The sequence below is a fragment of the Enterobacter sp. Tr-810 genome (assembly GCF_011752765.1).
GTDB classification, from domain to species: Bacteria; Pseudomonadota; Gammaproteobacteria; order Enterobacterales; family Enterobacteriaceae; genus Enterobacter; species Enterobacter soli.
The window spans coordinates 172,310-226,963 of sequence record NZ_VWWW01000002.1; the positions used below are offsets into that span (position 1 = coordinate 172,310).

A 54,654-nucleotide genomic window follows, 5' to 3' on the forward strand; every position below is an offset into this window, starting at 1 on the left:
GTTAACTGGCTGATCCTGAGCTATGCTCTCCAGTCTATTGGTGAGCTGATGATCTCCGGTCTGGGTCTGGCGATGGTTGCTCAGCTGGTACCACAGCGTCTGATGGGCTTCATCATGGGTAGCTGGTTCCTGACCACTGCCGGTGCAGCGATTATCGCCGGTAAGATTGCTAACCTGATGGCCGTTCCAGAGAACGTAACCGACCCACTGGTTTCTCTGAACGTCTACGGTACGGTATTCATGCAGATTGGTGTGGCTACCGCAGTTATCGCTGTGCTGATGCTGCTGACTGCACCTAAACTGAATCGTATGACTCAGGACGACGACAAAACTGCTAAAGCGACCAAAACCGTAACAGCATAATGTCATCGGGGAACGACTGAACAGAAGCCGTTAACTTTGTGTTAGCGGCTTTTTTTTTATTCGTTCGCGCACTAACATAGCTGAAACCTCAGCAAAAAGGAGTTACCGATGAAACTGTTCTACAAACCGGGCGCCTGCTCTCTTGCTTCCCATATTACCCTGCGCGAGAGCGGTAAAGATTTCACGCTGGACGGCGTTGACCTGATGAAAAAACGCCTGGAAAACGGCGACGATTTCTTTGCTATTAACCCGAAGGGACAAGTTCCGGCGCTGCTGCTGGATGACGGTACACTGCTGACAGAAGGCGTTGCCATTATGCAGTTCCTGGCGGATAACGTCCCGGACCGCCAGCTGCTGGCACCGACCGGCAGTATCTCGCGTTATAAGACACTGGAGTGGCTGAACTATATCGCGACCGAACTGCACAAAGGCTTTACGCCGCTGTTCCGCCCTGACACACCGGAAGAGTACAAACCTACCGTGCGTGCTCTGCTGGAGAAAAAACTTCAGTACATTAACGAGTCGTTGAAAGACGATCAGTGGATTTGTGGCCAGCGTTTCACCATTGCAGATGCGTATCTGTTTACCGTTCTGCGCTGGGCGCGTGCGGTTAAGCTGAACCTGGAAGGGTTAGATCATATTGCATCGTATATGGAGCGGGTGGCGGCGCGCCCTGCGGTTGCTGCGGCGCTGAAAGCGGAAGGTTTGAATTAACTGAGCGGCCTGTGTTGCCGGGTGGCGCTGACGCTTACCCGGCCTACAAATTCCGTAGGCCCGTGCAAGCGCAGCGCCGCCGGGCGGTGTCTAAAGTTGAGTTGCGCTGAAATAGTGCTCCGGCTTCGCAATACGATCCTGCGCCGCAACCACCTGCAACTCATACTCCTGCATATTTTTCGTCGCGGTCATGATTTCGTACACGGCGGCAGTCACATGCTCCAGCGCATCACGAAGCGTTGCGCCTTGCAGTAATTTCACCAACAGCAGACCGCTGGTCACATCGCCCACGCCAACTGGCTGACGCATGCCAAAATCAACCAGCGGACGGCTGATATGCCAGGCTTCGTCTTTCGTCACCAGCAGCATCTCAAAACGGTCACGGCTCAGCCCTGCGCGCGCCAGGTGCTTGACCAGTACAATCTCAGGCCCTTGCGCAATCAGCTCGCGAGAAGCGCTGACAGCCTCGTCTACGCTGTTAACCGGGTGCTCGCAGAGGATCTCCAGTTCAATCAGGTTGGGCGCAATAATGTCGCTCGCGGGCAGCGCGTGTCGCACGTGAAACTCAGCCACGCCAGGTGCCACGATGCAGCCCTTCTCCGGGTGCCCCATTACCGGGTCGCAGAAGTATTTTGCCGCCGGGTTCGCCGCCTTCACCTGACGCACGATGCCGAGAATATGTTCGCCCTGCTCCGCTGAGCCCAGATAACCGCTCAACACCGCGTCACAGCGTTTGAGCTGGTCGATATCAGCGATGCCCTGCACAATCTCCGTGAGATGTGAAGGCGGCATCACGCAGCCGGTCCATTTCCCGTACTGGGTATGGTTAGAGAACTGAACGGTATTAAGCGGCCAGACATTGGCACCGAGACGACGCATCGGGAATTCCGCTGCGCTGTTGCCAGCATGTCCAAATACAACGTGGGACTGAATGGCGAGGATATTCTTCATTTTTTGCTTACCACAACCCTGAAAAAACAAAGGGGCGTGGTTTCCCCCGCCCCTGCATACTGTTGATTACTTCCAGCACACCAGACAGTAATTCTTCTTACCGCGACGCAACAGTGTGTAGCGGCCATACAGACGATCGCCGTCAACAAAGGTATATTCAGGATCGGCCTGTTTTTCACCGTTGATGGTAATGGCGTTGGAGGCAATGGTCTTACGAGCCTGACCGCGGGACGGTTGCAGCTCAGAATCCACCAGCGCCTGCATCAGGTCTGCGCCTTTTTCCATCTCAACCATCGGCACGCCATCCTGCGCCAGCTGTTCGAAGTCCGCTTCGCTTAAATCGCTCAGCGTACCGTTGAACAGGCTTGCGGTAATGCGTTTTGCCGCAGCCAGGCCTTCTTCGCCGTGAACCAGTTTGGTCACTTCATCAGCCAGAACATACTGCGCACGAGGTGCAGTGCCGCTGTTTTTGTCTTCTTCTTCCAGTGCATTGATGGCTTCAATGTCCATAAAGGTGAAGAATTTCAGGAAGCGGTAGACATCAGCATCTGCGGTGTTGATCCAGAACTGATAGAACTTGTACGGGCTGGTTTTTTTCGGATCGAGCCATACTGCGCCGCCCTCGGTTTTACCAAACTTGGTGCCGTCGGCTTTGGTGATCAGTGGAACCGTCAGGCCGAACACCTGGTTCTGATGCAGACGACGGGTCAGATCGATACCGGAGGTGATGTTACCCCACTGGTCAGAACCGCCAATTTGCAGGGCCACACCGTGCAGTTTGTTCAGGCAGGCGAAGTCATAACCTTGCAGCAGGTTGTAAGAGAACTCGGTGAAAGAGATGCCCTGATCGTCACGGTTCAGACGCAGCTTCACGGCTTCTTTGTTGATCATCTGGTTAACAGAGAAGTGTTTACCGATGTCACGCAGGAAGGTCAGCACGTTCATGCCGCCAAACCAGTCATAGTTGTTCGCGGCAATTGCAGCGTTTTCACCACAGTTGAAGTCGAGGAACGGCGCAACCTGTTTGCGGATCTTGTCCACCCACTCCTGCACGGTGTCTTCGGTGTTCAGTTTACGCTCAGCGGCTTTGAAGCTTGGGTCACCAATCAGACCGGTCGCGCCGCCAACCAGTGCAACAGGCTTATGGCCTGCCATCTGGAAGCGTTTCAGGCATAACAATGGAACAAGATGCCCCAAATGCAAGCTGTCAGCGGTGGGATCGAAGCCGCAATAGAGCGCGATCGGGCCTTGCGCCAGTCGCTCTGCTAACGCTTCCTCGTCCGTCACCTGGGCCACGAGGCCCCGCTCTTGCAATTGTTTAATCAAGTTACTGCTTGCCATCAAATTCTCCATGTATAAACGACTGCACCTTTGCCGGTACACGACTTTTCGCCTGATGCGAAAGGTACATAGAATAAAGCGCTGGCGCACGTAGCGCTAGCGCTTAAAACAACAAATTTCGGGGATTACGGCGCCAGTCTGTCGATTTTCCAGCCAGCATTCTCGCGCTGGTATAAAAAGCGGTCGTGCAGGCGATGTTCACCGCCCTGCCAGAACTCCATCTGCTCGATTGGGATGCGGAATCCGCCCCAGAAGCTTGGCAACGGGACTTCACCCTGCTGGAACTTTTGTTTTAACTCGAGGAATTTACTTTCCAGTACACCGCGGGCAGAGATTCGGCTGGACTGTTTAGAGACCCAGGCACCAATCTGGCTATCGCGCGGGCGGCTGTGGAAATATTTCAGCACTTCCAGGGTGGAAAGACGCTCGGCTTTACCGGTGACCATGACCTGACGTTCCAGCATATGCCACGGGAACAGCAGGCTCACACGCGGGTTGTTTTCAATCTGATGCGCTTTACGGCTGCCCAGGTTGGTATAAAACACCAGCCCTTTCTCATCGTAATGCTTCAGCAGCACGATTCGCTGGTACGGCTGACCGGTCTCATCAACCGTGGCAACCACCATTGCGGTCGGGTCGGCAAGCTTTGCTTCACAGGCCTGTTTCAGCCAGCGTTCAAAAAGCACCAGGGGTTCGGCGGGAAGATCCTGGCGACGCAGGCCGCCTTTGGTGTATTCACGGCGCAGATGCGCAATTTGCTGCAATTCGTCGTTATCTGACATGGCGTTAGCTGAAATTGACAATAGGTGGCGCTATTGTGCGCCGCCCCTGTAAAAATCTCAACGCTTCGGATTTTGTAGCTGGCAATTGTTCAGCACAATGCGGTCACGTTTGTAGACCGTTGCTTCATCGCCTTTAGACCAAAAAACATAAATGCCATCGGTATAACGCGCACCTGACGCAGACATGCCCTGCTTCAGATTCAGCAGTTTGTTGTCGTACACAAAGCTGGCTTCCTGACGGGGGTTGTTGATCTTCACGGTCAGCGGTTTTTCGTCGCAACGATACTCCAGGGTATCGGTCTGCATACGTTCAACGAACTGGTTATAGACGCTGCACCCTGACAGCAGTAAAGGCACAGCAATAAGAAGAAGTTTTTTCATGGGCGTATTCCGAAGACTATCCTGGTCCTGGAGGACACTGCTGCCCTCCTGTTTTCTTTCCATTTTAACGGCTACACGCAGCGCTGAATTTCAGTTAACTCTGATTATGACGTGGATTTGCCGGGAAAATCGCACCCAGCACGCTCGCCTCACGCGCGCCGGTTACCGACGGAAGATTCCCAGGTAATCCGGCGATGGTGCGCCAGGCAAGCCAGGCAAAGGCCAGCGCTTCCATATCATCGCCGCTGATCCCGGCATCGTCCGTCGTCGTGACTTCGGTGCCTGGCAATAACCCGGCCAGACGCGCCATCACCAGCGGGTTGCGGCTGCCACCGCCACACACCAGCAGGCGTTCACATCCGCCGCTGAGGAGAACCTGTTCGGAAATCGACGTGGCCGTCAGTTCTGCAAGCGTTGCCTGTACATCTTTAGGGGAAAGTGCGGGGAATGGCATCAGCTGACGTTCAAGCCAGCCATAGTTGAAATACTCGCGCCCGGTGCTTTTTGGCGCAGGTGCAGCAAAATACGGGTCGCTCAGCATGGATTGTAAAAGAGGAATGATCACTTTTCCTTCACAGGCCCACTGGGCGTCTTTGTCATAAGGTTTTCCATACTGACGCCAGATCCAGGCATCCATCAGCATATTGCCCGGCCCGGTATCGTAGCCACGAACGGGCTGGCCCGGGATAAGCATTGACAGGTTAGCGATGCCGCCGATGTTGAGCACCATCCGGCGTTCTGTTGGGTGCGCCAGCAACGCCTGGTGAAACGCGGGGACCAGCGGCGCGCCCTGCCCACCCAGCGCGATATCCCGACGACGAAAATCGCCCACAACGGTCACACCGGTTTTGGCGACAATCTGGTTGTTATCACCAATCTGCATCGTGTGTGGCGCATCGCCGGTCGGCTCATGCCAGACCGTTTGCCCGTGACAGCCGATCGCCACCACATCCTGCGGTTGCAGCTTCTCTTTTTGCATCAACGCCAGTATCGCATCGCCGAAGAGCGCGCCCAGGCGCACATCAAGCTGTCCAAGCTGTGACAGCGTAAGCTGCTGGCCCTGACAGATGCTCAGGATAGCTTCTTTAAGCGAAACAGGGATCGGCCAGGTCAGGCTCGCCTGCTGTGCCACCATGTTTTCATCTATGGCAGCCAGAACAACATCGACACCATCAAGACTGGTACCTGACATCACACCAATATAGCGACCCGATTTCATGCGCTTTCCTTACGTTTCGTGGGCGAGTTACCCACACTCCACCATAAACGGCGTCGCTTTGCTATGCAGAGATAATATTTTTTAACAATGTCAGACACGTAACCAGGGGGCTTCTTGTTTATGCCTCGTTAAGCCAAATTCAAGTACAATTTTCCTATTGTTAGTGCAAAGATATGAACTATGGCCTCTTATGCCATATAATTTAGCCATAACGGATGCCCTGACTGGGCGTTTTTGGTGAACAGGAGATTCAAATGATTTTACGTGTACTGGGCGTTTCGCTGATTGGATTGACGCTGGCGGGTTGTGTGAATAACGATTCCCTTTCCGGTGACGTTTATAGCGCGTCTGAGGCTAAACAAGTTCAGAACGTGACTTACGGTACTATCGTTAATGCACGTCCTGTACAAATTCAGGGCGGCGATGACAACAACGTTGTTGGCGCAATCGGCGGTGCCGTACTGGGTGGCTTCCTGGGTAACACCGTAGGCGGCGGTACGGGTCGTTCTCTGGCGACAGCCGCAGGCGCCGTAGCCGGTGGTGTTGCAGGTCAGGGCGTTCAGGGCGCGATGAACAAAACGCAGGGTGTTGAACTGGAAATCCGTAAGGACGACGGCAACACCATCATGGTTGTGCAAAAACAGGGTAGCACCAGGTTTGCAGCCGGTCAGCGTGTTGTTCTGGCCAGCAACGGTAGCCAGGTTACCGTTTCTCCGCGTTAATACCAAAGAGGATGCGGCCAACTGGCTGCATCCTTTTACAATATTCATCATTTAAATATATATATTTACAAAATACCTTCCCCACTATTTAGTTTCCCCTTCTTATATTGCTCCTGCGCAAAGTATTTGTTCATGACGTTGTTAAACTAAGCAGACTCACACCTCTTTAATAAATTATTATTTTTTTTAACATAAACGCATGAATACGATTGAACGTTACATAAAGAACCGCTATATCGCTTTCTTCTTTGGCTGCATAATTGTCATTGGGATATTACAGGGTTCATTTTTAAAACTGGTCGAGTTAGTCCCGTCATTTTCACCCTTATTATTCCCGACGCTCACCATATTTTTACTCGTGTTTCATCTGTTTATTGCGTGTTTTATGTCCATGAAATACTGGTGCGATCGCAGACGCTTGTATTTGGTCGCCATCGCCTGCGCTTTCACCGGGTCGATGCTGCTGATGACCGGGACGCTGTCGAGCTTCCCTGCCTGGCTTGATCTCTACCAGTTCGACATCGTTAACTATAACGACGCGATGATTTTCTTCACGTTTCGCCATCTCCTGATGGCGGTATTGATTATCTTTGCTGCGCTACTGTATATGGTCCGGGATTACCCTTTATCTCGACTGACTCATATCAGCATTATTATTGCTATTTTTATATTCACCGCATGTATGGTTGTGTTGGCATGGCTTTTTTCCGGCCATTCATCAGTACTGACGATTGATTTAGTGGATAATGAAACCCGGCAATTTATGGTTCTCTGGAGCCATTTAATCAATATATTGCTTATCATTTTGTGGCTAGTGGCATTAGTGGCACTGATCGCTATTACGCGTTTGCGCAACCTGTTCTGGGTCGGCGGTACTTTTTTATGTGTCTGTTATATCGTGACGCTGGGGATGTTGTTCTTCGGCGGGCACGCTGAAGACATCGCCTGGTATCGCGCCCGCTTATTTGAAACTGCGGCAACCTTACTCATCATTCTGGTTCTGCTTTATGATGTATTTAATCTCTATCGTGATTCACATTTAAAGTACCAGCAGTCTTATCAAAATTCGATTCGCGATCCGCTGACCCGTCTCTACAACCGCAGCTATTTTTATGACGCGTTAAACCAGTCCCTTGCAACGGCAAAAGCGACTCGCCCTGTTTCCGTTATCGTCAGCGATCTCGATCGCTTCAAGCGCATCAACGACTGCTATGGCCACTTACAGGGCGACAAGGTATTGCAGTTTGTCGCCAATTTGCTGATGGATTCCGTGCGTCCTCAGGATATTGCCGCACGCATCGGTGGCGAAGAGTTTGTCCTGATGCTGGCCAATACCGATTCCGATGCCGCGCGCCAGGTTGCAGAGCGTATTCGCCTCAACTTAAGCAGTTTTGATAAGAGCAGCAGTAACGGACAGCTTCCGGAGCCTATTACCATCAGCATGGGGGTGTTTACCGCGACATCTTCACAGATAACCGCTGAGGAGTGCGTGGAAAGCGCGGATAAAGCGATGTATGAGGCCAAAGAGACAGGACGTAACCGCGTGGTGGTCTTCCAGTAAAAAAAAGCCTTGCTGATGCAAGGCTTTTTTATGTTATCAGTCGCGGGACTGCAACTCGCTGATGTTCTGCTCAAGACGAGCAATGAGACTAATAAGCATCTCAAGTTCCGCCGGAGAAATCCCGGACAGGATCTCCCCTCGCGTTTTGCTGATCACAGCTTCCATCTCATCAATGATTGGCGCTGCTTTTTCAGTGAGTTTAATCCGTTTGGCGCGACGGTCACTGGCGCAGGTCTGCCGTGAGATCAGCCCCTTTTCCTCCAGCTGATCGAGCGTTCGTACCAACGACGGTTGCTCAATACCAATCGCTTTGGCCAGTTGAATTTGCGACTGTTCGGGTGGCAGCTGATGAATGTTATGCAGCGTGACCCAATGCGTCTGTGTCAATTCCAGAGGTTTCAGGCGATGGTCAATCAGAGCACGCCAGACGCGTACTAACCTTGCCAGATCAGAACCTAATGGCGATTCCAATTTCATCTCCTTATAATTAGCTTGCTAAGTTATTATACTGATTTTAGAATAGTGTGCAGCATTTATATTGCCAAAACAAATGCAATACTGCATTCAGCGATGTTGAAAGTATGATTTACACTGAATACTCACGCCTCATCGTGTAATGACTGGCCACTGTGGCCACCCTTTCAACTGCAAAGGATCTCTGCTCGTGAAGTTTTCTTACAGCTCCGCGGGGTTACCCCTCCAGGACTTGATTGTCGGTGCATCAGTCTATTTTCCTCCTCTTTTTAAAGCCGTTTTTGTCGGTTTTTTAATCTGGCTGGTTGTACACCGCCTGCTGCGAGACTGGATGTATTCCGGTGAAATCTGGCACCCGATGCTGATGGATCTCTCCCTGTTTGCTCTTTCCGTATGTCTTGGCCTTGCCGTGTTGATTGTGTGGTGAATATGTCCCTGAAAACACTAAAATACTTTTCCACTCTTTTGGTTCTGGCCCTGGCACTGGTTGCCGGTTGGTGGATGTGGACCTACTACATGCAGTCCCCGTGGACGCGCGACGGTAAAATCCGCGCCGAGCAGGTCAATATCACCCCGCAGGTCTCCGGCAGTATCACGACGCTTCTTGTTAAAGATAACCAGTTTGTTAAAAAAGGCGATGTGCTGTTCCGTATTGACGAGACGCCCTACCACATCGCTATCCTGAATGCACAGGCGCAGCTTGCCAAAGCGCAGTCTGACCTGGCGAAAGCCAACAACGAAGCCAATCGTCGCCGCCATTTATCGCAAAATTATATCTCTGCGGAAGATTTAGACACCGCCAACATTAATGTGAAAGCCATGCAGGCAAGCGTCGATGTCGCCGAAGCGACGCTTAAGCAGGCCCAGTGGCAACTGACGCAAACGGTGGTGACATCTCCGGTTGATGGATGGGTAACGAACCTCTCCACGCGCGTGGGGAATTACGCCACCACGGGGCAGCCGGTGTTTGCGCTGGTAGACAGCCACTCATTCTATGTTGTCGGTTATTTTGAAGAGACGAAGCTGCGCCATATTCAGGAAGGTGCGCCGGCGCGGATAACACTGTACAGCGGCTCACAAACGTTACAGGGTCACGTATCAAGCATTGGCCGGGCCATTTACGATCAAAGCGTCGAGACAGATTCCGGCCTGGTTCCGGATATCAAACCGAACGTGCCCTGGGTGCGTCTTGCCCAGCGCGTTCCGGTTCGCGTGGAGTTTGACAACCTGCCGAAAGACATCACGCTGGTTTCAGGCACAACCTGTACCGTCTCTGTCGGAACACGTTGATGAACCTCTCCGCTTTCTCCTGTCGTAACACCCCCTGGATAAAAGCAACCCGCCCGCAGTGGCGTTATGCACTGCGTAACGGCATTGCCATGTGTCTTGCACTCATGGTGGCCTACTATCTGAACCTGGACGAGCCCTACTGGGCGATGACCTCTGCGGCGGTGGTGAGCTTCCCCACCGTTGGCGGGGTTATCAGTAAAAGTCTGGGACGCGTGGCGGGCAGTCTGCTCGGCGCTACCGCTGCGTTGATCATCGCTGGCCATACCCTTAACGATCCCTGGCTGTTTTTACTGAGCATGGCGACGTGGCTGGGCTTTTGTACCTGGGCCTGCGCGCATTTTACCAATAACGTGGCCTACGCATTTCAGCTGGCAGGCTATACCGCCGCCATTATTGCCTTCCCGGTGATTAACGTCCTGGACACTACCGAACTGTGGGATATCGCCCAGGCGCGCGTGTGTGAAGTCATTATCGGTATTCTGTGCGGCGGGGTCATGATGATGATCCTGCCCAGCACATCGGATGGCACAGCGCTGATCGCCGCATTAAAAACCATGCATACCCGCTTACTGGAACACGCAAGTCTTCTCTGGCAGCCCGACACCAACGACGAAATTCGCCTTGCGCACGAAAAAGTCATCGGCCAGATCCTGACCATGAATTTACTGCGTATCCAGGCGTTCTGGAGCCACTATCGTTTCCGCAGGCAGAACGCGTTGCTTAACTATCTGCTGCATCAGCAACTGCGTATGACCAGCGCCATTTCCAGCCTGCGCCGGATGTTGCTTAACTGGCCCAATCCGCCGGAAAACACCCGTGAAATCATTGAAGCGCTGCTGGTCGAGCTTGCGCGACCCACGGCCGACTTCTATAGCGTGGCGCGCATTATTGCACCGGTGGCGCCAGTGGATGAATATGACTATCGCCACCGGGCGTTCTGGCAGCGGCTGCGCTATTTTTGTCGGCTTTACCTGCTGAGCAGCCGTTGGATCCGCGCCGTAGAAAATGCCACGCCCATTACGGAGTTCTCTGTTCCGCAAAGCCCTGCGCTGGCGCGGCATACCGATAACATGGAGGCGCTGTGGAGCGGTTTTCGTACGTTCTGCGCGCTTACCCTGGTGGGCACATGGGGCATCGCAACCCAGTGGGACAGCACCTCCGCCGCGTTGACCCTCGCCTCCATTAGCAGCGTACTGTACTCGGTTTCCCCTTCACCCTTTAACTCCCTGACGCTGTTACTGCGTACGCTGATACTGCTGTCACTGTTCAGTTTTGTGGTGATGTTTGGCCTGATGGTGCAAATCACAGATCTGTGGCAGTTCCTGCTGTTTCTTTTCCCTCTGCTCACCACCATGCAATTGCTGAAGCTACAAATGCCAAAACTCGCCGGGCTCTGGGGGCAGCTTATCGTTTTTATGGGATCGTTTATCGCGGTCACCAATCCACCCGTTTATGATTTTGCTAACTTCCTCAACGACAACCTGGCAAAAATCCTTGGTGTGGCGTTAACCTGGCTGGCGTTTGCGGTGCTCCGTCCGGGCTCTGATGCGCGCAAAAGTCGGCGTCATATTCGCGAGCTTCGCCGGGGATTTGTCGATCAGCTCAGCCGTAAGCCCCATCTGCGTGAAAGCGAGTATGAATCCCTTGTGTATCATCACGTGAGTCAGCTGAATAACAGTCAGGATGTTCTCGCGCGCCGCTGGCTGCTGCGCTGGGGCGTGGTATTGCTTAACTGTTCACATGTGGTGTGGCAGCTGCGTGCATGGGAAACCCGGTCTGATCCGCTGGCGCAGGTTAGGGATATCTGTATCGCGTTACTGCGCGATGTGATGAGTGAACGCGGTGTTCAGCAACGTCCGCTGGAAGCCACGCTCGTTGAGCTTCAGCGTATTTGCGACACCCTCGCGCGCCACCATCTCCCGGCCGCACGCGATTTAGCCTCAATAATCTGGCGGCTGCACTGTTCGCTGTCGCAGCTGGAACAGGCCCCGCCACCGGGCACTATTGGCGATCACATCACGCCACAGGCATAACGTGCGCCGCCACCGCCCAGAGGTTTAGGCTTGTCGGACATGTTATCGCCGCCCACGTGGATCATCAGCGCCCGGCCTTTGATTTCATCCAATTTTTTGAGCCGCGGCGCAATGACTGGCGTCGTGGCTTTGCCATCTTTGTCAACCACCAGCACGGGCAGATCGCCCAGGTGCCCCATGCCGTTCGGCCCTTCGTGCTTACCGTAATGTTCAGGATCAAGGTGGCCACCTGCGGCTTCTGCCGCCGAGGCTTTCCCCTCTTTCAGGGCGGGCTGACAGCTACCATTGGTATGAACATGAAAACCATGCTCGCCGGGTGGAAGGGAGTTGAGATGAGGAGCAAACTCCAGCCCTTTGTCGGTTTCAGTGATTTTTACAGTTCCGACGGACTGGCCTACGCCAAGTGGGGAAACGAGGTTCATTTCTACTTCGTCACTGGCAGCCTGCGCCCCTGCGCATACTGCCAGTGTCACGAGTGCCAGAGCAAAACGCTTCATGTGACCTCCTGGGTTTCTTTTTGCCCCTTAAGTCTATACCAGAGGCAGCATTTTCACCGGGAGGTCACGTTTTAGCGGATTACGGGACGTCGTAACCCAGTGCCGCTTTACGGATGCGGAACCACTGCTGGCGGGTCATATCCAGAGCTTCAGCGGCAATCGCCGAGCGCACACGTTCAATTTTGCCAGAACCAATAATCGGCAGCGGTTTTGACGGCAGACGCATGATCCACGCGTACACTACCTGCTCAATGCTTTCCGCATTCAGCTCCTGCGCGATGGTGCTCAGTTCATCACGCAATGGCTGGAAGGCATCATCATTAAACAGACGTCCGCCGCCCAGGCACGACCACGCCATCGGGCGGATGCGCAGCTGTTGCAATTGATCGAGCGTACCGTCCAGCAGCAGTGGCTGGTGAACAGGTGAAATCTCAACCTGGTTAGTGGCCAGCGTAAATGGCAGGCGTGACTGAAGTAAGGCGAACTGCGCAGGGGTAAAGTTCGATACCCCGAAATGACGGACTTTGCCGCTCTGATGCAGATTCAGGAAAGCCTCCGCCACTTCATCAGCATCCATCAGAGGATCCGGGCGATGGATCAGCAGCAAATCAATATGGTCAGTTGCCAGATTAACCAGTGATTGCTCTGCGCTTTTTACGATATGGTCACGGTCAGTGATGTAGTGACCAAGCGCGTGCTCAGGTTTAGCCGTGGTGGCGATGCCGCATTTCGTGACAATCTCCATACGCGAGCGAAGCGCCGGAACCAGCTTAAGTGCCTCACCAAACGCGGCTTCACACAGGTAGCCGCCATAGATATCGGCATGATCGACGGTGGTGATCCCTAAGTCGAGATGCTCTTCAATGAAGCTCGCGAGCTGAACAGGGGACATATTCCAGTCCATCAGCCGCCAGTAACCCATCACAAAACGGGAAAACTCCGGGCCCTGGGGTGCAAGGGTAATGCGCTGAACCATAACAATTTCCTCAAGGAAGTAATGTCATGAGTATACGCAATTACGCTGCTAAAAAAGTGAAGGTTGCTGCGGTTCTTCGGTTTCGCCTGCTTTGTTTGCGCGTATTTTGCGCAGTAAACGCTGCCGACACAGGCGCAGGATGTCCTGTTTTTGCGTGTCGCTAAAATTTTGCCAGTTGAAACGCTCGTCGCGGGTACGCATACACCCACGGCAATATCCGCGCTCATCCACCTGACAAATTCCCCGGCACGGGCTCTGGATGGGGAAAAACTCCAGTTGCTCTGCCACACACACCTCCAGAAACCGATTATCACCTACAGTGAAGACGTTAAATGCCGCTCATGCAAGGGCTTTACCACAGAAATATGGCATTAAGGTTTCACTAATCTTCTCTCCCTATACTCGCCGCATCACGATAAAGAATGGTTTGTTTATGATGTGGTTTGTTAAAAAGTTACAATGTAACGACATTAAATTTACTCTGGGTTGTGCCCTCTTTTTTACCGCGCTGAATGCCCTGTTCATCCAGCGCAGCTGGGCTATCATTGCCCCTGCACAGCTGCATGATATGCTCTTCGCAGCATCCGTTCCGCTGGTGCTTTTTTGCGGCTGGGTCATTGTTTTTAGCATTCTCAATATCCCCTTTATCCGTAAGCCGCTGCTTATCCTGTTGACCATGGGATGTGCCGCAGCCACCTATTTTATGTATACCTACGGCGCGGTTATCGATCAGAACATGATTGTTAACGTGTTCGAAACCAACTCCCAGGAAGCGACCGCCCTGGTGACACCGCAGATGATCATCTGGATTGTCATTGCCGGTCTTATTCCATCCGTGGTGTTAGCCCTGACGCGTATACGTACCGGTAAATGGTGGTACGCGCTGCTGACGCGTATTGCCGCGATGCTCGGCGCGCTGCTGGTGATCATTCTGGTCGCCTCCGTGTTCTATAAAGATTACGCATCGCTGTTCCGTAACAACAAAAGCATCGTCAAGATGGTGACCCCTGCTAACTACGTCAGCGCGATCATGAAGTACAGCAAAACCCGCTGGTTTGCAGGCGATCAGACGCTGGTACGTATTGGTGAAGATGCCCAAAAAGGCCCGGTGATTGCCGGGCAGCAGAAAAAAACAGTGCTGGTATTGTTGGTCGGTGAAGCGTCCCGCGCAGCGAACTACTCGCTTAACGGCTATGACCGTGAAACCAACCCTGAGCTGAAAAAGCAGAACATTATCAACTTCCCTCAGGCATCCTCCTGCGGGACAGAAACCGCGGTCTCCGTTCCTTGCATGTTCTCTGGCATGACACGTAAGAAATATGATGCTGACCTCGCCCGCCACCAGGAAGGGTTGCTCGACGTGCTGGGACATGCGGGTATCAACCTGTTGTGGCGCGATAACGATGGCGGCTGTAAAGGGGCTTGCGACCGTATCCCGCATACGGACATGACTCAGTGGAAGCTGGACCAGTTCTGCAAAGACAAATCCTGCATTGATGACGTTAATTTCTATCGTCTGGATAACGTGCTGGACGGCCTGAAGCAGGACACGGTTCTGGTTATTCACCTGATGGGCAGTCACGGCCCGGCGTACTATCGCCGTTACCCGGATAACTTCCGCAAGTTCACGCCAACCTGCGATACCAACGAGATTCAGGATTGCGATCATCAGGCACTGATCAACACCTATGACAACACCATCCTTTATACCGACAGCATCGTGAGCAAGACTATCGATACCCTGAAAGCTCGCCAGGGCAGCATGAACACGGCGCTGATTTACCTGTCGGATCACGGTGAATCGCTGGGCGAAAGCGGTATCTACCTGCACGGCACACCGTACATGCTGGCTCCTGAACAACAAACGCATATTCCGTTTATGTTCTGGCTCTCTCCCGACTACGCGAAAAATTACGGCGTTAACGAGCAATGCCTGCGCGACCATGCAGCAAAAGATGCGGTTTCACAGGACAATTTATTCTCAACGGTACTGGGGATGATGAACGTGAAATCAAAGGTTTATCAGCAACAGCTGGATATCCTGAACGCATGTCGTCAATAAACCTGCTTGTAATAGACCGATTGGTCTATTACAGTGCCGACATGAGCAGAAATACTGAACACGATACGCGCGAACACTTACTGGCTACAGGCGAGCGTCTTTGTATGCATCGCGGGTTTACCGGTATGGGGCTTAGCGAACTGTTAAAAACCGCTGAGGTGCCGAAAGGGTCGTTCTACCACTACTTTCGCTCCAAAGAATCCTTTGGCGTGGCGATGCTTGAACGGCACTATGCCAGTTATCATCAGCGCCTTGCCACCCACTTTGCCAGTGGCGAAGGTAACTACCGGGATCGTGTTCTTAACTACTATCAGGAAACGCTGACCCAGTTCTGTCAGCAGGGCATTATCAGCGGATGCCTGACGGTAAAACTTTCTGCGGAGGTGTGCGATCTTTCCGAAGATATGCGTACCGCCATGGACAAAGGTGCCAGCGGCGTTATCGCCCTGCTGGCCCAGGCGCTTGAGAAAGGCCGCAATGAAAAAACGCTGGCCTTCCCCGGTGAGCCACTGACCCAGGCGCAGGTTCTCTATGCGCTCTGGTTAGGCGCAAACCTGCAAGCCAAAATTTCTCGCAGTGCCGTGCCGCTGGAAAGCGCGCTGGCACATGTGAAAAGCAGTATTACAACGCCTGGCGTAAATACCCTAAATAATTCGAGTTGCGGGAAGGCGGCAAGGGAGTGAATCCCCGGGAGCTTACACCAGTAAGTGACTGGGGTGAGTGAGTGCAGCCAACGCACATGCAACTTGAAGTATGACAGGTATAGCAGGCGTTTTTATTTACCTAATCACTAGTCGACTGGTCTACTCAGGAGTCTCTATGTCAGCTGAAAAATTATTTACCCCACTGAAAGTGGGTGCCGTTACCGCGCCAAACCGTGTATTCATGGCCCCTCTCACCCGACTTCGCAGCATTGAACCGGGTGATATCCCAACCCCACTGATGGGTGAATATTACCGCCAGCGCGCAAGTTCAGGGCTTATCATCTCTGAAGCTACGCAGATTTCTGCTCAGGCAAAAGGTTATGCTGGCGCACCAGGCCTGCACAGCCCGGAACAAATCGCAGCCTGGAAAAAAATCACCGCCGGTGTTCACGCTGAAGATGGCCGCATCGCCGTACAGCTGTGGCACACCGGTCGTATCTCTCACAGCAGCATCCAGCCTGGCGGCCAGGCTCCGGTTTCCGCCTCTGCGCTGAGTGCAAACACCCGTACCTCGCTGCGTGATGAAAACGGTCATGCGATCCGCGTCGATACCTCTATGCCGCGTGCGCTGGAGCTGGACGAGATCCCGGGTATCGTTAACGATTTCCGTCAGGCCGTTGCCAATGCACGTGACGCCGGTTTCGACCTGGTTGAGCTGCACTCTGCTCACGGCTACCTGCTGCACCAGTTCCTGTCGCCGTCTTCTAACCATCGTACTGACCAGTACGGCGGCAGCGTTGAAAACCGCGCGCGTCTGGTTCTGGAAGTGGTTGATGCCGTCTGCAAAGAGTGGAGCGCCGACCGTATCGGTATCCGTGTTTCCCCGATTGGTTCTTTCCAGAACGTTGATAACGGTGCGAATGAAGAAGCGGATGCCCTGTATCTGATTGAAGAGCTGGCAAAACGCGGTATTGCTTACCTGCATATGTCTGAACCTGACTGGGCAGGCGGTCAGCCGTACACTGAAGCTTTCCGTCAGAAAGTGCGCGACCGTTTCCACGGCGTGATTATCGGTGCCGGTGCCTATACACCAGAGAAAGCAGAAGATCTGATCAGCAAAGGGCTGATTGATGCAGTGGCATTTGGTCGCGATTACATCGCTAACCCGGATCTGGTTGCCCGTCTGGAACGTAAAACGGCACTGAACCCACAGCGCCCTGAAAGCTTCTACGGCGGCGGTGCTGAAGGTTACACCGACTACCCTTCCCTGTAATTCCTCCTTGTGCATTGATAGCGGCGACATTTCGCCGCTATACTAAAACATCGTTTCTGTTCAAAAAGATAATCCAATCCATTGGTTAATGAGGAAATTATGCGCCTACTTCACACCATGCTGCGCGTTGGCGACCTGCAACGTTCTGTCGATTTCTACACTAACGTGCTGGGTATGACGCTGCTGCGCACCAGCGAAAACCCGGAATACAAATATTCACTGGCATTCGTAGGCTACGGCCCGGAATCAGATGAAGCGGTTATCGAGCTGACCTATAACTGGGGCGTAGACAGCTACGAGCTGGGCACGGCATATGGCCATATCGCGCTGGAAGTGGAAAATGCCGCTGAAGCCTGTGAACGCATCCGCAGCAACGGCGGCAATGTGACCCGTGAAGCAGGCCCGGTCAAAGGTGGCACCACGGTCATTGCTTTTGTTGAAGATCCAGATGGTTACAAAATCGAGCTGATTGAAGCCAAAGACGCTGGTCGCGGTCTGGGCAACTGATCCCGCAGGGCGCAATATGCGCCCGTAGTTTTACTGCATCCCCTCTTAAAATTTGCCATAATGCGCACTGCTTTTTTCCCCATGTAAGAGACCCTGATGTCCGATAACGTTCAATTTACCGGTCTGTGCGACCGTTTTCGTGGTTTTTATCCCGTTGTCATTGATGTAGAAACAGCCGGATTTAACGCTAAAACCGATGCGCTGCTTGAAATTGCCGCCATCACGCTGAAGATGGATGAACAGGGCTGGATTTCACCGGACACCACGTTGCATTTCCACGTTGACCCGTTCGAGGGCGCCAACTTACAGCCAGAAGCGCTGGCCTTTAACGGCATTGACCCGCATAACCCCCTGCGTGGCGCCGTAAGCGAATACGATGCACTGCACGCCATTTTCAAAATGGTGCGCAAAGGTATGAAAGACAATGATTGCAGCCGCGCGATCATGGTGGCGCATAACGCTACCTTCGATCACAGCTTTATGATGGCGGCTGCCGAACGCGCATCGCTCAAGCGCAACCCTTTCCATCCGTTTGTTACCTTCGACACCGCAGCCCTGAGCGGCCTGGCGCTGGGACAAACGGTATTATCCAAAGCCTGCATCACGGCAGGAATTGCGTTTGACGGGACTCAGGCGCATTCCGCGTTATATGACACCGAACGCACCGCTGAACTGTTCTGTGAAATTGTGAACCGCTGGAAACGTCTTGGCGGCTGGCCGCTGCCGATGGGTGATGAGGCAGATATTCAATCGTAGGTCGGGTAAGCGCAGTACCACCCGACAAAAAAAAGCGACCTCGACAGGTCGCTTTTTTATTTTCGCAGATAACTTACTCTGCGTCTGGTTCTTCAGTCTTGTACTTAGCAGCGGTTTCTTTGATCAGCTGTTGCAGTTCGCCACGCTGATACATTTCGATCAGGATGTCACAACCGCCAACCAGCTCGCCATCAACCCACAGCTGCGGGAAGGTCGGCCAGTTTGCATATTTTGGCAGCTCAGCGCGAATGTCCGGGTTTTGCAGGATATCAACGTAAGCAAAGCGCTCGCCACAGGCAGACAGCGCCTGAACTGCTTGTGCGGAGAAACCGCAGCTTGGCAGCTTCGGAGAACCTTTCATGTACAGGAGAATTGGGTTTTCAGCAATCTGGTGCTGGATTTTTTCAATAGTGGTGCTCATGTCTTGCTTCCTTTAACTTCTGTTACGGCATTCGTCTGACATTGTAGCGGTTCAGAGCGGCATCGGAAAATAACATTTTTTTCACGTCTATATATTTTAAACGTTACCGGCATAAGTTGCATTCCAAATGTAGCTTAACCCTGCTGTGGGTAAGGTTTTGCTTAAGGAGTAAGCAATAGTGCTACAGATTGATGAATTTTTTTGCACTTGCTAACGAAACACAATTTTAGATTGAAAAATGCTATTAACTTATCGGGTTTTTATAGATTAGAATCGACGGGTTTTGAAAATCACACGCAGGTATGATTGATGACCTGCATTTACCAGGGGACTGGCCAGTGGCGCGGATAAATAAAATCTCGATCACGCTCTGTGCTTTATTGTTTACGACACTCTCTTTCACGCCAGTGGCTAACGCCTCCCAGCAGGCGCGGCATTCTGCTGTACAAAAAACGCACCTGGCGAAAGTCACAGAACGTAAGAAAAAAACCACCAGTAAGAACGAAAAGAAAAAAACCACCGCACAGACAAAACGTACTGCCTCCAGCAAAACTAAAACCACTCACACCACCTCATCCAGCTCGCGCAAAGCCCAGCAAACTGCCGCTAATCTCGTTACCGAAAAATGCACGGCCCGCAAAGGTCACAAAGCGAAGTGTGTTAAAGGAATGAAGGTTGCGGAAGTGCATAAAGTGCGCGTCCAGAAAGCGCAAAAAACCGCGATGAACAAGCTGATGGGACAAATTGGCAAACCTTATCGCTGGGGCGGAACCTCACCCCGTACCGGTTTCGATTGCAGCGGTCTGGTGTATTACGCTTACAAAGATCTGGTGAAATTCCGTATTCCGCGTACCGCGAACGAAATGTATCACCTGCGCGATGCTTCACCGGTCGATCGTGGCGAGCTGGAAAACGGCGATCTGGTGTTCTTCCGCACCCAGGGTCGCGGCACAGCTGACCACGTGGGTGTTTACGTGGGCAACGGGAAATTCATCCAGTCCCCCCGTAGCGGCCAGGACATTCAAATCACTTCTCTGAGCGAAGATTACTGGGTACGCCACTACGTTGGCGCGCGCCGTGTAATGACCCCGAAAACCATTCGTTAATCCCTGCCCTGCCGCGTCTGCGGCGGGGTAAGTTCCTCTTTTGCATACCCTTTCAATTTGCTACTCTATCCTTGTTGTCTGTATGGTTATTGGCAACGTAAAAAATAATAAGGAGAGAAGCAATGTCGTTCGAATTACCTGCATTACCGTATGCAAAAGACGCCCTGGCTCCACACATTTCCGTGGAAACCCTGGAATATCACTACGGCAAACACCACCAGACGTATGTCACCAACCTGAACAACCTGATCAAAGGCACTGACTTTGAAGGCAAAACGCTGGAAGAGATCGTGCGTAGCTCTGAAGGTGGCGTGTTTAACAACGCCGCTCAGGTCTGGAACCACACGTTTTACTGGCACTGCCTGGCACCGAATGCAGGCGGAGAACCAACCGGTGAACTGGCCGTAGCCATCAATGCCGCGTTCGGCAGCTTTGCTGATTTCAAAGCAAAATTCACTGACGCAGCGATTAAAAACTTTGGCTCCGGCTGGACCTGGCTTGTGAAAGAAGCCGATGGCAAACTGGCTATCGTATCAACATCCAACGCGGGTACACCGCTGACCACCAGCGCAACCCCGCTGATGACCGTCGATGTGTGGGAACATGCTTACTACATCGATTACCGTAACGCGCGTCCGAACTACCTGGAGCATTTCTGGGCGCTGGTTAACTGGGAATTTGTTGCGAAGAACCTCGCAGCATAAGAGACACGCAGAAGGGTTCGCCCTTCTGCGTTTTTTGATTATTCAGCAGCGCAGGCCGTTTCTGGTTGTTTACGACCCGACATCAGTACCAGCAGTAACCCCAGAGCGGCAATAATCGCTCCCATCACCGGCACAAAGCTGTACCCCAGACCACCCGAAATCACCGCACCACCGGCCGCAGCCCCCAGCGCATTACCCAGGTTAAACGCACCAATATTCACGGATGAAGAGAGCCCCGGTGCTTCATGAGCCACACGCATGACGCGCATCTGCAACGGTGGAACCACGGCAAAGGTCGCAGCACCCCATACCACCATCGCAATGGCCGCGCCAAACTCGTTACGTGCCAGCCACGGAATAGCCACCATGATGACAATCAGCAGCGTTAAGAAGCCTTTCAGCGTGCCGCTCACGGAACGGTCTGCCAGCTTACCGCCCAGATAGTTACCAATAGAGAACCCTACGCCAATCAGCACCAGCATCGCGGTAATAAAGACCGGCGTAGCATGAGTAATATCGTGCAGCACGGGCGAAATATAGGTATAGAGCGTAAACATCGCCCCTGCCCCCAGCACCGTGGTCAACAGTGCAGACAACACCTGAGGACGCACCAGCACAGACAGCTCTTTACGTACATCCGGGCGTTCGCCTGCGCTACCTTTCGGCAATGAGAAGAACAGCGCGACCATGGCAATCACGCCCAGTGCGGCGGTTGCCAGGAACGACATACGCCAGCCGATCGCTTCACCCAGCCAAGTGGCCGCAGGGACACCGCCGATATTGGCGATGGTCAGGCCCATGAACATGGTTGCCACCGCGCTGGCCTGCTTATGTTTAGGCACCACGCTTGCGGCAACCACGGAGCCGAGTCCAAAGAACGCACCGTGATTAAGGCTGGTCAGGATACGGGACAGCATCAGCGTGGTGTAATCCGGTGAAAGCGCGGAAAGCACATTCCCCAGTGTAAAAATGGCCATCAGGAAAATCAGCGCATTACGACGCGCACGGTGTGAAAGCAGCAGCGTCATTAACGGCGCCCCTACCATCACGCCAATCGCGTAGGCGCTAATCAACATACCCGCCGCAGGGATAGAGACGTCCACACCCCGGGCGATAACAGGCAATAACCCCATCGGGGAAAATTCAGTGGTGCCAATCCCAAAAGCGCCAATCGCCAGGGCCAGCAGAGGAAAATTGATTTTCATGAGTCAACTCCGGATGCCGTGTCGTACCGCGACACAGAACAAAGAAGTCAAAAGCATGACACCAATCACAAAAAATGAGAAGTTAACAATTTGGCAAAAGATTTTTGCCAGAGAAGTAACAATCAGCGGGGAGTGTGGAGGGAGAGAACTCTCCCCCCGCGTAAATCAGTGCAATACAGCCGTCAGGCCAGCGGCAACAATCAGTGCCAGCACGATAACGGTGGTCGTCAGCGAAAACTTAAGATCGGTACTCATCAATTTTTCTCCTTTTAATCACCTTACGAAAAGTGAGCTTGCTCATTTTTACACAGTTTACGTCAAAAATCTTCCTGGATTTAAACTGATATCCACTTTTGCTCTTCCCCTTTTCATCAAGATAGGACAAAATTCCACGCTAAATTTATTAGCGTACCGGCCATTGACCCCCTCCTGACGTCCTGTGTCGTTTTCCCGGCGTGTCGCAATTCCAGATTGCGTGATAAGGGTGAGAGAAGGCAAACGTTTACCTTCAAGTTTTTCAGGAGCTTAGGATATGGTCTGGAGTGACATTTAATGGCAACAATTAAAGACGTGGCAAAACGCGCAAACGTTTCCACTACAACCGTATCACATGTAATTAACAAAACCCGTTTTGTCGCGGAAGAGACGCGTAATGCCGTCTGGGCGGCGATCAAAGAGCTGCACTATTCGCCAAGTGCGGTCGCGCGTAGCCTGAAAGTTAATCACACCAAATCTATTGGTTTGCTGGCCACCAGCAGCGAAGCTGCGTATTTCGCAGAGATCATCGAAGCGGTCGAGAAAAACTGCTTCCAGAAAGGCTATACCCTGATCCTGGGCAACGCGTGGAACAACATTGAGAAACAGCGTGCTTATCTGTCGATGATGGCGCAAAAACGCGTGGATGGCCTATTGGTCATGTGTTCTGAATACCCGGAGTCTGTGCTCTCGATGCTCGAAGAGTATCGTCACATCCCAATGGTCGTGATGGACTGGGGTGAAGCGCGCGCTGATTTTACCGACTCCGTTATTGATAACGCCTTCGAAGGCGGCTACATGGCCGGTCGTTATCTGGTGGAACGCGGTCACCGCGAGATTGGCGTGATCCCGGGCCCACTGGAGCGTAACACCGGTGCAGGCCGTCTGGCCGGGTTTATGAAAGCCATGGAAGAAGCGCTGATCACCGTACCGGAAAACTGGATTGTTCAGGGTGACTTTGAGCCTGAATCCGGTTACCGCGCGATGCAGCAGATTGTCTCCCAGCCACATCGTCCGACTGCCGTCTTCTGCGGTGGCGATATTATGGCAATGGGTGCGCTTTGTGCCGCCGATGAGCTGGGTCTGCGCGTACCGCAGGATATTTCTGTGATCGGGTATGACAACGTGCGCAACGCGCGTTTTTTCACTCCGGCGCTGACCACCATTCACCAGCCGAAGGACTCTCTGGGTGAAACAGCATTCAATATGCTGATGGACAGGATCGTTAACAAACGTGAAGAGTCACAGTCGATTGAAGTCCACCCGCGTCTTATCGAACGTCGTTCCGTTGCGGACGGTCCTTTCCGCGACTACCGCCGTTAATCGTGTACGGAGCCAGTTAATCTGGCTCCCGTAACCACTCCCTGTTCAGCGTTTCACTGTCCCCCAAATAATCCAGCAGCCACGCCATCGCGGGCGATACGTCGCTTTGCTGCCAGGTTAGACAACATGCCGCATCCGGGAACGGGTTTTCCAGTTCAAGGGCAACCCACTCCCCGGCATCGATTCGCGGTCTGGCAAAATGGACCGGCACCATCGCCACACACAACCCGGCGGAAAGGCAGGTCGCGGAGGATTCCCAGTCAGGCGCAATCACCCGACGCTGGTTATCCAGCAGCCAGGTTACACGCTTCGGTAGTGAGCGCGACGTGTCCTCCAGCACCAACGACGGCCAGTTACGCAGGGTATCGTCACTTAACGGCCCCGGCATTGCCGCCAGCGGGTGATCGCTTGCCACCACGCATTTCCAGCTTAACATTCCCATATCGCGAAATGCGTAGCGTCCCCCAACGGGTATGGCCTGTGTTGCGCCGATCGCCATCTCTGCCCTGCCGTCTGCCAGCGCATCCCAGACACCGTTAAAGACTTCCTGTGATACCCGCAACTCAACATCCGAGAAGTGGCGATAAAAATCGACAATCATCTGCCGGGTACGTTCGGGTTTGACGATGTTATCCACCGCAATAGACAGATGCCCTCGCCAGCCGTTAGCGATTTGCTGACACTGTTCACGGGTGATCTGCATTTTTTTGATAACAGAACGCCCTTCTTTCAAAAACCACGCCCCGGCAGGCGTTAATTCCACGTCGCGATGGCGGCGTTCAAACAGCGGAACCGCCAGCCATTCCTCAAGCTGACGTACCGTGTAACTGATGGCCGAGGGGACGCGGTGGAGTTCCTGCGCGGCTCTGCTGAAGCTGCCGTTACGAGCGACAGCATCCACAACTTCAAGAGAATAATCTGACCACATTTTCTGCCTGCAAAAAATTTGAATGCACCCGCCAAATATTAGCGTTTCACAAGCCGCTTTGCACTCCCTACACTCTGCGCCAACGTACACCTGCCTCCTTAAGGAGAATAAAACAATGCAACCCAGGAAAGGTTTTTTAGTCTGGCTCGGCGGCTTAAGCGTGCTGGGCTTTTTAGCGACCGATATGTATTTACCCGCATTCGCTGCAATGCAGGAAGATTTGCAAACGCCTGCCGCCGCCATCAGTGCCAGCCTGAGTTTGTTCCTCGCCGGTTTTGCCTTTGCGCAACTGCTGTGGGGACCGCTCTCTGACCGTTTTGGTCGTAAACCGGTGCTGTTGCTGGGCCTGGCAATTTTTGCCGTGGGCTGTCTTGGGATGTTATGGGTACGCGATGCGACCTGGCTGCTGGTGCTGCGTTTTGTTCAGGCCGTCGGAGTTTGTGCCGCAGCGGTCACCTGGCAGGCGCTGGTGACGGATTACTATCCGGCCTCGCGGACCAACCGAATTTTTGCCACCATTATGCCGCTGGTTGGCCTTTCCCCTGCGCTGGCTCCACTGCTGGGCAGCTGGATCCTGGCGCACTTCGACTGGCAGGCGATTTTCGCCACCCTGTTTGCCATCACTCTGGTGCTGATGCTGCCCGCATTCGCCCTGAAGCCTGCGCATAAAAAAGAGACGCACCCGGAAGCGAAGCCGATTACTTTTACCTCTTTGCTGCGCACCAAAGCGTACCGCGGCAACGTGCTTATCTACGCTGCCTGCTCCGCCAGCTTCTTCGCATGGCTGACCGGCTCACCCTTTATTCTGCATGACATGGGTTACAGCCCGGCCGCCATCGGACTGAGCTATGTTCCACAGACCATCGCCTTCCTGGTGGGCGGTTATGGTTGTCGCGCGGCGCTGCAAAAATGGCAGGGTCAGCAGATGTTACCCTGGCTGCTGGCGCTGTACGCGTTAAGCGTTATTGGTACCTGGGCCGTTGGCTTTATTCCGGGCGCAGGTCTGGTAGAAATCCTGATCCCGTTCTGCGTGATGGCGATTGCTAACGGTGCCATTTATCCGATTGTCGTGGCGCAGGCTTTACGCCCGTTCCCCCAGGCAACGGGCCGCGCGGCAGCCTTGCAGAACACACTGCAACTGGGGCTGTGCTTCCTGGCAAGCCTGGTGGTGTCCGCACTGATTGCAACGCCACTGCTCACTACCACCAGTGTGATGCTGGTAACCGTTGCCCTTGCAGGCATCGGATATCACATGCAGTCAGCGGCACATCGTGAGGAACATACGGCAGGCCAGGCTGAAACATCACACGCTTAATCGCGCCAGCAACTATGTTACATTCCAGTGATTAGGTTGCTAAGAATTTTCTATTGAATCACCAAATTTTGAGGCCTATACTAAATTTGGTTCGATTAAATACGATAAATATTAAGTGTTAACGGGAGCCGGAGTGCTCCCGTTTTACCATGGAAGGCCTTTCGGCAAGGGCTATCTCCCTTCCTCTGTTCTACGTCGGATACTAGCCTCACGGAGCGTAATACCGTGAGATTTCTCACAAACCAAAAAAAGCGTCTACGCTGTTTGAAGGTTCTGATCACAGCAAGGTGATGGAGAAGCTATGAGTTCATCGTGTATAGAAGAAGTCAGCGTTCCGGACGACAACTGGTCCCGGATCGTCAGTGAATTATTGGGTCGTGCAGGCATCACTATCAACGGGCCTTCCCCATCCGATCCTCAGATCAAACATCCCGATTTTTTCAAGCGCGTGTTGCAGGAGGGATCGTTAGGGCTGGGTGAAAGCTATATGGATGGCTGGTGGGACTGCGAACGGCTGGATATCTTTTTCTCAAACGTTTTACGCGCCGGGCTGGAGAACCAACTTCCCCGCAATCTAAAAGATACCCTGCGTATCGCGTCTGCCCGGTTGTTTAACCTGCAAAGCAAAAAACGGGCATGGATCGTGGGTAAAGAGCATTACGACCTGGGTAATGACCTCTTTAGCCGGATGCTGGACCCCTACATGCAATACTCATGCGCCTACTGGAAAGAGGCCTCCACGCTTGAGGATGCACAGCAGGCAAAACTGCGTCTGATCTGCGAGAAATTGCAGTTACAGCCGGGGATGCGCGTGCTGGATATCGGCTGCGGCTGGGGTGGCCTTGCGTACTATATGGCGAAAAACTACGGCGTCAGCGTGGTGGGTGTGACCATCTCTGCGGAACAGCAGAAAATGGCGCAGGAACGGTGTCACGACCTCGACGTCAATATTCTGCTCCAGGATTACCGCGAGCTGAACGATCAGTTCGACCGCATTGTCTCTGTCGGGATGTTCGAGCACGTTGGGCCGAAAAACTACAACACCTATTTTTCGGTGGCAGATCGTAACCTGAAACCGGATGGCATCTTCCTGCTACACACTATTGGTTCGAAAAAGACTGACCATAGCGTTGATCCCTGGATCAATAAATACATCTTTCCGAATGGCTGTTTACCGTCGGTTCGCCAGATTGCGAACGCCAGCGAACCCCACTTTATTGTGGAAGACTGGCATAACTTCGGCGCAGATTACGACACCACGTTGATGGCATGGCAGTCGCGTTTTCTTAGTGCCTGGCCGGAGATTGCTGACAACTATTCCGAACGATTCAAACGGATGTTCACGTATTACCTGAACGCCTGTGCAGGTGCATTCAGGGCGCGTGATATACAGCTATGGCAGGTGGTCTTCAGCCGTGGTGTTGAACACGGTTTGCGGGTCGCCCGCTAAAAAAATAACCCCGGATAGCCGGGGTTATTTTTTATTCTTCTTCAGATTTTATTATTGCGGCTTCTTTTGCCGCCAGCACGCGCTCAACGGTATCCACAACCGCCTGCGTTTGCGGATCTATTTCAATATTTACGCGATGCCCCAGTTTTTTAGCACCCAGAGTAGTGCGCTGTAATGTTTCAGGAATTAAATGTACGCAAAAACGCGTTGGCGTCACTTCGCCAACCGTCAGGCTAATACCATCAATGCCAATAAATCCTTTATACAGGATGTATTTCATTAATGTCGTATCCTGCACTTTAAACCAGATTTGGCGGTTATTTTCAGAGGTCAGGATTTTCGCAACTTCAGCCGTCGTCATGATATGACCAGACATCAGATGCCCGCCGATCTCATCGTTGAACTTCGCCGCACGCTCTACGTTTACGGTATCGCCAACCACCAGCTCACCCAGATTGGTGATGCGCAGCGTTTCTTTCATTAAATCAAAGCTGATGTGATTGCCGTTAATTTCAGTGACCGTCAGGCAGCAGCCGTTATGCGCAACCGACGCCCCGGTTTCCAGACCATCGAGCATATATTCCGGCAGCTCGACAACATGGGTGCGGAAATTGGGTTTTTCATCAATGGACACCAGTTTCGCCGTGCCCTGAACAATACCAGTAAACATGCTTACAACTCCTGTTTCTTCGGACGGTGCTGACACCGTTTAATCCCACCACAATAACAGTTGGAAAAACAGGTTGCCAGCGGAGCGCATTTTCTGGCGATTTTTTCACTAGATAATTAGTTAAAGCCCGCTACAATAGCTGCCATCCCCCTGCATTTTCTTCTTGCTGCCAGTAACGGCGGCTTTTTTAGTCTCTCATACCCTAAATAATTCGAGTTGCAGGAAGGCGGCAAGCGAGAGAATCCCCAGGAGCATAGATAACTATGTGACTGGGGTGAGCGAGCGCAGCCAACGCACATGCAACTTGAAGTATGACGGGTATATAACTACAAAATAAAGGTGTTCACGTGCAGAAGTACATGAATGAAGCGCGTCAGTTGTTGGCACTGGCTATACCAGTGATCATCGCGCAGGTTGCCCAAACCGCAATGGGATTTGTGGATACGGTGATGGCAGGTGGTTATAGCGCCACCGATATGGCCGCCGTTGCAATCGGAACCTCAATCTGGCTGCCGGCCATTCTCTTTGGCCATGGCCTGTTGCTGGCCCTGACTCCGGTTATCGCACAACTGAACGGCTCCGGGCGCCGCGAGCGGATCGCGCACCAGGTGCGCCAGGGATTCTGGCTGGCAGGCGCGGTCTCCGTGCTGATTATGGTCGTGCTGTGGAACGCAGGCCACATCATCCGCTCCATGCATAACATCGACCCTGCCCTCGCGGATAAGGCCGTGGGTTATTTGCGCGCGTTACTGTGGGGCGCGCCGGGATATCTGTTCTTCCAGGTGGCGCGTAACCAGTGCGAAGGGCTGGCAAAAACCAAGCCTGGCATGGTGATGGGGTTCATCGGTCTGCTAGTGAATATTCCGGTGAACTACATCTTTATCTATGGGCACTTGGGGATGCCTGAACTGGGTGGCGTCGGTTGTGGTGTGGCGACGGCAGCGGTTTACTGGGTCATGTTCTTTAGCATGATGACCTATGTCAAACGCGCGCGCTCCATGCGCGATATCCGTAACGATGAGTCTTTCAGCAAGCCGGATATGGCTGTCGTGACCCGTCTTGTGCAACTCGGGCTGCCTATTGCGCTGGCGCTGTTCTTTGAAGTGACGCTGTTCGCCGTGGTTGCACTGCTGGTCTCTCCGTTGGGCATTATAAACGTGGCCGGGCACCAGATAGCGCTGAACTTTAGTTCGCTGATGTTCGTGATGCCGTTGTCACTGGCTGCGGCGGTGACCATCCGTGTCGGCTTTCGTCTGGGTCAAGGTTCAACCATTGATGCACAAACGGCAGCGCGTACCGGGTTAGGCGTGGGTGTCTGTATGGCGATATGTACCGCGCTGTTTACCGTCGCCCTGCGTGAGCAGATTGCCCTTCTCTATAACGACAACCCGGAAGTGGTTCTCCTGGCGTCGCACCTGATGCTGCTGGCGGCGGTGTACCAGATTTCAGACTCGATTCAGGTTATCGGCAGCGGGATCCTGCGTGGGTATAAAGATACGCGCTCTATCTTCTTTATCACCTTTACGGCGTATTGGGTGCTGGGACTGCCTGCCGGCTATATCCTGGCGCTGACCGACCTGGTGGTTGACCGTATGGGGCCTGCCGGGTTCTGGATGGGCTTTATTATCGGCTTAACGTCAGCGGCTATCCTGATGATGCTGCGTATGCGCTTCCTGCAACGTCAGCCTTCGGCCGTGATTTTGCAGCGCGCCGCACGTTAAATACACAGTGGCCGCTGGCGGGCGGCTACTTTCTCTTCATTTTGCGCGGGAATAAAGCAATCGCGTGAAATCTGAGAGAAAATTGCATTTTCCCTCTTGCCTCATCCGGACAGTGCCGCTAATATTCGTCCCCGTTGTCGCCGACAACACGTTGCGTTCATAGCTCAGTTGGTTAGAGCACCACCTTGACATGGTGGGGGTCGTTGGTTCGAGTCCAATTGAACGCACCATTCTGCGTCCGTAGCTCAGTTGGTTAGAGCACCACCTTGACATGGTGGGGGTCGGTGGTTCGAGTCCACTCGGACGCACCATTTCAGTCCTGAAATGGTGCGAATTCTCTCTTAGTATTCTGAATAATTCCAACCTTCTGATTTTTTAATTCTTCACCTGCTACGCTTTTCTCATGGAAAACGCAGGAACACCGTTGATGAAAAAAATCGCCATTATCGGCTCGGGACCTACCGGGATTTACACCTTTTTTTCGCTGCTGAATAACAAAACGCCCCTCTCGATCTCGGTCTTTGAACAAGAAAAGGAAGCCGGAGTTGGGATGCCATACAGCACTGAGGATAATTCGCGCCTGATGCTGGCGAACATTGCAAGTATTGAAATCCCCCCACTCTTCATCACCTATCTCGACTGGCTTAAGACACAGAGTCAGACCCATCTCGCCCGCTATGGCGTTGACAAAAATTCACTGCATGACCGCCAGTTTTTACCGCGTATTTTACTGGGCGAATTTTTCCGCGATCGGTTTTTGGCCATTGTCGCAGAGGCTAAAAAGCGGGGTTTTGCGGTGCAGGTATACGAATCCTCCTGCGTGACCGACATCGATGCTCACGCAGACGGGGTCGCACTTTCGGTAAACGATAAACCCTTCGCCGAAAGCGTGGATCTTGCCATCGTTGCCACTGGCCACGTCTGGCCTGACGATGATGAAGCCACCCGCGCCTACTTTCCAAGCCCGTGGTCCGGGCTGATGGACTCGGAAGTCCGCCCCTGCCACGTCGGCATTATGGGCACCTCGCTGAGTGGCCTGGATGCCGCCATGGCGGTAGTGATGCAGCACGGGACGTTTGTCGACGACCAGTTCCGGCTGGCGGAAAAAAGTCAGGGGCTGAAAATAACATTAATGTCGCGCACCGGGATCCTGCCGGAGGCCGATTTTTATTGTCCCATCCCGTATGAACCCCTCGCCATATTGACCGGTGCAGTCGCAGAAGCCGAAATTAAAAAAGGAGCTAACGGCCTGCTCGACCGGATATTCGCTCTCATGGTGAAAGAACTCAGGAATGCTGACCCACAGTGGTGCGACGCAATAAATCTTCACAGGCTTAATGCTGACACCCTCCTTGATGCCTGGTTTGCAGATCGTAAAAAGCACGACCCTTTCTTATGGGCAGAAGACAACCTCCAGGAGGTGGTGCGGAACAAACATGAAAAACGCACCGTCGCATGGCGCTATACCGTGCTGCGGCTACACGATGTGGTGGGGGAAATCGTTCCTCACCTTAACGCAAAAGACAGCGAGCGTTTTAAAATGGGGCTGGCGCGGGTGTTTATTGATAACTATGCCGCCATTCCACCACAGTCCATTCGCCGGCTACTGGCACTGCGCGAAGCGGGGATCCTCAGCATTCTTACGCTGGGGAATGAGTACGAACTGGATATCGGCAATGATCGTACTGTTATCACGACCCAGGACGCCACCTGGCAATTCGATGTATTTATCGATGGGCGTGGACAAAAACCGCTTAAAACCAAAGACCTGCCCTTCCCGACGCTGCGTAAACAGCTTCTGGCAACAGGTGATGAAATACCGGATGTGGGAGAGGATTATACGTTGCAGGCGCCCGAATCGCTGTGCGGCCGGGTAGCCTTTGGGGCAATCCCCTGGCTCATGCACGATCAGCCTTTTGTGCAGGGGCTGGCGGAATGCGCGGAGAGAGGAAAAGCGATGGCAAAAGCAGCAGAGAAACCTGCATCCCGGCCACGCAGAAAACTGTTTTTTGTGGAGAATTAACGGGGCATCCTTGCCCTGAGTAACCGGATTATTCGAAGAACACTTCCGGATTTTCAGACAGCGACACAAAGGTTTTGGTCTCTTTATCCAGAGCGCGAATATCACCGCTTTCGATATCGTAAACCCAGCCATGCAGGCGAATTGAGTTATTGCGCAGGCCAACTGCCACAGACGGATGCGTTTTGATGTTGCTCAGCTGCGCGAAAACGTTCTCCTGCACCATCGCATTCACTTTATCCGTACCGTTGGTCCAGGTTTTGTTTTCCACAACCGCTTTTGCCGCATCGGAATAGCGCAACCAGTGGGATACCGCTGGCATAGGCTCCAGGTTGGCGTTGTCGGCAATCGCCTTCATCGCGCCGCAGTTGGAATGCCCGCAGATAACAATATCGGTCACACCCAGCGCCACTACTGCGTATTCGATCGTCGCCGACACGCCGCCTGGTTCAGGCCCGAACGGTGGAACGATATTGCCAGCATTTCGAATGACAAAGAGCTGTCCCGGCTCTTGCTGCGTTACCAGCTCTGGTACCAGGCGACTATCGGAGCAGGAGATGAACAGCGCTTTGGGATTCTGGCTGGACGCTAAACTGCGGAAGAGTTCTTTACGTTGCGGAAAAACTTCTTTTTGAAAGCTGAGGAAACCTTCAATGATATGTTGCATAGCAATGTCTCTTTATCTGTTTTAGTTTAGACGTGACAGTGATCACGTTCGTAAAGTTTAACTACCCCGCTTAACATCATACAAGAATTATATTGCTGACCCGACCACATAGCCTGTTACCCACCCGCATTTTGCACTTTGGGCTGTTCTGCCGCCCGTGGGATGCATCAATCCCTGTTTTTGCCCTATACTGTGCTGACCGCAAAAACTGAACAAAGCAGGTAAATGATGGAAATTGATCTCGACAATCTGGTGTTTAACGGACTGGATGAAGCCGAAGAGCGCAATGCTGAGCGTCTGGATGACGCAGATAAAAAGGCTCAGGCTATTGTAGCTGACGATGACTGCGGCGACGCCTGCAAAATCTGATCACGTAATTGACCCGCACTGGATGCAACACCCGGTGCGGGTGACTCGTTACAGCTTCAGGCTATCAATTGCCTGCTGCGCGCACGCTTCATCAAGATGACCACCCGGCGCACCGCCAATACCAATCGCCCCGATCACTTCATCCCCTAGTTTCAACGGTAAACCGCCCGCCAGCAGCAGGAAGCCCGGAACATCACGCATATTTTGCGCCCCGGCATTACTCTGCGCCGCTTCCATCACTTTGCCCGAGGCATTCTTTGTGCTGAGCGACGTATAGGCTTTCATTTCGCTGGCTTTCACCGTGTGTGGGCCTGCGTTGTCGGTGCGCTGCACGGCCTTAATGATGCCCGCGCGATCAACCACGGTCACCGTCACCTGGTAGTTTTTCGCCATGCAGGCCTGAATGGCAGAGGAGGCCAGGGCATTCGCCTGGGCCAGAGAGATATTTTTTTGCGCCAGCACATCGGCCTGTGCTGTCAGGCTCACACCACCCGCGATAAACGCCGCAACCATCATTAACTTTTTCATCGCACATCCTCGATTATTGGGAGACACCACGAGGTTATCGGGACGCGCGGGGAAACGTAATTCGGTTGAATACGCACTCTTCCTGGTAGTTATACGGATTGCAATTTGTCGTAATCGCGGATGGCCTGAACAAGGCTCGTCACACCGAGCTTGGTCAATGCCGCGGCGCGGTGCGCTTCAACGGTTCTGGGTGACAGGCTGAGCAGCGCGGCAGCCTCTTTATTGCTGCGCCCGTCCATTAATACGCTGAGCACCTCATGTTCTCGCGCGGTGAGGAGTTCAAAGCGGGCTTTGATGCGTGATGTTTCCTGCCAGGCTCCGAGAAGCCGCTGGCTCTCTTCAAAGGCCAGACCAACCGTCTCAATCAGCTTATCCGCATCAAGCGGCTTGGTGAAAAACTCAAATACGCCATTGCGAAACGCCCGACGGCAGGCATCGACGGTGCCATGCCCGGTCATGATGATCACGGGTAAAAGCGGCCACGGCCATTCCCCCTCTTCCAGCCACGCAAGCCCGCCTTTACCGGGCATCCGCATATCCAGCAGCAGGCAGCCCACCAGCGCCGTGTCTCCCTGATGCGCAACCGTGAAGGCGTCAACACTGTCATAGGCCTGCACCTCCCAATTCATCCCCGAAAGTAAAAATGCCAGCGATTCCAGGACTGACGCATCATCATCAATCAGATAAATAGCGTTAACCATGTGATGTCTCCTTGTCATTCGCCAGCTGAAGCAGGATCTGCGCGCCACCGTCCGGTGCGTTGTTAAGCGTAATGACGCCGTTCATACGCGTCATCAGTGACTCCGTTAAGGTCATGCCGAGCCCAATCCCCTCTTTTCGCCCGCTGTAAAAAGGCATAAATGCATTCTGCAATGCCTCAGGGCTAAAACCCGGGCCACCGTCGGTGACGGTTATCTGTACGGCATCGCCTTTCTTCTGGCTTTCTATCCGCACCCAACCCTGAGGAATGTCCTGCTGCGCCTGGATAGCATTGCTGAGAATATTATGCAGCACCTGCTCAAGCCACAGCCGATCTGCCTGCACTGTCGATGCATCCGGCGCAAAGTGATGGCTGACCGTAATATGTTCAGCCTTGCGCTCATGTTCGAGTAAATTCACCACCTGCTGCCAGCACTGCGCCAGGTCGGTGTCGCGCAGGGTCACTTTTTCCTGCACCACGTGTTCACGAAAACGCGTTAACAGCGCACCGATCCGCTGGGTCTGTACCAGCGCTGCCGCCAGCGCCTGAGACACCGCCTGCGGGTTATCCTGCATCTGCTGGCGCTGCGCTCCCTGGATCCAGGTCTGTACCGCGGTGAGCGGCTGGTTGATTTCATGCACAATGCCCGCGGTGATCTCCCCCAGCGTGTTCAGCCTGGCGTGCTGGTAGTAGTGCGCGCGTTGTTCCGCCTCTTTTCGTGCCTTGCGCTGCCAGAACGCCACGCTCGCCACAGCAATCACCACCGCCCAGCCGAAAAAGACCAGCGGAAAGCTAAACCACGAAACCCCGAACCAGTCGGGTTCCGCGTCTGCATTTAGCGTAAAGGGTTGAGTGTGCTGCGGGAAAGTACGCTGCCAGTGCCAGAAAGCACCAGACGCTATCTCATCAGGGGTCGTCGAAAAACGCATATGAAGACGGGAAAACGTGTGGCTGGTCGCCAGCAGCGGTGCCAGGTCGATAAGCACCCGGATCTGACGCCAGGGGTTGTACAACCAGTACTGCTGATCGTGCAAAGGTTCAACTCTGGCCGCATCCAGCTCCCGATCCATTGTCTTTTCCAGTGCCAGAATATGCGGGAATTTTTTACGCAGCGCGGCGGTATCTTCATCGCCACTGAGGAGCGGCAGCACCGATTCGTTTTGCGTCAGTACGGCACCGATAGCGGAATAGAGCGCCGAAAACTCGCGGTCCTGCGCCCAGAACTGACGGCGTATTTGTTCGGCGTACAGCAACGCACCGCTAATCAGGCAGACTATGGCCCAGACCACGATGCTGCGTTTAATCAGGTTTGAATTACTCATCGTGTTAACGGGTGTCGTCATTCAGGCAGTCGACATTATCAGCTAACCCTTATGAGAACAAAAAAACAGTGCCGTTATCCGATCTTCGGGGTGTTTTTACCACCCTGTTTTCCTCAGCACTCTTCGCACAGCTCATTCCAGTACATTTCGCGCTTTAAGCGCAATTCAGCGTGACGTTTGATCATGGAACCACTCCGGATCTATGTTCGCGATATCCACGCCATACAGGCTGGCAACAGGCAGTATCGACTCAAGAACACGTTGCGCGCTGTTCTCCGCACTTGCTGGTGAGCCCGCAAAAAACCGCCGTAACGTGCTTATCCACTTTTTCATCGTCTTTACCCCTCGTTGCTGAACCTGCCCTAAGTTAAACACCCCTTTCTCGTGCAAGTGAAATACCAATATCGACTGTTGATGTGCAGGAAGTGCAAATAGAGCCCTTTCATTTACCTGAAGATAACACCTTGTTCACTAATGCTTTTTCGTTAATTACAAAGCACGATTTCTTATTTGGCGATAGGGTTCACTTATGGGAGCGTGGAAGGACAAAACAAAACGATGAGATAACACTATGGCAGCTTACACAAAATTGGCACTGGCACTGGGTTTACTGGCGGCAGGCGGCATTCTTTCTACACAGGCTCTGGCCGATCAACTGGCCGATATCAAGGCCGCAGGCGTGGTAAAAGTAGCGACCTTCGATGCCAACCCGCCGTTTGGCTCTATTGATGCTAAAACCCATGAAATTGTGGGCTACGACGTTGATTTCGCCAAAGCCCTGGCAAAAAAGCTCGGCGTGAAACTGGAGCTGGTGGCTACTAACCCGGCGAACCGTATCCCGCTGCTTCAGTCTGGCAAGGCAGATTTGATCGTGGCAGATATCACCATCACGCCAGAGCGCGCGCAGGTTGTTGATTTCTCCACCCCCTATTTCGTGACCGGGCAGCAGTTCCTGGTACCGGCAAAATCCGCCGATAAGCTGGACGAATACAGCCGGGCGCGCATCGGGGCGGTGAAAGGCACCACGGGCGAGCAGACATTACACCAGCGTTTCCCACAGTCTCGCGTACTCTCTTATGACGATATCCCGCTGGCGCTGACGGCGCTGCGTAATGGCAACGTGCAGGCCATCACCCAGGACAGCACCATTCTGGCCGGGCTGCTGGCACAGGCGCCGGATAAAGCGAACTTTAAAATCCTGCCGGACCTGATAAGCAAAGAAGAGATTGGCGTCGGGGTGAAAAAAGGTGAAACGGCGCTGCTGAAAGTGGTCAACGATGAGCTGGTCGCTCTGGAGAAAAATGGTCAGGCCGCCAGTATTTATGACGTCTGGTTTGGCCCGCAAACCCAGTCACCGCAGCCTCGTGCCTTTAAAATAGAAGCTCAGTAATATGCTCTCAGGTTTATTTTCACGCTCCGCGGCCAGTGCCGCGGATTTTTCACATCTGGAACAGGCCAGCGTTGAGTTTCGTGACGTGGTAAAAAGCTACGGCGACCACCACGTGTTAAAAGGCATTAATCTCAGCATTACCCCTGGCGAAGTGGTTGCCATTCTTGGCCCTTCCGGTTCCGGTAAATCCACCCTTATCCGCCTTATCAACCAGCTTGAAACCCTGAACGGCGGTGAGATCCTTATCGATAACAAACCCACCGGACAACTCACCGGGGCCGCACTTCGCAAGCTGCGCAGCCGCGTTGGCTTCGTTTTCCAGCAATTCAATCTTTACGCCCATCTTACAGCCAGCCAGAACATCACCCTGGCGCTGGAGCATGTTCATGGCTGGAAACCGCAGCCCGCTGAGGAACGCGCCCTTGAGTTGCTCAACAACGTTGGGATGCTGGAAAAAGCGCACCACTTTCCTGCGGAGCTTTCCGGCGGCCAGCAACAGCGGGTGGCGATCGCACGCGCGCTGGCCTCTTCACCGCAAATCATCCTGTTTGATGAGCCCACTTCAGCGCTGGATCCAGAGATGATTGGCGAGGTGCTATTTGTGATGAAAACGCTGGCCCACAGCGGGATCACCATGATTGTGGTAACGCATGAAATGCAGTTCGCCCGTGAAATTGCCGACCGAATTGTCTTTATCGACGGGGGGCAAATTCTGGAAACCGCGCCACCTGAGCAGTTCTTTACCCAGCCTGTTCATCCGCGCGCGCAGCGTTTCCTGCAAAAAGTGCTTAACCCGCTGCATCAGGAGCATCTGTAATGCCTGCGCTCGACTGGCACGGGGTGCTGACCGGGCAACCCCTGCAATGGATCCTCTCCGGTTTTCTTACCACACTATGGGTCACGCTCGCCGGTGTGATTCTGGCAAGCCTTCTGGCGCTTCTCTTTCTGCTGCTACGTCTTTCAGGTGGACGAGCCGGACATGCCATCGTCAGCGGCTGGGTTTCGCTGTTTCGCAATACGCCGTTACTGGTGCAATTGCTGTTCTGGTATTTCGCTGCCTGGAACGGGCTGCCGCAGGCGTTTCGCGAACTGGTGAATGCCGATCACAGCTGGTCGGTTTTACCCGGTAACGTCTGGTGGTTCGCGCCGGAATTCCTCTGCTCCGCCTGGGGACTCGGCGTTTTCACCTCGGCCTTTTTGATTGAGGAGGTGGAGTCCGGATTGCGCTCCGTCCCTGGTGGGCAGCGGGAAGCCGCGCTGGCTCAGGGTTTTTCTGCATGGCGGCTTTTTCGTTACATCCTTCTGCCACAAGGGCTTGCGAACGCCTGGCAGCCCATCGTTGGACAGTATCTCAATCTGATGAAGCTGTCATCGCTTGCCAGCGGGATTGGGTTTGCCGAACTCACCTACCAGGTGCGACAAATCGAAAGCTATAACGCTCATGCGCTGGAGGCGTTTAGCGTGGGAACCGTGCTCTATCTGGTGACCGGGGTCGCCATTGGGCTGATCCTCGCGCGAACAGGTCCGTCGATAAAAAAACGCACCCGCCGCTCACGGGCCGCTATCGCCAACACAGGGAGTGAGAACGCATGATTGCCGGACTGAATGTTATTACTGATAACCTGGATTATTTACTCTGGGGCCGTCTGGCGGCCGGTGAACCCGGCGGAGTGCTTCTGACGCTGTTGATGGCGCTGGGTGCCGCCGCGCTGGCGCTACCGGGCGGTATCGGGCTGGCATGTCTCGCCTGGCGTTTTCCGGGGGTGGTACGCAACACGCTCTTTTTGTGGGCAGAGCTTATCCGTGGTATCCCGCTTATCTTTGTGATTTTCTGGATGTGGTATCTCTTGCCACTGATCACCGGGGGGGATTTACCCGGCGCGATGACCGTCACGCTGGCGCTGGCATGGTTTAGTGCGGCAGCGGTGATGCATTCGGTGTTGTCCGGGCTGAGTGCTTTACCCGTCGGGCAGTATGAAGCGGCACTGACCCAGGGATTTAGCACGGGACAGACGCTGTGGCGGATTTTATTGCCACAGGTGTTACGCAATATTCTGCCGTCACTGCTGGGTATTTTTATCAGCCTGCTGAAAGACACGTCTCTGGCTTTTATTGTAAACGTGCCTGAACTGACCACTGTTGCGGGTCAAGTGAATAACCGGGTGCAAATTTACCCGGCCGCCATTTTTATCTTTACCGGTGTGGTTTATTACCTGCTGTGCTGCTCTCTTGAGCAGCTCGCGAAACGCTGGCGTGTTACCCGGCCAGCGCTTTAACCACCGTTTCCATTGCCTGAGTGGTCAACTCGCTACGCTTGACGCGCTGGTTCGCCAGCGCGGTACGCAGCACCCCGGCAATAACAATATGTTTTGGCTCTTGTCCTAAATCACGCATTTCAAGCACGACCTTCCCTACCACCCGGCACATCTCCTGGTACAGCGCGTCGTCTTTGGTCACATTGCCCATTGCTCTCACTCCATTGCTCTAAAGACTCAGCTTAAATGATTCGTCGGCTGGATACAAAAAAGAAGCCCGGCGAAATACTCGCCGGGCTTCATCTTTTAAATCAAATGATTAGTTGTTTACCGGAATCACCGCGCCTTTGTATTTGGTGCGGATCCAGTCCTGAATTTCTTTGGAATGCAGTACGTTCACCAGCGCCACGATATCTTTCTTCTTCTCGTCACCACGGTGCACCGTAATGATGTTGGCATACGGGTTGTTTTCACCGCTCTCTACCGCGATAGGATCGTGAACCGGGTCCAGACCCGCATCAATGGCGTAGTTCGCATTGATAACCACCGCAGCGCCTTCGTCGTTGTTGTACATCTGCGGCAGCAGAGACGCTTCTACGTTAGGTGTGAATTGCAGTTTTTTCGGGTTTTCAACGATATCGCTGATGCGCGCCGTCACTTTGTCGATGCCCGGCTTGAGCTTAATCACGCCCTCTTTTTCGAAGATGGAGAGAATACGGCCTTCTTCAGACACCGCATCACGCATGATGATTTTGCCGCCTTCCGGCAGATCTTTCAGGGATTTGTATTTTTTGGAGTAAATCCCGATTGGCTCGATATGGATAGCGCCTGCGCTGACAAAATCGTAATCCTTGTCGCCCGCATGATCTTTCAGCACGCTGTTCAGATAAGGAATGTGCTGGAAGTAGTTCGCATCAATGTCGTGCCCTGCCAGCGCCGTGTTTGGCAGAATGTAGTCCTGGAACGGTTTAATCTCCAGATCGATACCTTGTTTTGCCAGAATCGGTTTCGCCTGCTCCAGAATTTCGGCGTGCGGGGTGTTGGACGCGCCCACGGTCAGGGTATCCGCCCAGGAGGCGAAGCTCAGGGCACTCAGGGTTGCTGCGGCGATCAGTGTCAGTGTCTTTTTCATGATGATGGTTCCTGTGTGTTGTTGTTACCCTAAATAGTTCGAGTCACAGGAAGGCGGCAAGTGAGCGAATCCCCAGGAGCTTACCAGAGTAAGTGACTGGGGTGAACGAATGCAGCCAACGCGCCTGAGGCTCGAAATATGACGGGTATTAGCGTTTATCTAACAGTGATGTAAGGATGTCGCCGCAGAACTGGATAATGAAAACGATGATCAAAATGGTCACCGTTGCCACCAGCGTGACGTCACCGTGGTTGCGCTGGAATCCTTCCAGATAAGCCAGATTTCCCAAACCACCGGCGCCAATCACCCCCGCCATTGCGCTGTAACTCACCAGCGCAATCAGCGTCACCGTAATACCTGATACCAGTGCAGGTGATGATTCCGGCAGTAAAACCCGAAAAACTAACGTACTCAGCCGTGCGCCCATCGAGCGCGTGGCTTCAATGACCCCTTTGTCCACTTCACGCAGGGCAATCTCTACCAGACGCGCATAAAACGGTGCCGCCCCCACAATCAGGGCTGGAAGCGCCGCATTCGCGCCAAGAATGGTGCCGACGATGGTCTTGGTGAACGGGATCAACAAAACAATCAGGATGATGAACGGGATTGAGCGGAACACGTTCACCACAATAGAAATCACGCTGTAGACCGTCCGGTTCTGGAACAGACCGCCGCGTGCGGTCAGGAACAATGCCAGACCCAGCACAATGCCCAGCACAAAGGTCGCAACGCCCGAGAGCGCGGTCATGTACAGCGTTTCCTGTGTTGCCGCCCAGAGCTGGTCCCATTTCAGATGGGGAAACAGATTTTCAGCCATGTTTAATTACCTCGCCCTCAATATCGCTTTGCTTCAGGTCGGCGAGGATATTGTTCAGTTGTTCGTCAGATGCCACCACGTGAACCCATAACTGGCCAAACACACCGTGGGCGGTTTGCGTCATTTTCCCGTGCAGAATGTTAAACGGCAGGCCGTAGCGTAACGTCAGTTCGCCAACCACCGGCTTGTGCGTGCTGTGCCCGGTGAACGTCAGCCTGATCACCGTCCCTTCCAGTTCACTTGCAAGCTCCGTATTAAATGTCTCTTCTTCCGCATACTGGCTCACCTGACGCACAAACTGTTGGGTGATCGGTTGTTGTGGATGGGTGAAGACGCTCAGCACGTCCCCTTCTTCCACCACTTTGCCGTTTTCCATCACCGCCACACGGTCACAAATTTTGCGCACCACGTGCATTTCGTGGGTGATCAACACGATGGTCAGATTGAATCGACGGTTAATGTCCAGCAGCAGATCGAGGATCTGATCGGTTGTCTGCGGGTCGAGCGCAGAGGTTGCCTCGTCGCACAGCAGTACGTCAGGGTTGTTTGCCAGCGCACGTGCAATGCCCACACGCTGCTTCTGCCCACCACTCAGCTGGGACGGATAGGCATTCTCGCGGCCTTTCAGCCCAACCAGCTCCACCAGTTCGGCCACACGCGCTTTAATGCGGGCTTTCGGCACGCCTGCAATTTGCATTGAGAAGGCGATGTTGTCGTTCACCGTGCGCGACCACAGCAGGTTGAAGTGCTGGAAAACCATGCTGATTTTCAGGCGAGCCTGGCGCAGCGCCTCACCTTTGGCGGCAGAGATATCCTGCCCGTTAATGGTCACGCTGCCGGTGCTGGGTTTTTCCAGGCCGTTCAGCAGGCGGATCAGGGTGCTTTTACCTGCGCCGCTGTAGCCAATGATTCCGTAAATCTGTCCCTGTTCAACCGTCAAATTGACGTTATCAACGGCAGTGAGCGCCACCTTCCCGTTGTCAAAAATCTTCGAAATATTCCTGAGAACTATCATTCTTCTTCGTTATCCGTTACGCATATAGCGGTTTAGCAGTATGGATGTCCAAAAGATAGTAATCAGCGATTATCCGCTTTTAAATGACCAAAAAGGAATTTGTTATAACCAAAAGAAATAAAAGGCGGATTTACTGGGCGGGAAGCAAATAGCTCAATTTCAGTAATGATTATCTGCCAGACGCATATATCGCGGCCCTGAGGGGGGCAATTCGCTCATTTTTACAGCATTTTATACCGATATAGCCATCCCCACTTCCAGACCACTTTACGTCTTGCTGCCTGGGCTTCTGAAATAGTCATTAATATTACTTTCCGTTCTAAAAAGCAGTTAAACGTTCTTTATCGCTAAATTTTCGCCGCACTATCATCCCGTCATGACCTTCATACAGGAAAAAACCATGACGATTTATCACTCCGTCACCGAACTGATTGGCCGTACTCCGCTTATTCAGCTGCATAAGCTCAATACCGGTTCTTGCGCCTTGTTTCTGAAGCTGGAAAACCAGAACCCGGGCGGCTCTATCAAAGATCGTGTTGCGTTGTCGATGATTAACGAAGCCGAGCGCAACGGCCAGCTACGGCCCGGCGGGACGATTATTGAGGCCACCGCAGGCAATACCGGGCTTGGCCTGGCGTTAATCGCCGCGCAAAAAGGCTACTCACTGATCCTGGTCGTCCCCGACAAAATGAGCCGTGAGAAAATTTTCCACCTGCGCGCGTTGGGCGCGCAGGTGGTGCTGACGCGTTCAGACGTTAATAAAGGCCATCCGGCCTATTATCAGGATTACGCGCAGCGCCTGGCGAATGAGCTACCCGGCGCGTTTTATATCGATCAGTTTAATAATGACGCCAACCCGCTGGCCCACCGCACAACCACGGCACCGGAGTTGTATGAACAACTTGATGGCGATATCGACGCCATTGTGGTTGGCGTGGGCTCCGGCGGTACGCTTGGCGGCCTTCAGGCGTGGTTTGCTGAACATTCTCCCCACACGGAGTTTGTGCTCGCCGATCCTGCTGGCTCTGTTCTGGCCGATCAGGTCGAAACCGGGCAATACCATCATGCGGGCTCATGGCTGGTCGAGGGAATTGGCGAAGACTTTATTCCCCCTCTGGCCCATATCGAAGGCGTCAACCGCGCCTGGCGTATCACTGACCGCGAAGCGTTCACTACCGCCCGCGAGCTGCTGAAAACAGAAGGCATTCTGGCAGGCTCTTCCAGCGGCACGCTGCTGGCGGCGGCACTGAAATATTGCCAGGCGCAGACAACACCCAAACGCGTGGTGACGTTCGCCTGCGACAGCGGAAATAAGTATCTGTCGAAAATGTTCAACGACGACTGGTTGCGCCAGCAGGGGCTTATCTCTCGACCACAGGCAGGGGATCTCTCTGACTACATCGCCCTGCGCCATGATGAAGGCGCCACGGTAACCGCCGCGCCGGATGACACGCTTTCCACCGTGTTGGCACGGATGCGTCTGTACGACATCTCTCAACTCCCGGTTCTGGATGATGGCAAGGTCGTCGGCATCATCGATGAGTGGGATCTGCTTCGCCACATCGGCGGTGACGGTAACCGTTTCGCCCTTCCCGTCACCGGTGCCATGACGCGCCAGGTGGAGTTTCTGGATAAACGCGCCCCGGAAAGTGCGCTGAACGCGATTTTCGACCGCGGCCTGGTAGCCGTCATTAATGATAACGATCGTTTTCTGGGTCTGATTACGCGCAGCGACGTTCTTACCGCCTGGCGCAACCGCCTGCAATAATAAAGGAAGAGACAATGAAGAATTTAGCGACCCTCAGCGTACACAGCGGTGAATTTAACGACCAACACGGCGCGGTGATGCCCCCGATTTACGCCACATCGACGTTTGCGCAACCCTCACCGGGTGAACATACGGGCTACGAATATTCCCGCAGCGGGAATCCAACCCGCCACGCCCTTGAAACCGCCATTGCCGCACTAGAAAGCGGCACCCGCGGTTATGCCTTCGCCTCCGGGCTGGCGGCGATTGCCACGGTGCTGGAGCTGCTGGATAAAGACAGCCACATCGTTGCCATTGATGATGTCTACGGCGGGACGTACCGCCTGTTTGAAAATGTGCGCAAGCGCAGCACCGGGTTGCAGGTCAGCTGGGTTAAGCCGGGCAACGTGGAAGCACTGGAAGCCGCTATCCACCCCGACACGCGTATGGTGTGGGTCGAAACGCCGACGAATCCCCTGCTCAAGCTCGCCGACCTGGCCGCGATTGCGGATATCGCCCGCCGCCATCGCCTCATCAGTGTCGCCGACAACACGTTTGCTTCGCCGGTTATTCACCGCCCGCTGGAGTCGGGGTTTGATATCGTGGTGCACTCCGCAACCAAATACCTGAACGGCCATTCCGATGTGGTTGCCGGGGTGGCGGTTGTGGGCGATAACCCAGAACTGGCCGATAAACTGGGTTACCTGCAAAATGCGGTGGGCGGCGTGCTCGATCCGTTCAGCAGTTTCCTCACGCTGCGAGGAATACGCACCCTTTCATTGCGCGTGGAGAAGCACAGTGCCAACGCCCTGGCGATTGCGCAATGGCTGGAGCAGCACACGCAGGTGGAAAAAGTGTGGTTCCCCTGGCTTGAGTCCCATCCGCAGTATCAACTCGCGCGCAGGCAGATGGCGCTGCCCGGCGGCATGATTTCGGTGGTGGTAAAAGGCGATGCGCAACGAGCGACGGCGATTATCCGTAAGCTGAAACTGTTTACCCTGGCGGAAAGCCTGGGCGGCGTTGAAAGTCTGGTCAGCCAGCCTTACAGCATGACCCATGCCTCGATTCCGCCCGAGCAACGACGGGCAAACGGTATTGTGCCGCAACTGATCCGTCTTTCGGTGGGTATTGAAGATGTGCAGGATTTAATTGCCGACCTGGCTCAGGCGCTAAAAATTTGAGCTAAATGCGGCAGGTGACGAGCCTGCCGCCATAAGTTGTCATTATGCCTTAACGCGTTGATAACAACCTTATGTGAATCTGCACAGATTATTTTTGAAACGCTGTTTTCATTTTCCTTTTGTCTGAAAATCAGCGTATAATGCGCGCCTAATCCCTGGTGAATGGTTTCAGCGCTTGGAATACAAAAAACAACGTACAACTTTTCCTCTCCTCCGTTGGGCTGACACTCAGGCACACTTTCTTCTGCACGCTCATTTGATGTCTCCTATCCTTAGTGCGTGTCATATACTCTTTTGCAACACAGGTTTGACTCCGCGGCGGTGCGCCCCCGGAGCGAGATTTCCATATCCTTCCCAACTTAAAGACTAAGACTGTCATGAAAAAGACGAAAATTGTTTGCACCATCGGCCCGAAAACCGAATCTGAAGAGATGCTGACCAAAATGCTGGACGCCGGCATGAACGTTATGCGTCTGAACTTCTCCCACGGTGACTATGCTGAACACGGTCAGCGTATCCAGAACTTGCGCAACGTGATGAGCAAGACCGGTAAAAAAGCAGCAATCCTGCTCGATACCAAAGGTCCTGAAATCCGTACCATCAAACTGGAAGGCGGTAACGACGTTTCTCTGAAAGCTGGCCAGACCTTCACCTTCACCACTGACAAGTCTGTTGTCGGCAACAACGAAATCGTTGCTGTGACCTATGAAGGCTTCACCAGCGATCTGTCCGTCGGTAACACCGTTCTGGTGGACGATGGTCTGATCGGTATGGAAGTTACCGCTATCGAAGGTAACAACGTTATCTGTAAAGTGCTGAACAACGGCGACCTGGGTGAAAACAAAGGCGTTAACCTGCCGGGCGTTTCCATCGCACTGCCAGCACTGGCTGAAAAAGACAAGCAAGACCTGATCTTCGGTTGCGAGCAAGGCGTTGATTTCGTTGCAGCGTCCTTTATCCGTAAACGTTCCGACGTGGTTGAAATCCGTGAGCACCTGAAAGCGCACGGCGGCGAGAAGATCCAGATCATCTCCAAAATCGAAAACCAGGAAGGCCTGAACAACTTCGACGAAATCCTCGAAGCGTCTGACGGTATCATGGTTGCTCGTGGTGACCTGGGTGTTGAAATCCCGGTTGAAGAAGTTATCTTCGCGCAGAAGATGATGATCGAGAAGTGTGTTCGCGCGCGTAAAGTGGTTATCACCGCAACGCAGATGCTGGACTCCATGATCAAAAACCCACGCCCAACCCGCGCTGAAGCAGGCGACGTGGCGAACGCCATCCTCGACGGTACTGACGCAGTTATGCTGTCTGGCGAATCCGCTAAAGGTAAATACCCGCTGGAAGCCGTAAGCATCATGGCAACCATCTGTGAACGTACCGACCGCGTGATGACCAGCCGTCTGGACTACAACAACGACAGCCGTAAACTGCGCATCACTGAAGCTGTGTGCCGCGGTGCAGTAGAAACTGCTGAGAAACTGGAAGCACCACTGATCGTGGTTGCGACCCAGGGCGGTAAATCTGCACGTGCTATCCGTAAATACTTCCCGGATGCCACCATTCTGGCGCTGACCACCAACGAAACCACTGCCCGTCAGCTGGTTCTGAGCAAAGGTGTTGTTCCTCACCTGGTGAAAGAGATCGCGTCTACAGACGATTTCTACCGTCTGGGTAAAGAAGTCGCTCTGCAACTCGTTGAACGCGGCCTGGCACAGAAAGGCGACGTTGTGGTGATGGTTTCTGGTGCTCTGGTACCAGCAGGTACAACCAACACTGCATCTGTTCACGTGCTGTAATAATTCTCGAACGAATTAATTTTTTGATAAAAGCGCCCTTCGGGGCGCTTTTTTTATTCCTGGCATTAGCCAGATTTATTCAAAAAGCAAATCGGGTTTTTCTATTTAATAGCGATTTATCTAAGATGAATCCGATGAAAAATGCCTTTTTTAACATAGCTTTTTCGACAAAAATGCCGAATTCGTTGCTTCTTTGAGCGAACGATCAAAAATAGGCGTATTCCCATCAAAAAAATATTCTCAACCTAAAAAACTTTGTGTAATACTTGTAACGCTACATGGAGATTAACTCAATCTAGAGGGTATTAATAATGAATCGTACTAAACTGGTACTGGGCGCGGTAATCCTGGGTTCTACTCTGCTGGCTGGTTGCTCCAGCAACGCTAAAATCGATCAGCTGTCTTCTGACGTTCAGACTCTGAACGCTAAAGTTGACCAGCTGAGCAACGACGTGAACGCAATGCGTTCCGACGTTCAGGCTGCTAAAGACGACGCAGCTCGCGCTAACCAGCGTCTGGACAACCAGGCTACTAAATACCGTAAGTAATAGTACCTGTTAATAAAATGGCGCACATTGTGCGCCATTTTTTTTGCCTTCACTTCTACTGCGTAACCTTCTCACCCTCGCCTTCTGACACCGCCGCTGACACCCGGCTGTTCTGCACCGATAACACCGTATTATTCGCTGACGGGCCATTGCCTGCTGACACCACGACCGGGATCCCCGCACGGCGCGCTAACGCCTTGCTGATGAGCTCTTTATCACTCCCGGACTGAGTCACAAAAGTAGCAAAGTCGGTTGAGTGGTTAATTGGCGTTGTCTGTGGATTCTCCCCTTCTTGTTGTGCCAGAGGACGGTGGACCTCAACGTAGCGTCTGCCATCGGGCTCAACGGAGTATTTCACCGGCTCGTTGATGATTTGCACCCGCGTGCCGACGCGCGCCTGCTCAAATAGCGCCTTAATGTCCGGCGCGTTCATGCGCATACACCCGGAGCTGACCCGCAACCCTACACTGTCAGGCGCACTGGTTCCGTGAATGAGATATTCCCCATTACCCACGCCTAAACGCAGTGCAAAGCGTCCTAACGGGTTATTAGGCCCGGCGGGGACTACCGGGGGCAGTTTAATGCCCTGCGCCAGTGAGCGCGCTCTGATGCCCGGTGTCGGCGTCCAGGTTGGATTTGGGATTTTCTGACTCACGCGCGTGGTGGTAACCGGGGTTTCCAGACCCAGTTGCCCAATACCCAGCGGGAATACCTGAACGATGTTTTCGCCAGGCGGGAAGTAGTACAGTCGCAGCTCTGCCAGGTTCACGACAATGCCTTCACGTGGCGTATCCGGCAGGAGCATCTGGGATGGGATTGTAATTACGGTTCCCGGCGCGGGGTTAACCGGGGCTATCGTATTATTCGTTTCAAGGATCAACTGTGCAGCAGTATTAAATCGTCGGGCAATGGCCTGAAGTTTATTGTCACCTTCCTGAATGGTGTAGGTTTGATTTTGACCAATAAGTCGGCTGCCGACAGGCGGCAACGGATAATCAACCGCCCAGGCCGAATTAAGCGCACCGAGCGAACCGAGGAGTAATAGAGTAATAATAGACGCGCGCTTCATGCTGAGATTCCTTATTCACTGGCAGAAAGCCAGAAAGCTGAAAAACCAGCGAGGCGGGAACCACCTCGCGAAACAGAATGAATGCTGTCTATTAAGTCTAGCTAATGATTGACGCTTTGGAGCGAATTGCGCGAATCATCGCTTCGAGTCCCTGAGAGCGGGACGGGGTGAGGTGTTGGGCCAGCGCCATTTTTTCAAACCACGGGCGGACGTCAAAGGCGACAATATCCTGCGCAGACATCTGGTGATAAAGAATAAACACCACCGCGATAAGCCCCTTCACAATGGCCGCATCGCTGTCACCCTGTAATTCAATGACGCCATCGTCGTTCTGGCGCATGACGATCCACACCTGGCTCTGGCAGCCCTGAATCGTGTTCTGCGGGTTATGCTCTTCTTCACCGAGCGGCGGCAAGCGCTGCCCCAGCTCAATAATATAGAGATATTTCTCTTCCCAGTTTGCGCAACGCCCAAAGTTACGCAGCAGTTTATCTCTGTCCGGCAAATCGGCCATCTCTTGCCTCTCCGTTATCCAAGCAGCTGGTGGATGCGTTTAAGTCCCGCCACCAGTCTGTCGACCTCTTCCATTGTGTTATACATCATCAGCGATGCCCGGCACATCGCCGGCACCTGGTAAAATGCCATCAGCGGCATGGCGCAATGATGCCCGGTACGCACGGCCACGCCGTAATTATCCAGGAAGCTGCCCACGTCATAGGCATGGTGTTTACCCAGATTAAAGGCAATCACCCCTTTTCTGTTGGCCGGGCCGTATAAGACCAGATCCGGTACACTGGCCAGCTCCTGCAACGCGTAGTGCATCAGCACCTGCTCGTACTCCTGAATGGCATCAAGACCAATCGAAGAGACATACGCAATCGCCGCCCCCAGGCCGATGATCCCGCCCGTATTCGGCGTGCCAGCCTCAAAGCGCCACGGCGCACGTGCGTAGGTGGTGCCTTCCGTCAGGCTGACGGTGGCAATCATTGACCCGCCCCCTTCCCAGGGTGGCATGGCCTGCAAAATCGCGTCTTTGACATACAGCACGCCGATGCCAGTTGGGCCGTAGAGCTTATGCCCGGAAAACACGTAGAAATCGCAATCCAGCGCCTGCACGTCAATGGCGTGGTGCATCACGGCCTGCGCGCCATCAACCAGCACTTTCGCGCCGACCTGATGCGCTTTTTCGATGATCTCCGCCACCGGGTTTTCGGTACCCAGGACATTAGAGACTTGCGTGACCGCCACCAGCCGGGTTCGTTCGTCGAGCAATACGTCGAGCTCCGCCAGCTGTAAGATACCGTCCTCGTTCAGCGGGATCACGCGCAGCTGTGCGCCGGTGCGTTCGCAAAGCATCTGCCAGGGAACGATATTCGCGTGATGCTCCATCTGGGTGATGATGATGTTATCCCCGGCGTGAACCTGCGCGCTGCCCCAGCTGTTCGCCACCAGGTTAATACCTTCCGTTGTGCCGCGCACAAACACCAGCTCTTCCGGCGAGAGCGCATTGAGGAAAGATGCCACCTGAGTGCGCACGTTTTCCATGCTTTGCGTCGCCTCAGCGCTGAGGGTATGAATACCGCGATGCACGGCGGCATAGCCGTGGCGGTAGAACTCCGCTTCAGCGTCAATCACCTGATTCGGTTTCTGAGCGCTGGCAGCACTGTCGAGATAAGCCAGCGGCAGACCGTTCACTTCACGGGTCAGAACCGGAAAATCTGCCCGTACTTTCTCTACGGGAAAACTCATGCTTCGCCTCCAGGCAGACGCTGACCAATACGCTCCAGCACCTGCTGTTTTAACGCGTTATCACGCAGCGCTTCCGTCAGTTCTGCCGCAAACGCGTAAATAATCATCTTCTGGGCCGCCAGTTTGTCGATCCCACGCGAGCGCAGATAGAACATCTGTTCATCGTCGATGCGGCCAACCGTGGCACCGTGGCTGCACTTCACGTCGTCGGCGTAGATTTCAAGCTGCGGCTTGGTATCCACTTCCGCCAGGCGCCCCAGCAGCAGGTTATTGTTGGTCATCTGCCCGTCAGTTTTAATGGCGTGTTGCGCCACGTTAATCAGGCCGTTAAACACCGCGCGACCTTTATCACTGACGATGGTTTTATGCAGCTGGCGGCTGTTGCAGTAGCCTTTGTTGTGCTCAAGCCAGGTACGGGTATCGCACACTTCCGATTTAACCGGCATCGCCAGGCTGTTAATGCGCAGTGTCGTGTTTTCGCCATTCAGCTGCGTGCTGGTGTTGTGACGCAGCACCGCGCCCCCCAACAGGAAGCTGTGGCTATATGCCGCCGCATCGGCTCCCAGCAGAATATCGTTATGGGCAAAGTGGTGGCTGACCGGGTTTTCAAACGCCAGCTTGATATGGTGAAGTTGCGCATTGGCTGCCACGTTCATGGTCAGGCGCGCGCCGGTAAAGTGCGGAGCATCATTCAGGCTGACGTAGTGTTCAACGATCGTCGCCTCCGCCCCTTCGGCCAGCTCAAGATGGTGGCGGTAATGCGCGGTGTTGATCTCTTCGCCCGCCAGCCCCTGAGTGATATGCATCAGCAGCAACGGCTGCGCCGGACGCTGGTTACGCTTCACGCGGATCTGTGTGACACTCTGCGCCAGACTTTCGGTGAGGTGCAGGAACACTTCAGGCTGTACCGGTGCCGTGAGCGGCTGGCGGTCATCATTCACGGTGACCTCAAAGCCGCTGTCCTGAGTATTGTCACTCAGTTCCGGGTGGAAACGCCCGTCGACAAACACCAGACGCACCGCCTTCATGCTCAACGCCAGCAGATCGCACTGGGCCTTGCTGACATCCGCCAGCCGGGTCACAAACTGGCCGTTCAGCAATCCGTCGAGCGGAGTGTATTTCCAGTTTTCATGCTTACGCGTCGGCAATCCCAGACGCAGCATCTGTTGCAAGTGCTGTTGGGCATGTTCAGAGCGCAAGTCGCCCTGCGCTTCAAACAGGCGATGCCACTGCTGGAGTGCGTTACTGCTGTTCGGTAAGCCAGCCATAGCCCTGCTCCTCCAGTTGTTTGACCAGCGTAAAGTCGCCGGATTTCACAATGCGCCCTTGCCAGAGCACATGGACGTAATCCGGTTTAATGTAATCCAGAATGCGCTGGTAGTGAGTGACGATAATGAACGACCGGTTGCCGTCGCGCAGGGAGTTTACGCCGTCCGCCACAATCTTCAGGGCATCGATATCCAGACCGGAGTCAGTCTCATCGAGAATGCACAGCTCAGGCTCCAGCACCGCCATTTGCAGAATGTCGTTACGCTTTTTCTCACCACCGGAGAAACCGACGTTCACGGAACGGGTCAGGAGGTCTTCCGGCATTTTTAGCAGTTTGATTTTCTCTTCCATCAGATCCTGGAAGTCAAAACGGTCGAGCGCCTCCAGCCCACGGTATTTACGCACCGCATTGAGCGCCGTTTGCAGGAAGAACTGGTTGCTGACGCCGGGGATTTCTACCGGATACTGGAAGGCCATAAAGATGCCCTCTCCCGCGCGGTCTTCCGGTGACATCTCGAGCAGATCTTTGCCGTTAAACTCGACGGTGCCGTTGGTCACTTCGTAATCTTCGCGTCCTGCCAGCGTCGCTGAAAGTGTACTTTTCCCGGAGCCGTTTGGCCCCATGATGGCGTGTACTTCTCCTGGTTTGACGTCAAAATTGAGGCCACGCAGGATCTCTTTGTCTTCCACGCTTACCTGTAAATCTTTAATACTTAACATGTGCTTTCCTTAACCGACGCTGTGTTCAAGACTAATGGCGAGGAGTTTTTGGGCTTCAACGGCAAATTCCAGCGGTAGTTCAGAGAACACATCCTTACAGAAGCCGTTAACAATCATTGAAATCGCATCTTCTTCACTGATCCCGCGTTGCAGGCAGTAGAAGAGCTGGTCTTCACCAATACGCGACGTGGTCGCTTCATGCTCCAGCTGGGCGCTGTTGTTACGACATTCCACGTATGGGAAGGTATGCGCGCCGCTATCAGGGCCAATCAGCATTGAGTCACACTGGGTAAAGTTACGGGCGTTGGTGGCCGTAGGCATGATTTTCACCAGTCCGCGATAGCTGTTCTGGCTGTGCCCGGCGGAGATCCCTTTCGAGATGATGGTCGATTTGGTGTTTTTACCAATGTGGATCATCTTGGTGCCGGTATCCGCCTGCTGGCGTCCGCTGGTGAGCGCCACGGAATAAAACTCTCCGATGGAGTTATCCCCGCGCAGAATGCAGCTTGGGTATTTCCAGGTGATCGCAGATCCGGTTTCCGACTGGGTCCAGGACATTTTGCTGTTTTCGCCTTCGCACAGCGCGCGTTTAGTGACGAAGTTCAGGATGCCGCCAGTGTTGCCATCGCCCGGGAACCAGTTTTGCACGGTGGAGTATTTCACTTCGGCGTCTTTGTGGATGATGACTTCCACCACCGCCGCGTGCAGCTGATAGCTGTCACGAACCGGGGCAGAACAGCCTTCGATGTAGCTGACGTAACTTCCCTCATCGGCAATCAGGATCGTGCGTTCGAACTGGCCGGTTTTTTCTGCGTTGATACGGAAATACGTCGACAGCTCCATCGGGCAGCGCACCCCTTTTGGCACGTAGATAAAGGTGCCATCGGACGCCACCGCAGCGTTCAGCGCGGCAAAGAAGTTATCGTTACCCGGCACAACGGTCCCCAGGTACTTTTTCACCAGCTCCGGGTGTTCGTGAATAGCTTCGCCAAACGAGCAGAAGATGATGCCCTGCCCGGCGAGTTTTTCACGGTAGGTGGTGGCAACAGAAACGGAGTCAAAAATAGCGTCAACCGCCACCTCTTTACCTTCCCGCACCGGCACGCCCAGCTGATTAAACGCCTCTTCGACTTCTTTGCTCAGGAAGCTGTTCTCGGCACCTGTTTGCTGTACAGCCCCCGGCTGCGAGGCACAGGTATCATCACAGCTGCCGCAGGATGGCGCAGAGTAGTAGCTGTAATCCTGATAGTTCAGCTTGTCGTAGTGCGCTTTCAGCCAGTGAGGTTCTTCCATTTCAAGCCAGGCACGAAAAGCATTCAGACGGAACTCAAGCATCCACTCCGGCTCATTACGCTTGGCCGAAATCGCGCGGATGACATCTTCATTGATGCCTTTTGCCAGTTCATCTGTTTGCAGGTGCGTGAAGAACCCCTCTTTATAGTTGAGGTGCCCGCCGCTCCAGGTGTTGACATCATCAGTTGCTTCAGTATTACGAGACATAGTACCGCCTATACCCCAAAGCTTTCGCCGCAGCCGCATTCGTTCTGGGCTTTCGGGTTATGAAATTTAAAGAGCTGGTTTAAACCTTCGCGAACGTAGTCGACTTCGGTTCCGTCGATAAAAGGCATGGCCTGTAGCGCGACGTACAGTTTCGCGCCATCGGTTTCAAAGACCAGGTCGTCTTTTGCGGGTTCCGTGACGGTATCCAGCACGTAGCCGAAGCCCGCACAACCGGTCTGCTTAACTCCTAAGCGCACGCCGAGGAGCTCAGGCTTTTTCGCCACCAACTCGTGAATATGTGCCGCAGCCGCTGGCGTGAGCGTTAAACCACGCCAGGCAAAGTCGGCAGGATTGAAGGTTTCTGAATGCAATTCCATAGGTCCACCTCATGTATTGAGCCACCAGGGCATAACACCATGTTAGTGATAACGATTATCACTTCAACCCCCTGACAGCAGGGGCTTTCAGCTAAATCGCCCTTTTTGGCTACTTTTATTAAGCATAGACCCTGTGGGAGGATGCAGGCAGGATGGATTTAATTGTTCAATGCATTGATTAATAATGCATTTATACGCGGCATTTATGGCAGGAAAGAGAAAAGTAAAATATGCATCGGAAATGCCTATTTTTAAGATAGCTTTTGAGGAAAGGGGCAAAAACAAAAAAGGCCCTCAAGGCCTCTCACGATCAGTGATGAAATGACACCGCAAACCCCTGTTCACGCCAGTGATCCAGTTGTTCCTGCTGGCGAGACGTGGGTGATTTGCCCGTCCAGACGAAGATTTTCTGCCCGGGGAAAAGTTCAGGACGCGGTGAATCAATCGGCTCTGCCAGCACGTCAATATGCCAGCCCTTTTGCGATAAACGCGCGGCTTCCAGCCACAGATGGGTCCGGTCATCGCACTCCCAGCCAATCAGAAGAGCGTCTTTACCGGCTTTCTTGCGGGACTCCGCCAGACTCGCAATCGCGAATTCGATCAAAACGCCGTCCAGCAGGCTCGCCATGTGACGCACGGTATTCTGATCCTGGTTCATTCGCTGGCGGACAGGGGAGATGATATTGTCAATCAGCGCATCCATCGCGTGATCGCGGCGGAATTCACCTATTTTGGCGCGCAGCTTTGCCGGGCTAGCGTAACGCAGAACGGTCATCATCTCTTCCTGGAACGAAACCCAATTGCCCTGGGTCAGCACTTCCTTATTTTCCAGCAAG

General features: G+C 53.6%; 59 protein-coding genes and 2 tRNA genes (2 of these 61 only partly in view). 30 read left to right on the forward strand and 31 right to left on the reverse strand.

Annotation, left to right across the window (positions count from 1 at the left end; genetic code table 11):
- Together dtpA and gstA are read left to right on the forward strand one after the other, a co-directional pair.
- A protein-coding gene (gene dtpA / locus F3J30_RS07320; protein ID WP_166716824.1) for a dipeptide/tripeptide permease DtpA crosses the window boundary here: on the forward strand, positions 1 to 363 show its 3' portion. The gene continues 1,146 nt to the left of window position 1, outside the view; 363 of the gene's 1,509 nt are visible here — the last part of the coding sequence; its start codon lies beyond the left edge, outside the window; it ends in the stop codon at positions 361 to 363.
- A 108-nt stretch (positions 364 to 471) separates the two neighbouring features.
- Positions 472 to 1,077, forward strand: a complete 606-nt coding sequence (gstA, locus tag F3J30_RS07325) for a glutathione transferase GstA (RefSeq protein ID WP_166716825.1) — start codon at positions 472 to 474, stop codon at positions 1,075 to 1,077.
- Between the two features lie 90 nt (positions 1,078 to 1,167).
- Here gstA and pdxY read toward each other — a convergent pair whose 3' ends face one another.
- From pdxY to anmK, 5 genes are all read right to left on the reverse strand, one after another.
- The gene (gene pdxY, locus F3J30_RS07330; RefSeq protein WP_166716826.1) at positions 1,168 to 2,028 is read right to left on the reverse strand and encodes a pyridoxal kinase PdxY; all 861 of its coding nucleotides are present in this window, start codon (positions 2,026 to 2,028) and stop codon (positions 1,168 to 1,170) included.
- Between the two features lie 66 nt (positions 2,029 to 2,094).
- Positions 2,095 to 3,369, reverse strand: coding sequence for a tyrosine--tRNA ligase (gene tyrS, locus F3J30_RS07335; protein ID WP_166716827.1), 1,275 nt, complete (start codon positions 3,367 to 3,369; stop codon positions 2,095 to 2,097).
- Between the two features lie 125 nt (positions 3,370 to 3,494).
- A complete protein-coding gene (pdxH, locus tag F3J30_RS07340) occupies positions 3,495 to 4,151 on the reverse strand; it encodes a pyridoxamine 5'-phosphate oxidase (protein WP_014069980.1) in 657 nt (218 codons plus the stop codon).
- Positions 4,152 to 4,208: 57 nt separating this feature from the next.
- Positions 4,209 to 4,532 carry a C-type lysozyme inhibitor gene (gene mliC / locus F3J30_RS07345; protein WP_166716828.1) on the reverse strand — a complete coding sequence of 108 codons (324 nt, stop codon included), beginning with the start codon at positions 4,530 to 4,532 and terminating at the stop codon, positions 4,209 to 4,211.
- Positions 4,533 to 4,626: 94 nt separating this feature from the next.
- Positions 4,627 to 5,751 carry an anhydro-N-acetylmuramic acid kinase gene (gene anmK / locus F3J30_RS07350; RefSeq protein WP_014069978.1) on the reverse strand — a complete coding sequence of 375 codons (1,125 nt, stop codon included), beginning with the start codon at positions 5,749 to 5,751 and terminating at the stop codon, positions 4,627 to 4,629.
- A gap of 254 nt (positions 5,752 to 6,005) precedes the next feature.
- Between anmK and slyB the strand changes: the two genes are divergently transcribed.
- Positions 6,006 to 6,473 (forward strand): outer membrane lipoprotein SlyB, encoded by a 468-nt coding sequence (gene slyB / locus F3J30_RS07355; protein ID WP_014069977.1) that lies wholly within the window; start codon positions 6,006 to 6,008, stop codon positions 6,471 to 6,473.
- A 199-nt stretch (positions 6,474 to 6,672) separates the two neighbouring features.
- Entirely contained in the window at positions 6,673 to 8,034 is a 1,362-nt protein-coding gene (locus tag F3J30_RS07360; protein ID WP_166716829.1) for a GGDEF domain-containing protein, read from the forward strand.
- Between the two features lie 36 nt (positions 8,035 to 8,070).
- Here F3J30_RS07360 and slyA read toward each other — a convergent pair whose 3' ends face one another.
- Positions 8,071 to 8,511, reverse strand: a complete 441-nt coding sequence (slyA, locus tag F3J30_RS07365; RefSeq protein ID WP_041162049.1) for a transcriptional regulator SlyA — start codon at positions 8,509 to 8,511, stop codon at positions 8,071 to 8,073.
- Positions 8,512 to 8,698: 187 nt separating this feature from the next.
- On the opposite strand from slyA, the gene F3J30_RS07370 reads away from it, so the two are divergent.
- From F3J30_RS07370 to F3J30_RS07380, 3 genes are read left to right on the forward strand one after another with little or no spacing between them, the layout of a single operon-like run.
- Positions 8,699 to 8,935: a DUF1656 domain-containing protein gene (locus tag F3J30_RS07370; protein ID WP_166716830.1), complete on the forward strand. Its 237-nt coding sequence runs from the start codon at positions 8,699 to 8,701 to the stop codon at positions 8,933 to 8,935.
- A 2-nt stretch (positions 8,936 to 8,937) separates the two neighbouring features.
- Positions 8,938 to 9,798 (forward strand): HlyD family secretion protein, encoded by an 861-nt coding sequence (locus F3J30_RS07375; RefSeq protein ID WP_166716831.1) that lies wholly within the window; start codon positions 8,938 to 8,940, stop codon positions 9,796 to 9,798.
- On the forward strand, positions 9,798 to 11,831 hold the full coding sequence (locus F3J30_RS07380) for an FUSC family protein (RefSeq protein WP_166716832.1): 2,034 nt from the start codon (positions 9,798 to 9,800) through the stop codon (positions 11,829 to 11,831). The genes F3J30_RS07375 and F3J30_RS07380 overlap by 1 nt, the downstream gene beginning before the upstream one ends.
- Here the strand turns inward: F3J30_RS07380 and sodC are convergent.
- From sodC to F3J30_RS07395, 3 genes are all read right to left on the reverse strand, one after another.
- Positions 11,810 to 12,328 carry a superoxide dismutase [Cu-Zn] SodC gene (gene sodC, locus F3J30_RS07385; RefSeq protein WP_014069971.1) on the reverse strand — a complete coding sequence of 173 codons (519 nt, stop codon included), beginning with the start codon at positions 12,326 to 12,328 and terminating at the stop codon, positions 11,810 to 11,812. The genes F3J30_RS07380 and sodC overlap by 22 nt on opposite strands.
- A gap of 79 nt (positions 12,329 to 12,407) precedes the next feature.
- The gene (locus F3J30_RS07390; protein ID WP_166716833.1) at positions 12,408 to 13,304 is read right to left on the reverse strand and encodes an aldo/keto reductase family oxidoreductase; all 897 of its coding nucleotides are present in this window, start codon (positions 13,302 to 13,304) and stop codon (positions 12,408 to 12,410) included.
- Positions 13,305 to 13,352: 48 nt separating this feature from the next.
- Positions 13,353 to 13,592 (reverse strand): DUF1289 domain-containing protein, encoded by a 240-nt coding sequence (locus tag F3J30_RS07395; RefSeq protein ID WP_014069969.1) that lies wholly within the window; start codon positions 13,590 to 13,592, stop codon positions 13,353 to 13,355.
- A gap of 148 nt (positions 13,593 to 13,740) precedes the next feature.
- On the opposite strand from F3J30_RS07395, the gene eptA reads away from it, so the two are divergent.
- The 5 genes from eptA to rnt all read left to right on the forward strand — a co-directional run bounded on the left by eptA (position 13,741) and on the right by rnt (position 18,546).
- On the forward strand, positions 13,741 to 15,366 hold the full coding sequence (eptA, locus tag F3J30_RS07400) for a phosphoethanolamine transferase EptA (protein ID WP_166717141.1): 1,626 nt from the start codon (positions 13,741 to 13,743) through the stop codon (positions 15,364 to 15,366).
- 41 nt (positions 15,367 to 15,407) lie between these two features.
- Complete coding sequence (locus F3J30_RS07405) at positions 15,408 to 16,049, forward strand: TetR/AcrR family transcriptional regulator (RefSeq protein WP_166716834.1); 642 nt, start codon at positions 15,408 to 15,410, stop codon at positions 16,047 to 16,049.
- Positions 16,050 to 16,185: 136 nt separating this feature from the next.
- Entirely contained in the window at positions 16,186 to 17,283 is a 1,098-nt protein-coding gene (locus F3J30_RS07410; protein WP_014069967.1) for an alkene reductase, read from the forward strand.
- Between the two features lie 99 nt (positions 17,284 to 17,382).
- Positions 17,383 to 17,790 (forward strand): lactoylglutathione lyase, encoded by a 408-nt coding sequence (gloA, locus tag F3J30_RS07415; RefSeq protein WP_014069966.1) that lies wholly within the window; start codon positions 17,383 to 17,385, stop codon positions 17,788 to 17,790.
- 96 nt (positions 17,791 to 17,886) lie between these two features.
- Entirely contained in the window at positions 17,887 to 18,546 is a 660-nt protein-coding gene (rnt, locus tag F3J30_RS07420; RefSeq protein ID WP_166716835.1) for a ribonuclease T, read from the forward strand.
- Between the two features lie 73 nt (positions 18,547 to 18,619).
- Here rnt and grxD read toward each other — a convergent pair whose 3' ends face one another.
- Complete coding sequence (gene grxD, locus F3J30_RS07425; RefSeq protein WP_014069964.1) at positions 18,620 to 18,967, reverse strand: monothiol glutaredoxin 4; 348 nt, start codon at positions 18,965 to 18,967, stop codon at positions 18,620 to 18,622.
- A gap of 338 nt (positions 18,968 to 19,305) precedes the next feature.
- Between grxD and F3J30_RS07430 the strand changes: the two genes are divergently transcribed.
- Together F3J30_RS07430 and sodB are read left to right on the forward strand one after the other, a co-directional pair.
- On the forward strand, positions 19,306 to 20,073 hold the full coding sequence (locus tag F3J30_RS07430) for a C40 family peptidase (protein ID WP_166716836.1): 768 nt from the start codon (positions 19,306 to 19,308) through the stop codon (positions 20,071 to 20,073).
- A 122-nt stretch (positions 20,074 to 20,195) separates the two neighbouring features.
- A complete protein-coding gene (sodB, locus tag F3J30_RS07435; protein ID WP_166716837.1) occupies positions 20,196 to 20,777 on the forward strand; it encodes a superoxide dismutase [Fe] in 582 nt (193 codons plus the stop codon).
- Positions 20,778 to 20,815: 38 nt separating this feature from the next.
- Here sodB and F3J30_RS07440 read toward each other — a convergent pair whose 3' ends face one another.
- A complete protein-coding gene (locus tag F3J30_RS07440; protein WP_166716838.1) occupies positions 20,816 to 21,982 on the reverse strand; it encodes an MFS transporter in 1,167 nt (388 codons plus the stop codon).
- A 165-nt stretch (positions 21,983 to 22,147) separates the two neighbouring features.
- A complete protein-coding gene (locus F3J30_RS07445; RefSeq protein ID WP_041162048.1) occupies positions 22,148 to 22,237 on the reverse strand; it encodes a YnhF family membrane protein in 90 nt (29 codons plus the stop codon).
- 297 nt (positions 22,238 to 22,534) lie between these two features.
- On the opposite strand from F3J30_RS07445, the gene purR reads away from it, so the two are divergent.
- Positions 22,535 to 23,560 (forward strand): HTH-type transcriptional repressor PurR, encoded by a 1,026-nt coding sequence (purR, locus tag F3J30_RS07450; protein WP_014069960.1) that lies wholly within the window; start codon positions 22,535 to 22,537, stop codon positions 23,558 to 23,560.
- 16 nt (positions 23,561 to 23,576) lie between these two features.
- On the opposite strand, the gene punR is transcribed toward purR, so the two are convergent.
- Complete coding sequence (gene punR, locus F3J30_RS07455; protein ID WP_166716839.1) at positions 23,577 to 24,488, reverse strand: DNA-binding transcriptional activator PunR; 912 nt, start codon at positions 24,486 to 24,488, stop codon at positions 23,577 to 23,579.
- Between the two features lie 115 nt (positions 24,489 to 24,603).
- Between punR and punC the strand changes: the two genes are divergently transcribed.
- Together punC and cfa are read left to right on the forward strand one after the other, a co-directional pair.
- Complete coding sequence (gene punC / locus F3J30_RS07460) at positions 24,604 to 25,803, forward strand: purine nucleoside transporter PunC (protein ID WP_166716840.1); 1,200 nt, start codon at positions 24,604 to 24,606, stop codon at positions 25,801 to 25,803.
- Between the two features lie 301 nt (positions 25,804 to 26,104).
- Positions 26,105 to 27,253 carry a cyclopropane fatty acyl phospholipid synthase gene (gene cfa, locus F3J30_RS07465; protein WP_166716841.1) on the forward strand — a complete coding sequence of 383 codons (1,149 nt, stop codon included), beginning with the start codon at positions 26,105 to 26,107 and terminating at the stop codon, positions 27,251 to 27,253.
- 31 nt (positions 27,254 to 27,284) lie between these two features.
- Here the strand turns inward: cfa and F3J30_RS07470 are convergent, their stop codons facing one another.
- A complete protein-coding gene (locus tag F3J30_RS07470; protein WP_014069956.1) occupies positions 27,285 to 27,923 on the reverse strand; it encodes a riboflavin synthase in 639 nt (212 codons plus the stop codon).
- 347 nt (positions 27,924 to 28,270) lie between these two features.
- On the opposite strand from F3J30_RS07470, the gene mdtK reads away from it, so the two are divergent.
- The 4 genes from mdtK (at position 28,271) to F3J30_RS07490 (ending at position 31,667) form a co-directional block, all read left to right on the forward strand.
- Positions 28,271 to 29,644 carry an MdtK family multidrug efflux MATE transporter gene (mdtK, locus tag F3J30_RS07475; protein WP_166716842.1) on the forward strand — a complete coding sequence of 458 codons (1,374 nt, stop codon included), beginning with the start codon at positions 28,271 to 28,273 and terminating at the stop codon, positions 29,642 to 29,644.
- 153 nt (positions 29,645 to 29,797) lie between these two features.
- Positions 29,798 to 29,874: transfer RNA gene (locus F3J30_RS07480), tRNA-Val, on the forward strand.
- A gap of 4 nt (positions 29,875 to 29,878) precedes the next feature.
- Positions 29,879 to 29,955: transfer RNA gene (locus F3J30_RS07485), tRNA-Val, on the forward strand.
- 116 nt (positions 29,956 to 30,071) lie between these two features.
- A complete protein-coding gene (locus tag F3J30_RS07490) occupies positions 30,072 to 31,667 on the forward strand; it encodes an FAD-NAD(P)-binding protein (RefSeq protein WP_166716843.1) in 1,596 nt (531 codons plus the stop codon).
- 28 nt (positions 31,668 to 31,695) lie between these two features.
- On the opposite strand, the gene F3J30_RS07495 is transcribed toward F3J30_RS07490, so the two are convergent.
- Complete coding sequence (locus F3J30_RS07495; protein ID WP_014069953.1) at positions 31,696 to 32,331, reverse strand: carbonic anhydrase; 636 nt, start codon at positions 32,329 to 32,331, stop codon at positions 31,696 to 31,698.
- A gap of 228 nt (positions 32,332 to 32,559) precedes the next feature.
- On the opposite strand from F3J30_RS07495, the gene F3J30_RS07500 reads away from it, so the two are divergent.
- Positions 32,560 to 32,700: a hypothetical protein gene (locus F3J30_RS07500; RefSeq protein WP_003857665.1), complete on the forward strand. Its 141-nt coding sequence runs from the start codon at positions 32,560 to 32,562 to the stop codon at positions 32,698 to 32,700.
- 48 nt (positions 32,701 to 32,748) lie between these two features.
- On the opposite strand, the gene F3J30_RS07505 is transcribed toward F3J30_RS07500, so the two are convergent.
- The 4 genes from F3J30_RS07505 to F3J30_RS07520 all read right to left on the reverse strand — a co-directional run bounded on the left by F3J30_RS07505 (position 32,749) and on the right by F3J30_RS07520 (position 35,583).
- Positions 32,749 to 33,228, reverse strand: a complete 480-nt coding sequence (locus tag F3J30_RS07505) for a heme-binding protein (RefSeq protein ID WP_166716844.1) — start codon at positions 33,226 to 33,228, stop codon at positions 32,749 to 32,751.
- Between the two features lie 89 nt (positions 33,229 to 33,317).
- A complete protein-coding gene (locus tag F3J30_RS07510; RefSeq protein WP_166716845.1) occupies positions 33,318 to 33,929 on the reverse strand; it encodes a LuxR C-terminal-related transcriptional regulator in 612 nt (203 codons plus the stop codon).
- Positions 33,922 to 35,250, reverse strand: a complete 1,329-nt coding sequence (locus tag F3J30_RS07515; protein ID WP_166716846.1) for an ATP-binding protein — start codon at positions 35,248 to 35,250, stop codon at positions 33,922 to 33,924. The genes F3J30_RS07510 and F3J30_RS07515 overlap by 8 nt, the downstream gene beginning before the upstream one ends.
- A gap of 165 nt (positions 35,251 to 35,415) precedes the next feature.
- A complete protein-coding gene (locus tag F3J30_RS07520) occupies positions 35,416 to 35,583 on the reverse strand; it encodes a hypothetical protein (protein ID WP_041162045.1) in 168 nt (55 codons plus the stop codon).
- Positions 35,584 to 35,821: 238 nt separating this feature from the next.
- Here F3J30_RS07520 and F3J30_RS07525 point away from each other — a divergent pair, with 238 nt between their 5' ends.
- Genes F3J30_RS07525 through F3J30_RS07540 form a run of 4 tightly spaced genes read left to right on the forward strand, consistent with a single transcriptional unit; the run spans position 35,822 to position 38,916 of the window.
- Positions 35,822 to 36,640, forward strand: a complete 819-nt coding sequence (locus F3J30_RS07525) for an ABC transporter substrate-binding protein (protein WP_166716847.1) — start codon at positions 35,822 to 35,824, stop codon at positions 36,638 to 36,640.
- A gap of 1 nt (position 36,641) precedes the next feature.
- On the forward strand, positions 36,642 to 37,457 hold the full coding sequence (locus F3J30_RS07530; protein WP_166716848.1) for an amino acid ABC transporter ATP-binding protein: 816 nt from the start codon (positions 36,642 to 36,644) through the stop codon (positions 37,455 to 37,457).
- Entirely contained in the window at positions 37,457 to 38,233 is a 777-nt protein-coding gene (locus tag F3J30_RS07535) for an amino acid ABC transporter permease (RefSeq protein WP_166716849.1), read from the forward strand. The genes F3J30_RS07530 and F3J30_RS07535 overlap by 1 nt, the downstream gene beginning before the upstream one ends.
- Positions 38,230 to 38,916, forward strand: coding sequence for an ABC transporter permease subunit (locus F3J30_RS07540; RefSeq protein ID WP_166716850.1), 687 nt, complete (start codon positions 38,230 to 38,232; stop codon positions 38,914 to 38,916). Before F3J30_RS07535 ends, F3J30_RS07540 begins: the two co-directional genes overlap by 4 nt.
- Here F3J30_RS07540 and fumD read toward each other — a convergent pair.
- The 4 genes from fumD to F3J30_RS07560 all read right to left on the reverse strand — a co-directional run bounded on the left by fumD (position 38,897) and on the right by F3J30_RS07560 (position 41,859).
- Positions 38,897 to 39,106, reverse strand: coding sequence for a fumarate hydratase FumD (gene fumD / locus F3J30_RS07545; RefSeq protein WP_014069945.1), 210 nt, complete (start codon positions 39,104 to 39,106; stop codon positions 38,897 to 38,899). The two genes, F3J30_RS07540 and fumD, sit on opposite strands and share 20 nt — an antisense overlap.
- A 108-nt stretch (positions 39,107 to 39,214) precedes the next feature.
- Entirely contained in the window at positions 39,215 to 40,027 is an 813-nt protein-coding gene (locus tag F3J30_RS07550; RefSeq protein ID WP_003857677.1) for a MetQ/NlpA family ABC transporter substrate-binding protein, read from the reverse strand.
- A 148-nt stretch (positions 40,028 to 40,175) separates the two neighbouring features.
- Positions 40,176 to 40,844 carry a methionine ABC transporter permease gene (locus F3J30_RS07555; protein ID WP_014069944.1) on the reverse strand — a complete coding sequence of 223 codons (669 nt, stop codon included), beginning with the start codon at positions 40,842 to 40,844 and terminating at the stop codon, positions 40,176 to 40,178.
- The gene (locus tag F3J30_RS07560) at positions 40,837 to 41,859 is read right to left on the reverse strand and encodes an ATP-binding cassette domain-containing protein (RefSeq protein ID WP_166716851.1); all 1,023 of its coding nucleotides are present in this window, start codon (positions 41,857 to 41,859) and stop codon (positions 40,837 to 40,839) included. The genes F3J30_RS07555 and F3J30_RS07560 overlap by 8 nt, the downstream gene beginning before the upstream one ends.
- A gap of 400 nt (positions 41,860 to 42,259) precedes the next feature.
- Here F3J30_RS07560 and F3J30_RS07565 point away from each other — a divergent pair, with 400 nt between their 5' ends.
- The 4 genes from F3J30_RS07565 to lpp all read left to right on the forward strand — a co-directional run bounded on the left by F3J30_RS07565 (position 42,260) and on the right by lpp (position 47,134).
- A complete protein-coding gene (locus F3J30_RS07565; protein WP_166716852.1) occupies positions 42,260 to 43,627 on the forward strand; it encodes a cystathionine beta-synthase in 1,368 nt (455 codons plus the stop codon).
- Between the two features lie 14 nt (positions 43,628 to 43,641).
- The gene (locus F3J30_RS07570) at positions 43,642 to 44,787 is read left to right on the forward strand and encodes a PLP-dependent aspartate aminotransferase family protein (protein WP_166716853.1); all 1,146 of its coding nucleotides are present in this window, start codon (positions 43,642 to 43,644) and stop codon (positions 44,785 to 44,787) included.
- A gap of 377 nt (positions 44,788 to 45,164) precedes the next feature.
- Positions 45,165 to 46,586: a pyruvate kinase PykF gene (gene pykF / locus F3J30_RS07575; protein WP_014069939.1), complete on the forward strand. Its 1,422-nt coding sequence runs from the start codon at positions 45,165 to 45,167 to the stop codon at positions 46,584 to 46,586.
- A 311-nt stretch (positions 46,587 to 46,897) separates the two neighbouring features.
- Positions 46,898 to 47,134, forward strand: coding sequence for a murein lipoprotein Lpp (gene lpp, locus F3J30_RS07580; RefSeq protein ID WP_001082307.1), 237 nt, complete (start codon positions 46,898 to 46,900; stop codon positions 47,132 to 47,134).
- Positions 47,135 to 47,189: 55 nt separating this feature from the next.
- Here lpp and F3J30_RS07585 read toward each other — a convergent pair whose 3' ends face one another.
- The 8 genes from F3J30_RS07585 to F3J30_RS07620 all read right to left on the reverse strand — a co-directional run.
- Positions 47,190 to 48,203, reverse strand: coding sequence for a L,D-transpeptidase family protein (locus tag F3J30_RS07585; protein ID WP_166716854.1), 1,014 nt, complete (start codon positions 48,201 to 48,203; stop codon positions 47,190 to 47,192).
- Between the two features lie 97 nt (positions 48,204 to 48,300).
- Positions 48,301 to 48,717, reverse strand: a complete 417-nt coding sequence (sufE, locus tag F3J30_RS07590) for a cysteine desulfuration protein SufE (protein ID WP_014069937.1) — start codon at positions 48,715 to 48,717, stop codon at positions 48,301 to 48,303.
- A 14-nt stretch (positions 48,718 to 48,731) separates the two neighbouring features.
- Positions 48,732 to 49,952, reverse strand: a complete 1,221-nt coding sequence (gene sufS / locus F3J30_RS07595) for a cysteine desulfurase SufS (protein WP_166716855.1) — start codon at positions 49,950 to 49,952, stop codon at positions 48,732 to 48,734.
- Complete coding sequence (sufD, locus tag F3J30_RS07600; protein WP_166716856.1) at positions 49,949 to 51,220, reverse strand: Fe-S cluster assembly protein SufD; 1,272 nt, start codon at positions 51,218 to 51,220, stop codon at positions 49,949 to 49,951. Before sufD ends, sufS begins: the two co-directional genes overlap by 4 nt.
- On the reverse strand, positions 51,195 to 51,941 hold the full coding sequence (gene sufC / locus F3J30_RS07605; protein WP_014069934.1) for a Fe-S cluster assembly ATPase SufC: 747 nt from the start codon (positions 51,939 to 51,941) through the stop codon (positions 51,195 to 51,197). The genes sufD and sufC overlap by 26 nt, the downstream gene beginning before the upstream one ends.
- Positions 51,942 to 51,950: 9 nt before the next feature.
- Positions 51,951 to 53,441, reverse strand: coding sequence for a Fe-S cluster assembly protein SufB (gene sufB / locus F3J30_RS07610; protein WP_014069933.1), 1,491 nt, complete (start codon positions 53,439 to 53,441; stop codon positions 51,951 to 51,953).
- A gap of 8 nt (positions 53,442 to 53,449) precedes the next feature.
- Positions 53,450 to 53,818 carry a Fe-S cluster assembly scaffold SufA gene (sufA, locus tag F3J30_RS07615; protein ID WP_014069932.1) on the reverse strand — a complete coding sequence of 123 codons (369 nt, stop codon included), beginning with the start codon at positions 53,816 to 53,818 and terminating at the stop codon, positions 53,450 to 53,452.
- Positions 53,819 to 54,128: 310 nt separating this feature from the next.
- On the reverse strand, positions 54,129 to 54,654 hold the 3' portion of the coding sequence (locus tag F3J30_RS07620) for a MerR family transcriptional regulator (RefSeq protein WP_166716857.1). The gene runs 203 nt beyond the window's last position; the window shows 526 of its 729 coding nt (coding positions 204–729); its start codon lies beyond the right edge, outside the window — the gene reads right to left on this strand; the stop codon is at positions 54,129 to 54,131.

What these genes read in the sequence shown, in the direction of transcription:
- gstA (WP_166716825.1), top strand. Translation starts at nt 472, where the DNA reads ATGAAACTGTTCTACAAACCGGGCGCCTGCTCTCTTGCTTCCCATATT.
- pdxY (WP_166716826.1), bottom strand. Translation starts at nt 2,028, where the DNA reads ATGAAGAATATCCTCGCCATTCAGTCCCACGTTGTATTTGGACATGCT.
- tyrS (WP_166716827.1), bottom strand. Translation starts at nt 3,369, where the DNA reads ATGGCAAGCAGTAACTTGATTAAACAATTGCAAGAGCGGGGCCTCGTG.
- pdxH (WP_014069980.1), bottom strand. Translation starts at nt 4,151, where the DNA reads ATGTCAGATAACGACGAATTGCAGCAAATTGCGCATCTGCGCCGTGAA.
- mliC (WP_166716828.1), bottom strand. Translation starts at nt 4,532, where the DNA reads ATGAAAAAACTTCTTCTTATTGCTGTGCCTTTACTGCTGTCAGGGTGC.
- anmK (WP_014069978.1), bottom strand. Translation starts at nt 5,751, where the DNA reads ATGAAATCGGGTCGCTATATTGGTGTGATGTCAGGTACCAGTCTTGAT.
- slyB (WP_014069977.1), top strand. Translation starts at nt 6,006, where the DNA reads ATGATTTTACGTGTACTGGGCGTTTCGCTGATTGGATTGACGCTGGCG.
- F3J30_RS07360 (WP_166716829.1), top strand. Translation starts at nt 6,673, where the DNA reads ATGAATACGATTGAACGTTACATAAAGAACCGCTATATCGCTTTCTTC.
- slyA (WP_041162049.1), bottom strand. Translation starts at nt 8,511, where the DNA reads ATGAAATTGGAATCGCCATTAGGTTCTGATCTGGCAAGGTTAGTACGC.
- F3J30_RS07375 (WP_166716831.1), top strand. Translation starts at nt 8,938, where the DNA reads ATGTCCCTGAAAACACTAAAATACTTTTCCACTCTTTTGGTTCTGGCC.
- F3J30_RS07380 (WP_166716832.1), top strand. Translation starts at nt 9,798, where the DNA reads ATGAACCTCTCCGCTTTCTCCTGTCGTAACACCCCCTGGATAAAAGCA.
- sodC (WP_014069971.1), bottom strand. Translation starts at nt 12,328, where the DNA reads ATGAAGCGTTTTGCTCTGGCACTCGTGACACTGGCAGTATGCGCAGGG.
- F3J30_RS07390 (WP_166716833.1), bottom strand. Translation starts at nt 13,304, where the DNA reads ATGGTTCAGCGCATTACCCTTGCACCCCAGGGCCCGGAGTTTTCCCGT.
- eptA (WP_166717141.1), top strand. Translation starts at nt 13,741, where the DNA reads ATGTGGTTTGTTAAAAAGTTACAATGTAACGACATTAAATTTACTCTG.
- F3J30_RS07405 (WP_166716834.1), top strand. Translation starts at nt 15,408, where the DNA reads ATGAGCAGAAATACTGAACACGATACGCGCGAACACTTACTGGCTACA.
- F3J30_RS07410 (WP_014069967.1), top strand. Translation starts at nt 16,186, where the DNA reads ATGTCAGCTGAAAAATTATTTACCCCACTGAAAGTGGGTGCCGTTACC.
- gloA (WP_014069966.1), top strand. Translation starts at nt 17,383, where the DNA reads ATGCGCCTACTTCACACCATGCTGCGCGTTGGCGACCTGCAACGTTCT.
- rnt (WP_166716835.1), top strand. Translation starts at nt 17,887, where the DNA reads ATGTCCGATAACGTTCAATTTACCGGTCTGTGCGACCGTTTTCGTGGT.
- grxD (WP_014069964.1), bottom strand. Translation starts at nt 18,967, where the DNA reads ATGAGCACCACTATTGAAAAAATCCAGCACCAGATTGCTGAAAACCCA.
- sodB (WP_166716837.1), top strand. Translation starts at nt 20,196, where the DNA reads ATGTCGTTCGAATTACCTGCATTACCGTATGCAAAAGACGCCCTGGCT.
- F3J30_RS07440 (WP_166716838.1), bottom strand. Translation starts at nt 21,982, where the DNA reads ATGAAAATCAATTTTCCTCTGCTGGCCCTGGCGATTGGCGCTTTTGGG.
- F3J30_RS07445 (WP_041162048.1), bottom strand. Translation starts at nt 22,237, where the DNA reads ATGAGTACCGATCTTAAGTTTTCGCTGACGACCACCGTTATCGTGCTG.
- purR (WP_014069960.1), top strand. Translation starts at nt 22,535, where the DNA reads ATGGCAACAATTAAAGACGTGGCAAAACGCGCAAACGTTTCCACTACA.
- punR (WP_166716839.1), bottom strand. Translation starts at nt 24,488, where the DNA reads ATGTGGTCAGATTATTCTCTTGAAGTTGTGGATGCTGTCGCTCGTAAC.
- punC (WP_166716840.1), top strand. Translation starts at nt 24,604, where the DNA reads ATGCAACCCAGGAAAGGTTTTTTAGTCTGGCTCGGCGGCTTAAGCGTG.
- cfa (WP_166716841.1), top strand. Translation starts at nt 26,105, where the DNA reads ATGAGTTCATCGTGTATAGAAGAAGTCAGCGTTCCGGACGACAACTGG.
- F3J30_RS07470 (WP_014069956.1), bottom strand. Translation starts at nt 27,923, where the DNA reads ATGTTTACTGGTATTGTTCAGGGCACGGCGAAACTGGTGTCCATTGAT.
- F3J30_RS07490 (WP_166716843.1), top strand. Translation starts at nt 30,072, where the DNA reads ATGAAAAAAATCGCCATTATCGGCTCGGGACCTACCGGGATTTACACC.
- F3J30_RS07495 (WP_014069953.1), bottom strand. Translation starts at nt 32,331, where the DNA reads ATGCAACATATCATTGAAGGTTTCCTCAGCTTTCAAAAAGAAGTTTTT.
- F3J30_RS07500 (WP_003857665.1), top strand. Translation starts at nt 32,560, where the DNA reads ATGGAAATTGATCTCGACAATCTGGTGTTTAACGGACTGGATGAAGCC.
- F3J30_RS07505 (WP_166716844.1), bottom strand. Translation starts at nt 33,228, where the DNA reads ATGAAAAAGTTAATGATGGTTGCGGCGTTTATCGCGGGTGGTGTGAGC.
- F3J30_RS07510 (WP_166716845.1), bottom strand. Translation starts at nt 33,929, where the DNA reads ATGGTTAACGCTATTTATCTGATTGATGATGATGCGTCAGTCCTGGAA.
- F3J30_RS07515 (WP_166716846.1), bottom strand. Translation starts at nt 35,250, where the DNA reads ATGAGTAATTCAAACCTGATTAAACGCAGCATCGTGGTCTGGGCCATA.
- F3J30_RS07520 (WP_041162045.1), bottom strand. Translation starts at nt 35,583, where the DNA reads ATGAAAAAGTGGATAAGCACGTTACGGCGGTTTTTTGCGGGCTCACCA.
- F3J30_RS07525 (WP_166716847.1), top strand. Translation starts at nt 35,822, where the DNA reads ATGGCAGCTTACACAAAATTGGCACTGGCACTGGGTTTACTGGCGGCA.
- F3J30_RS07530 (WP_166716848.1), top strand. Translation starts at nt 36,642, where the DNA reads ATGCTCTCAGGTTTATTTTCACGCTCCGCGGCCAGTGCCGCGGATTTT.
- F3J30_RS07535 (WP_166716849.1), top strand. Translation starts at nt 37,457, where the DNA reads ATGCCTGCGCTCGACTGGCACGGGGTGCTGACCGGGCAACCCCTGCAA.
- F3J30_RS07540 (WP_166716850.1), top strand. Translation starts at nt 38,230, where the DNA reads ATGATTGCCGGACTGAATGTTATTACTGATAACCTGGATTATTTACTC.
- fumD (WP_014069945.1), bottom strand. Translation starts at nt 39,106, where the DNA reads ATGGGCAATGTGACCAAAGACGACGCGCTGTACCAGGAGATGTGCCGG.
- F3J30_RS07550 (WP_003857677.1), bottom strand. Translation starts at nt 40,027, where the DNA reads ATGAAAAAGACACTGACACTGATCGCCGCAGCAACCCTGAGTGCCCTG.
- F3J30_RS07555 (WP_014069944.1), bottom strand. Translation starts at nt 40,844, where the DNA reads ATGGCTGAAAATCTGTTTCCCCATCTGAAATGGGACCAGCTCTGGGCG.
- F3J30_RS07560 (WP_166716851.1), bottom strand. Translation starts at nt 41,859, where the DNA reads ATGATAGTTCTCAGGAATATTTCGAAGATTTTTGACAACGGGAAGGTG.
- F3J30_RS07565 (WP_166716852.1), top strand. Translation starts at nt 42,260, where the DNA reads ATGACGATTTATCACTCCGTCACCGAACTGATTGGCCGTACTCCGCTT.
- F3J30_RS07570 (WP_166716853.1), top strand. Translation starts at nt 43,642, where the DNA reads ATGAAGAATTTAGCGACCCTCAGCGTACACAGCGGTGAATTTAACGAC.
- pykF (WP_014069939.1), top strand. Translation starts at nt 45,165, where the DNA reads ATGAAAAAGACGAAAATTGTTTGCACCATCGGCCCGAAAACCGAATCT.
- lpp (WP_001082307.1), top strand. Translation starts at nt 46,898, where the DNA reads ATGAATCGTACTAAACTGGTACTGGGCGCGGTAATCCTGGGTTCTACT.
- F3J30_RS07585 (WP_166716854.1), bottom strand. Translation starts at nt 48,203, where the DNA reads ATGAAGCGCGCGTCTATTATTACTCTATTACTCCTCGGTTCGCTCGGT.
- sufE (WP_014069937.1), bottom strand. Translation starts at nt 48,717, where the DNA reads ATGGCCGATTTGCCGGACAGAGATAAACTGCTGCGTAACTTTGGGCGT.
- sufS (WP_166716855.1), bottom strand. Translation starts at nt 49,952, where the DNA reads ATGAGTTTTCCCGTAGAGAAAGTACGGGCAGATTTTCCGGTTCTGACC.
- sufD (WP_166716856.1), bottom strand. Translation starts at nt 51,220, where the DNA reads ATGGCTGGCTTACCGAACAGCAGTAACGCACTCCAGCAGTGGCATCGC.
- sufC (WP_014069934.1), bottom strand. Translation starts at nt 51,941, where the DNA reads ATGTTAAGTATTAAAGATTTACAGGTAAGCGTGGAAGACAAAGAGATC.
- sufB (WP_014069933.1), bottom strand. Translation starts at nt 53,441, where the DNA reads ATGTCTCGTAATACTGAAGCAACTGATGATGTCAACACCTGGAGCGGC.
- sufA (WP_014069932.1), bottom strand. Translation starts at nt 53,818, where the DNA reads ATGGAATTGCATTCAGAAACCTTCAATCCTGCCGACTTTGCCTGGCGT.